General features: G+C 58.1%; 53 protein-coding genes and 1 tRNA gene (1 of these 54 cut by a window edge). 38 read left to right on the top strand and 16 right to left on the bottom strand.

The window, feature by feature from the left end; genetic code table 11:
• Positions 1-17: 17 nt before the first annotated feature.
• A protein-coding gene (locus tag ACYZT0_RS20585; protein ID WP_462042754.1) for an IS3 family transposase occupies positions 18-1,180 on the top strand; the annotation gives its coding sequence in 2 pieces (ribosomal slippage) (positions 18-273 and positions 273-1,180; 1,164 coding nt in all).
• Positions 1,181-1,652: 472 nt separating this feature from the next.
• Here the strand turns inward: ACYZT0_RS20585 and ACYZT0_RS20580 are convergent.
• On the bottom strand, positions 1,653-1,964 hold the full coding sequence (locus tag ACYZT0_RS20580; RefSeq protein WP_462042753.1) for a DUF3077 domain-containing protein: 312 nt from the start codon (positions 1,962-1,964) through the stop codon (positions 1,653-1,655).
• 312 nt (positions 1,965-2,276) lie between these two features.
• Complete coding sequence (locus ACYZT0_RS20575) at positions 2,277-3,218, bottom strand: LysR family transcriptional regulator (RefSeq protein ID WP_462046613.1); 942 nt, start codon at positions 3,216-3,218, stop codon at positions 2,277-2,279.
• 97 nt (positions 3,219-3,315) lie between these two features.
• On the opposite strand from ACYZT0_RS20575, the gene ACYZT0_RS20570 reads away from it, so the two are divergent.
• A complete protein-coding gene (locus ACYZT0_RS20570) occupies positions 3,316-4,080 on the top strand; it encodes an SDR family oxidoreductase (RefSeq protein WP_462042752.1) in 765 nt (254 codons plus the stop codon).
• A 320-nt stretch (positions 4,081-4,400) separates the two neighbouring features.
• On the opposite strand, the gene ACYZT0_RS20565 is transcribed toward ACYZT0_RS20570, so the two are convergent.
• The 3 genes from ACYZT0_RS20565 to ACYZT0_RS20555 form a co-directional block, all read right to left on the bottom strand.
• Positions 4,401-4,577 (bottom strand): hypothetical protein, encoded by a 177-nt coding sequence (locus tag ACYZT0_RS20565; RefSeq protein WP_462042751.1) that lies wholly within the window; start codon positions 4,575-4,577, stop codon positions 4,401-4,403.
• 663 nt (positions 4,578-5,240) lie between these two features.
• Positions 5,241-5,702, bottom strand: coding sequence for a hypothetical protein (locus ACYZT0_RS20560; RefSeq protein ID WP_462042750.1), 462 nt, complete (start codon positions 5,700-5,702; stop codon positions 5,241-5,243).
• A 237-nt stretch (positions 5,703-5,939) separates the two neighbouring features.
• Positions 5,940-6,368, bottom strand: coding sequence for an Rrf2 family transcriptional regulator (locus ACYZT0_RS20555; protein ID WP_462042749.1), 429 nt, complete (start codon positions 6,366-6,368; stop codon positions 5,940-5,942).
• Between the two features lie 141 nt (positions 6,369-6,509).
• On the opposite strand from ACYZT0_RS20555, the gene ACYZT0_RS20550 reads away from it, so the two are divergent.
• Complete coding sequence (locus ACYZT0_RS20550; protein WP_462042748.1) at positions 6,510-7,397, top strand: NAD(P)/FAD-dependent oxidoreductase; 888 nt, start codon at positions 6,510-6,512, stop codon at positions 7,395-7,397.
• 220 nt (positions 7,398-7,617) lie between these two features.
• On the opposite strand, the gene ACYZT0_RS20545 is transcribed toward ACYZT0_RS20550, so the two are convergent.
• From ACYZT0_RS20545 to ACYZT0_RS20535, 3 genes are all read right to left on the bottom strand, one after another.
• Positions 7,618-7,908, bottom strand: coding sequence for a hypothetical protein (locus tag ACYZT0_RS20545; RefSeq protein ID WP_462042747.1), 291 nt, complete (start codon positions 7,906-7,908; stop codon positions 7,618-7,620).
• A 297-nt stretch (positions 7,909-8,205) separates the two neighbouring features.
• Positions 8,206-8,535 carry a hypothetical protein gene (locus ACYZT0_RS20540; RefSeq protein WP_462042746.1) on the bottom strand — a complete coding sequence of 110 codons (330 nt, stop codon included), beginning with the start codon at positions 8,533-8,535 and terminating at the stop codon, positions 8,206-8,208.
• 152 nt (positions 8,536-8,687) lie between these two features.
• A tRNA-Leu gene (locus tag ACYZT0_RS20535) sits at positions 8,688-8,772 on the bottom strand.
• A 107-nt stretch (positions 8,773-8,879) separates the two neighbouring features.
• On the opposite strand from ACYZT0_RS20535, the gene queA reads away from it, so the two are divergent.
• From queA to ACYZT0_RS20505, 6 genes are all read left to right on the top strand, one after another.
• Positions 8,880-9,944 (top strand): tRNA preQ1(34) S-adenosylmethionine ribosyltransferase-isomerase QueA, encoded by a 1,065-nt coding sequence (gene queA / locus ACYZT0_RS20530; RefSeq protein WP_462042745.1) that lies wholly within the window; start codon positions 8,880-8,882, stop codon positions 9,942-9,944.
• 14 nt (positions 9,945-9,958) lie between these two features.
• Positions 9,959-11,074 (top strand): tRNA guanosine(34) transglycosylase Tgt, encoded by a 1,116-nt coding sequence (tgt, locus tag ACYZT0_RS20525; protein ID WP_170219133.1) that lies wholly within the window; start codon positions 9,959-9,961, stop codon positions 11,072-11,074.
• A gap of 43 nt (positions 11,075-11,117) precedes the next feature.
• Positions 11,118-11,456, top strand: coding sequence for a preprotein translocase subunit YajC (gene yajC / locus ACYZT0_RS20520; RefSeq protein WP_129438205.1), 339 nt, complete (start codon positions 11,118-11,120; stop codon positions 11,454-11,456).
• 63 nt (positions 11,457-11,519) lie between these two features.
• Positions 11,520-13,388, top strand: coding sequence for a protein translocase subunit SecD (gene secD / locus ACYZT0_RS20515; RefSeq protein WP_462042744.1), 1,869 nt, complete (start codon positions 11,520-11,522; stop codon positions 13,386-13,388).
• Positions 13,389-13,397: 9 nt separating this feature from the next.
• Positions 13,398-14,312 carry a protein translocase subunit SecF gene (gene secF / locus ACYZT0_RS20510; protein ID WP_462042743.1) on the top strand — a complete coding sequence of 305 codons (915 nt, stop codon included), beginning with the start codon at positions 13,398-13,400 and terminating at the stop codon, positions 14,310-14,312.
• 120 nt (positions 14,313-14,432) lie between these two features.
• Positions 14,433-14,981: a glycine zipper 2TM domain-containing protein gene (locus ACYZT0_RS20505; protein WP_462042742.1), complete on the top strand. Its 549-nt coding sequence runs from the start codon at positions 14,433-14,435 to the stop codon at positions 14,979-14,981.
• Positions 14,982-15,219: 238 nt separating this feature from the next.
• On the opposite strand, the gene ACYZT0_RS20500 is transcribed toward ACYZT0_RS20505, so the two are convergent.
• Positions 15,220-16,551 carry an IS4 family transposase gene (locus ACYZT0_RS20500; protein WP_462042741.1) on the bottom strand — a complete coding sequence of 444 codons (1,332 nt, stop codon included), beginning with the start codon at positions 16,549-16,551 and terminating at the stop codon, positions 15,220-15,222.
• Between the two features lie 117 nt (positions 16,552-16,668).
• On the bottom strand, positions 16,669-17,484 hold the full coding sequence (suhB, locus tag ACYZT0_RS20495; protein WP_008147729.1) for a type III secretion system regulator SuhB: 816 nt from the start codon (positions 17,482-17,484) through the stop codon (positions 16,669-16,671).
• A 146-nt stretch (positions 17,485-17,630) separates the two neighbouring features.
• Here suhB and trmJ point away from each other — a divergent pair, with 146 nt between their 5' ends.
• The 21 genes from trmJ (at position 17,631) to ACYZT0_RS20390 (ending at position 36,372) form a co-directional block, all read left to right on the top strand.
• A complete protein-coding gene (trmJ, locus tag ACYZT0_RS20490) occupies positions 17,631-18,401 on the top strand; it encodes a tRNA (cytosine(32)/uridine(32)-2'-O)-methyltransferase TrmJ (protein ID WP_461977264.1) in 771 nt (256 codons plus the stop codon).
• Between the two features lie 2 nt (positions 18,402-18,403).
• The gene (gene cysE, locus ACYZT0_RS20485) at positions 18,404-19,180 is read left to right on the top strand and encodes a serine O-acetyltransferase (protein WP_449644196.1); all 777 of its coding nucleotides are present in this window, start codon (positions 18,404-18,406) and stop codon (positions 19,178-19,180) included.
• A 168-nt stretch (positions 19,181-19,348) separates the two neighbouring features.
• Positions 19,349-19,840 (top strand): Fe-S cluster assembly transcriptional regulator IscR, encoded by a 492-nt coding sequence (gene iscR / locus ACYZT0_RS20480; RefSeq protein ID WP_462042740.1) that lies wholly within the window; start codon positions 19,349-19,351, stop codon positions 19,838-19,840.
• A gap of 50 nt (positions 19,841-19,890) precedes the next feature.
• A complete protein-coding gene (locus ACYZT0_RS20475) occupies positions 19,891-21,105 on the top strand; it encodes an IscS subfamily cysteine desulfurase (protein WP_282375255.1) in 1,215 nt (404 codons plus the stop codon).
• 84 nt (positions 21,106-21,189) lie between these two features.
• Complete coding sequence (iscU, locus tag ACYZT0_RS20470) at positions 21,190-21,576, top strand: Fe-S cluster assembly scaffold IscU (protein ID WP_003443374.1); 387 nt, start codon at positions 21,190-21,192, stop codon at positions 21,574-21,576.
• 34 nt (positions 21,577-21,610) lie between these two features.
• Positions 21,611-21,934 carry an iron-sulfur cluster assembly protein IscA gene (iscA, locus tag ACYZT0_RS20465; RefSeq protein ID WP_007903589.1) on the top strand — a complete coding sequence of 108 codons (324 nt, stop codon included), beginning with the start codon at positions 21,611-21,613 and terminating at the stop codon, positions 21,932-21,934.
• A gap of 8 nt (positions 21,935-21,942) precedes the next feature.
• Positions 21,943-22,464 (top strand): co-chaperone HscB, encoded by a 522-nt coding sequence (gene hscB / locus ACYZT0_RS20460; protein ID WP_462046612.1) that lies wholly within the window; start codon positions 21,943-21,945, stop codon positions 22,462-22,464.
• A 51-nt stretch (positions 22,465-22,515) separates the two neighbouring features.
• Positions 22,516-24,378, top strand: a complete 1,863-nt coding sequence (gene hscA, locus ACYZT0_RS20455) for a Fe-S protein assembly chaperone HscA (RefSeq protein ID WP_462042739.1) — start codon at positions 22,516-22,518, stop codon at positions 24,376-24,378.
• 3 nt (positions 24,379-24,381) lie between these two features.
• Positions 24,382-24,723, top strand: coding sequence for an ISC system 2Fe-2S type ferredoxin (gene fdx / locus ACYZT0_RS20450; RefSeq protein ID WP_462042738.1), 342 nt, complete (start codon positions 24,382-24,384; stop codon positions 24,721-24,723).
• A 14-nt stretch (positions 24,724-24,737) separates the two neighbouring features.
• Complete coding sequence (gene iscX / locus ACYZT0_RS20445) at positions 24,738-24,938, top strand: Fe-S cluster assembly protein IscX (RefSeq protein ID WP_282375258.1); 201 nt, start codon at positions 24,738-24,740, stop codon at positions 24,936-24,938.
• A 92-nt stretch (positions 24,939-25,030) separates the two neighbouring features.
• Complete coding sequence (gene ndk / locus ACYZT0_RS20440) at positions 25,031-25,456, top strand: nucleoside-diphosphate kinase (RefSeq protein ID WP_007916882.1); 426 nt, start codon at positions 25,031-25,033, stop codon at positions 25,454-25,456.
• Between the two features lie 28 nt (positions 25,457-25,484).
• Positions 25,485-26,633: a dual-specificity RNA methyltransferase RlmN gene (gene rlmN, locus ACYZT0_RS20435; protein ID WP_462042737.1), complete on the top strand. Its 1,149-nt coding sequence runs from the start codon at positions 25,485-25,487 to the stop codon at positions 26,631-26,633.
• A 12-nt stretch (positions 26,634-26,645) separates the two neighbouring features.
• The gene (gene pilW / locus ACYZT0_RS20430) at positions 26,646-27,404 is read left to right on the top strand and encodes a type IV pilus biogenesis/stability protein PilW (protein WP_462042736.1); all 759 of its coding nucleotides are present in this window, start codon (positions 26,646-26,648) and stop codon (positions 27,402-27,404) included.
• Positions 27,404-28,426, top strand: a complete 1,023-nt coding sequence (locus ACYZT0_RS20425; RefSeq protein ID WP_462042735.1) for a RodZ domain-containing protein — start codon at positions 27,404-27,406, stop codon at positions 28,424-28,426. The genes pilW and ACYZT0_RS20425 overlap by 1 nt, the downstream gene beginning before the upstream one ends.
• A gap of 3 nt (positions 28,427-28,429) precedes the next feature.
• Complete coding sequence (gene ispG / locus ACYZT0_RS20420; RefSeq protein WP_030129849.1) at positions 28,430-29,539, top strand: flavodoxin-dependent (E)-4-hydroxy-3-methylbut-2-enyl-diphosphate synthase; 1,110 nt, start codon at positions 28,430-28,432, stop codon at positions 29,537-29,539.
• Between the two features lie 23 nt (positions 29,540-29,562).
• Positions 29,563-30,852 carry a histidine--tRNA ligase gene (hisS, locus tag ACYZT0_RS20415; protein ID WP_462042734.1) on the top strand — a complete coding sequence of 430 codons (1,290 nt, stop codon included), beginning with the start codon at positions 29,563-29,565 and terminating at the stop codon, positions 30,850-30,852.
• Between the two features lie 40 nt (positions 30,853-30,892).
• The gene (locus ACYZT0_RS20410; RefSeq protein WP_462042733.1) at positions 30,893-31,534 is read left to right on the top strand and encodes a tetratricopeptide repeat protein; all 642 of its coding nucleotides are present in this window, start codon (positions 30,893-30,895) and stop codon (positions 31,532-31,534) included.
• Positions 31,527-32,678 carry an outer membrane protein assembly factor BamB gene (gene bamB, locus ACYZT0_RS20405; RefSeq protein WP_462042732.1) on the top strand — a complete coding sequence of 384 codons (1,152 nt, stop codon included), beginning with the start codon at positions 31,527-31,529 and terminating at the stop codon, positions 32,676-32,678. Before ACYZT0_RS20410 ends, bamB begins: the two co-directional genes overlap by 8 nt.
• Before the next feature lie 140 nt (positions 32,679-32,818).
• A complete protein-coding gene (der, locus tag ACYZT0_RS20400; RefSeq protein ID WP_462042731.1) occupies positions 32,819-34,288 on the top strand; it encodes a ribosome biogenesis GTPase Der in 1,470 nt (489 codons plus the stop codon).
• 156 nt (positions 34,289-34,444) lie between these two features.
• Positions 34,445-35,593, top strand: coding sequence for a pyridoxal phosphate-dependent aminotransferase (locus ACYZT0_RS20395; RefSeq protein WP_462042730.1), 1,149 nt, complete (start codon positions 34,445-34,447; stop codon positions 35,591-35,593).
• Positions 35,581-36,372, top strand: a complete 792-nt coding sequence (locus tag ACYZT0_RS20390) for an amidohydrolase (protein ID WP_462042729.1) — start codon at positions 35,581-35,583, stop codon at positions 36,370-36,372. Before ACYZT0_RS20395 ends, ACYZT0_RS20390 begins: the two co-directional genes overlap by 13 nt.
• 60 nt (positions 36,373-36,432) lie before the next feature.
• Here ACYZT0_RS20390 and leuA read toward each other — a convergent pair whose 3' ends face one another.
• Entirely contained in the window at positions 36,433-38,112 is a 1,680-nt protein-coding gene (gene leuA, locus ACYZT0_RS20385) for a 2-isopropylmalate synthase (RefSeq protein WP_462042728.1), read from the bottom strand.
• A gap of 397 nt (positions 38,113-38,509) precedes the next feature.
• On the opposite strand from leuA, the gene ACYZT0_RS20380 reads away from it, so the two are divergent.
• Entirely contained in the window at positions 38,510-38,866 is a 357-nt protein-coding gene (locus ACYZT0_RS20380; RefSeq protein ID WP_462042727.1) for a hypothetical protein, read from the top strand.
• 135 nt (positions 38,867-39,001) lie between these two features.
• Here ACYZT0_RS20380 and ACYZT0_RS20375 read toward each other — a convergent pair whose 3' ends face one another.
• From ACYZT0_RS20375 to ACYZT0_RS20365, 3 genes are read right to left on the bottom strand one after another with little or no spacing between them, the layout of a single operon-like run.
• A complete protein-coding gene (locus ACYZT0_RS20375; RefSeq protein ID WP_462042726.1) occupies positions 39,002-39,823 on the bottom strand; it encodes a peptidoglycan DD-metalloendopeptidase family protein in 822 nt (273 codons plus the stop codon).
• Between the two features lie 3 nt (positions 39,824-39,826).
• A complete protein-coding gene (xseA, locus tag ACYZT0_RS20370) occupies positions 39,827-41,206 on the bottom strand; it encodes an exodeoxyribonuclease VII large subunit (protein ID WP_462042725.1) in 1,380 nt (459 codons plus the stop codon).
• A 41-nt stretch (positions 41,207-41,247) separates the two neighbouring features.
• Positions 41,248-42,177, bottom strand: coding sequence for a LysR family transcriptional regulator (locus tag ACYZT0_RS20365; RefSeq protein ID WP_462042724.1), 930 nt, complete (start codon positions 42,175-42,177; stop codon positions 41,248-41,250).
• A 100-nt stretch (positions 42,178-42,277) separates the two neighbouring features.
• Between ACYZT0_RS20365 and ACYZT0_RS20360 the strand changes: the two genes are divergently transcribed.
• From ACYZT0_RS20360 to guaA, 4 genes are all read left to right on the top strand, one after another.
• Entirely contained in the window at positions 42,278-43,045 is a 768-nt protein-coding gene (locus tag ACYZT0_RS20360) for a sulfite exporter TauE/SafE family protein (RefSeq protein WP_462042723.1), read from the top strand.
• Positions 43,046-43,106: 61 nt separating this feature from the next.
• Positions 43,107-43,655 (top strand): sugar ABC transporter ATPase, encoded by a 549-nt coding sequence (locus ACYZT0_RS20355; RefSeq protein ID WP_462042722.1) that lies wholly within the window; start codon positions 43,107-43,109, stop codon positions 43,653-43,655.
• Between the two features lie 208 nt (positions 43,656-43,863).
• Positions 43,864-45,333, top strand: coding sequence for an IMP dehydrogenase (gene guaB / locus ACYZT0_RS20350; RefSeq protein WP_123368331.1), 1,470 nt, complete (start codon positions 43,864-43,866; stop codon positions 45,331-45,333).
• A gap of 99 nt (positions 45,334-45,432) precedes the next feature.
• Positions 45,433-47,010 (top strand): glutamine-hydrolyzing GMP synthase, encoded by a 1,578-nt coding sequence (gene guaA, locus ACYZT0_RS20345; protein ID WP_462042721.1) that lies wholly within the window; start codon positions 45,433-45,435, stop codon positions 47,008-47,010.
• A gap of 73 nt (positions 47,011-47,083) precedes the next feature.
• Here the strand turns inward: guaA and ACYZT0_RS20340 are convergent, their stop codons facing one another.
• Positions 47,084-51,646, bottom strand: coding sequence for a membrane-targeted effector domain-containing toxin (locus ACYZT0_RS20340; RefSeq protein ID WP_462042720.1), 4,563 nt, complete (start codon positions 51,644-51,646; stop codon positions 47,084-47,086).
• A 99-nt stretch (positions 51,647-51,745) separates the two neighbouring features.
• A complete protein-coding gene (gene treR, locus ACYZT0_RS20335) occupies positions 51,746-52,450 on the bottom strand; it encodes a trehalose operon repressor (protein ID WP_192345555.1) in 705 nt (234 codons plus the stop codon).
• Between the two features lie 236 nt (positions 52,451-52,686).
• On the opposite strand from treR, the gene treP reads away from it, so the two are divergent.
• The 3 genes from treP to ACYZT0_RS20320 all read left to right on the top strand — a co-directional run.
• Positions 52,687-54,129, top strand: coding sequence for a PTS system trehalose-specific EIIBC component (treP, locus tag ACYZT0_RS20330; protein WP_462042719.1), 1,443 nt, complete (start codon positions 52,687-52,689; stop codon positions 54,127-54,129).
• A gap of 34 nt (positions 54,130-54,163) precedes the next feature.
• A complete protein-coding gene (gene treC / locus ACYZT0_RS20325) occupies positions 54,164-55,810 on the top strand; it encodes an alpha,alpha-phosphotrehalase (protein WP_462042718.1) in 1,647 nt (548 codons plus the stop codon).
• Between the two features lie 105 nt (positions 55,811-55,915).
• Positions 55,916-56,797, top strand: the 5' portion of a protein-coding gene (locus ACYZT0_RS20320) for a carbohydrate porin (RefSeq protein WP_462042717.1). Its footprint extends 342 nt past the window's final position; the window shows 882 of its 1,224 coding nt (coding positions 1-882); the start codon lies at positions 55,916-55,918; its stop codon lies beyond the right edge, outside the window.

The raw sequence follows: 56,797 nt of genomic DNA, 5'->3' as shown, positions 1-56,797 counted from the left end.
CCAGATCGAGGTGTCAGATGACCAAACAACGCCGTTCCTTTTCTGCTGAATTCAAACGCGAGGCTGCCGACCTCGTGCTCAAGCAAAACTACAGCTACATCGAAGCCAGCCGTTCACTCGGTGTCGGCGAGTCGGCACTACGCCGCTGGGTCGACCAGGTTCAGCAGGAACACCAAGGAGTCACCCCGCAGAGCAAAGCGCTGACACCGGAACAGCAAAAAATTCAGGAGTTGGAAGCCCGAATTACCCGCCTTGAACGGGAAAAATCGATATTAAAAAAGGCTACCGCGCTCTTGATGTCGGAAGATCACGAGCGTACGCGCTGATCCATCAGCTGAGCGTCCATGAGCCGATTGATTGGCTGTGCAAAGTGTTTGAGATCAATCGATCAAGTTACTACGCCCACCGCCTCAAGCACCGAACGCCGGATGTCGAACGGCTTCGGTTGCGCAGCCGGGTGAGCGAGTTGTTTTCACAAAGTCGCAGTGCTGCCGGCAGCCGTAGCATCCTCTCGTTGATGCGTGACGATGGTGAGCAACTCGGTCGGTTCAAAGTGCGCAGCTTGATGCGTGAGCTTGACCTCGTCAGCAAACAGCCAGGTTCTCATGCTTACAAACGGGCAACGGTTGAACGGTTGGATATCCCGAATATCTTGAATCGGGAGTTCGATGTCCCGGCACCCAACCAAGTGTGGTGCGGCGACATCACCTACATTTGGGCTCAGGGGAAATGGCACTATCTGGCTGTCGTGATGGACCTTTGCGCGCGTCGGGTGGTGGGCTGGGCGCTATCGGAAAAGCCGGACGCCGAGCTGGTTATCAAGGCGCTGGATATGGCTTACGAACAACGGGGAAGGCCTCAGGGGCTGCTGTTTCACTCGGATCAAGGGTCGCAGTATGCGAGTCGTTTATTTCGCCAGCGACTGTGGCGTTATCGCATGCGTCAGAGCATGAGTCGTCGGGGGAATTGCTGGGACAACGCGCCGATGGAGCGCGTGTTCCGCAGCTTGAAAACCGAATGGATACCGACCACGGGCTACAGGACGGCTCAAGAAGCCCAACGCGATATCAGTCATTTCTTGATGCATCGGTACAACTGGATTCGGCCCCATCAATTCAACGGTGGGCTGGCGCCAGCTCGGGCCGAAGAAAAACTTAACGTCGTGTCCGGGATTAGTTGACCACTACAATCATCGTCCTTTTCCCATCCCATAATCGGCTTAAGATCCTCGACAGAAACCGGGATTTCTTTTTCATAGGACGCGAAATCCTCGCCTTCAGAAACGCCCCTAATCACATGTCTCATGGCTCTACTTTCCTTGTCGGTCTGCTAATTTGTTCCGAATTCCAGTTTCGTAGTCGAACTCTCAGCATCTGCCCTGAGCGAACCATCGAAAGCCCAAATACCCGAAACCAACCCCAAATCCCAATCAACACACAAAACCCTGTGGGAGCGGGCTTGCCCGCGAAAGCGCCAGACCAACCAACGCAAATCACCAAACCGAAACACAATCCCCTGTAGGAGCGAGCCCGCTCGCGAAAAACGCCAGGCATCCACCAACCCGCTGAATACCCGCAATCCTCACAAGCAAGCCCGCCCCTACAACTGCCATACGTAGCTTCGAACGCCAGACAGAGTCCGGTTTTACCCCGCTACCCCTCAGCCATCCCCTCCGCCCGCTTGGACGCCAACTCATTATCCCGATCCCGCGTCAGCACCTTCACCGCATCATCCACCACCGCCTTACTCATCGCCGTCAAATAATGCGCGGCCCAGGCGTGGCGGTCGGTGTCTCGGGCGTAAGCAGCATCTTCGGTAAGCTTCTTGGCGAGGAACAGAAAATCAGAAGCCATGGCTAACGCATCACCGAGGGGAACGCCGCAAGTGACATGGAACAGCGGCTTATTCGCGCAATAGATGGCAGGTGTCAGGCCGATGGTTGTGAGTTCGGGATGGTCGGTCATTTACCACCTCCGATGACGGAGAGGCGGTGGGAGAGGGTGGACAGTGGAGCGTTACGCAACTGGGAGTCGCGTAGAGGGAAAAGCCAAATTTCGTACGGATTGATGCTGCGCATTATCAGACTCCTTGATATGTGGAGCTGCCACATTCGTTTCCACACGAATGGGTGACAGCTGTGCGCAGGGTGGAAAACCGGGAATCAAGGAAACCGGCACGCCCGAAGACGTCCCACGCACAGCCGCCATAACTCACGCCGCAGGCATAAAAAAAGCGCCGGCAGACGTGATGGGGGCGCTGTAGCGCCTTACCTGGCGCTACGCCTTCGCTACGATCTCGTCCCACGCGGTAGGGCTGGGAAATAGCTCGTTCAGGAAACCCACAAACGCCTTCACATTCGGGCTGCCTCGGCGGCTCTCTGGCCACAAGGCCGTGATGGAGGAACGGTCGACTGCGAACTGTGGAAATAGCGGCTTCAGTTCTCCCCGTGCGACATAGGGCGCGGCGACATAGGTGGGTGAAATGCCAATGCCACCGCCAGCTGCAAGCACTGCGGCAACCGCATCGCTGGCGTCGATGACGATGGATGCGTCGGGCGCTATCTCCACCATTTGGTCCCCCACGTTGAAAGGCCAACGCAGCGCTTGGCCCGAGCTCTGGTAGCGAAAATTCACGCAGTCATGGTCGACCAGGTCGCTGAGTTCCAGGGGCGTGCCGCGTTTGGCTAAATAGGCTGGAGAGGCGAAAGCGCAGATTCGATGCGGCCCGAGTGTGCGGGAGATAAGCCGCGAATCGGCCAGGTTGCCCACGCGCACAGCCACATCGATGCCTTGTGCAACGATGTCCACAAACGGATCGCCCAAGCGCAGGTCGATGGCGAGCTTGGGGTAGCGCTCGCGAAACCTGGGGATCGCCGGCGCCAATATGTTCAGCCCGATAGGCGGCGGCGCGGTCACTTTCAAGGTGCCGGAGGGCTCAGCGCGCGAGGCCACTGCGGCCTGCTCGATGTCCTCTACCTCGCGCAGAATTCGTAGCGCCCGTTCGTAAAGATCCCGGCCTTCAGGTGTCAGGGTCAACGAACGGGTGGTGCGGCTGAATAAACGCAGCTCGAAATGTTGCTCCAGGCGTTGCACGCTTTTGCTGATAGCGGACGGCGACACAGATAAATCGCGGGCTGCAGCGGTGTAACTGCCTAAAGTGGCAGCGCGGGCAAAGGCAATAAGACCGGTAAGGCGGTCTAACCCTATTTGTTCCTTCATGGCATTAGTAAAGCGACTTATGGCCTGATTATCAATGTTGGCTCGAATCTTTAGTCTTTGCCCAACGACGCCATTCAGGCAGTTAAGGAGATCGACCATGAGCCATTCCACCACCCTCCAAACCGCATTTACCCAACAGCTACCCGCTCATCTGGAAGGCCGCACGGTGGTGATTTTCGGCGGCACATCCGGCATCGGTTTAGCCGCCGCGATTCAAGCCAAAGCCGCCGGGGCATCGGTGACTGTGATCGGTTCCAATGCCGAGCGCGCCGAGCAAGCGGCGACCGAACATGGGCTCACCGGCTGGCGCGCCGCTGATGTCACCAACGGCGATGCCGTCTACGCCGCCTTGGCGGACATCCCTCAAGTGGATCATCTGGCTCTACTCGCCGGCACATTTGTGGCGGGCAAGGTGCTGGACGCTGAAATCGACTACCTGCGTCGGGCGTTCGAAGAGCGTATATGGGCTTCGTTGCACGCCATCCGCGCGTTGGGAAATCGGTTGTCCAAGGACGGCTCCATCGTCTTTATCTCTGGCTGTTTGGCCGACCGGCCAAACGCCCATGGCACCGCCGTGATCGCTGCTGCATCGGCGGCAATGGAAGCGCTGGCACGTGGCCTGGCCCTGGAGCTGGCGCCCATCCGTGTGAACACCCTGTCCCCAGGCCCGATCGACACCCCTCTTTTTAGCAAAGCCCTGGGCGATGGGCGCGATGCGTACGTGAGCGCATGGGAGCAAGTGCTACCGTTGTATCGCATCGGTACCGCCGCTGAAGCAGGCGCCGCTACCGTTTTCCTGATGACCAACACCTTTATGAACGGCGCTACGCTAAACCTCGACGGCGGCGCTCGGCTGGTCTGAGTGACCTGCCTCGCACTGAGTCCATTTCAGGAACAACGCCCTGACTGCGCTGGATACGTTGCGGTTTAGGATTGCTGCCGGCCAGAAGCGGTCTGTTTTCTCCATTGCTTAAGATCAGATGCTCGCGGCTAAAGCCCTACATGGGATCGTAGTTCCTTGTGGCAGGGGCTTTAGCCGCGATATTTTTTGAGGGCTGCAGAAGGTCAGCTTTTGGCCGATTGCAGCCTGTCACGAAGGGCTGCTTCCGACCCGAAGCGGACATGTCTCCGGCAGGCCGAGCCTCACAGAGGCAACTCTCTTTTCCTGCTTAGTTGATTCTGTCAGACGGAGCCAGAGGCAAACCTCAGCAGGTTAGAGAGTAGAGAAATTGCCACGTTGATTTCATCTTGAGTGTCGCCATCCCAATCTTCGACTGATGCCAACTCTGCTTTGAGCGACTTTATTAGCTCTTGGATATCTGCAATTTCTTCATCACCGCATTGCTTTGCAACTGCCACCCATTTTGCATCTGGGATGCTTTCTTGTAGGGAGAGTCCTGCTTTTGCTTCTGCGATCAGCGCTGAGAGTTATCTCATCGTATATCTGTCCTGGAAAGTCGAAGTGTCACCTTGACCTCGGTGCGAGTGGAAGTGGAAGTGGAAGTGGTGGGTATAAGCCTTGCGTCCGCACTCATATCGTCTCGACGTTGACAGCCGCGCCGATGGAGCCTCCGGAAACAGATACGATGTAGTCGGCCGCTCTTTGGCAGAGGACTGCGCGCGATGAGCGGATTGCCAACGTAAGAGGCATGATCGAGAGCGGGTCAATGTCGAGGCGTTCTCCTGATGTGCCGCGAAGCGACAATGTCAGTTCCGTCCATTGGCGATCATCTGAGCTTGTGCAGTCACCGTCAGAGTCAACATCGCATCCTGTTCCCCATAGATGTTCAGCAATGCAATAGAAGGATGGTAATGGTCCCTTTGGAGTGATTTGAATGGAGTAGCAAGTAGACATGATTTGTTGGCTATGGCCTATCAGGAAGGGAAAGGGTATCTCGGAGCTTGAGGCGCAAGCAATCAGAGTCACTGTGACCATCAGACCGTTTACATAGAGGACATCCATTGGCGTCTGCTATTGGCCGATTGTTACCCGTTGCGAATGCCTGCAATAGGTTAGTTGAATTATCTTTTAAACGCTGTCGCATCGTTGATGGCTGCCTCATATGCATGCTTCTCAAATGAGAAGGGGCCAACTCCATCTATGATTCGAGGCTCTTCATAGCCGTTCTCGTAAGCAAAGGAATCCCACGTGAAACAGTCATCGTTTTGGCGAACATATACTGAGTAGGCGCCACACCCGATGTCGCCGCACTCAGGGCAGATGTAAAGGAGGATACGACCACTTTCTATTTCAGCGTGTTCGCGTAAAAGCAGACGAGAGTTAGATAGGCTGTTTGGCTCCTGGAAGCCCTTGACGAAACAGCCCATAAAATCTGAATGACCACCAGCTGCCATAACGAGAGCATTGAGCAACGAACGTTCGTTTATCAGAAAATCGATGGAGAATCGTTCGGCCACGGTGCAGCCATTTGAGGAGCTTCCCGGACGAAACAACTGTTGAAATGTGAGGGAGCTGGTGTCCATTCCTGCGAACCATTTTATGCACTGAATGTGCGTGGGATTACATACAACATCGAAGGGGGGGGTACAAGGCAAATTTCATCCGGTAATTGACCGCTTTTGGCCGATTGTTGCCTGTCACAAAGGGCAGCAGTCGACCCATAGCTGCCGGTGGCGACAGGCAGAGATCGGCCAAAAGCAGGCATCCGCACATGCCGTTTCGGCCAGGTGCTTCTAAACGCTGCTCTGTAGATCACGGGTTTACAGACTTTGATAGCGCCGTTCGAAATCACTGGCCAGCTGTTCAAGGGTGACGCTCCCCAAGCGATCTATAAGCAATGCCTGCGCCGCATCAAACGCTTCGGTTAGCGCAGCATTCACCGCTTGTTCGACCAGGCATTCTGGATGGTCAGTCGACAAACCGATGGCGAAAAGCGAGGACGAGCCCAAGGCCTGATGGATGTTCAACAGTGTCATCTCTGCTAGTGGTTTCGCCAGCGTCCACCCTCCACGGTGCCCCTTTTCTGAGCGCACATAACCCTCTTCCTTGAGTAGCGCCATGGTCCGCCGAACCACCACTGGGTTGGTACCGAGCATCTGCGCGATGGTATCGGACGTGGCGGGCTGTTCATGGCGAGCCATGTGGATCAGCACGTGCAGCATGCGGGACAAGCGAGTGTCATTTCTCATGAATAGCGGATTCCTGAATTACTGGCAGTGAGTATCGCTCGATACAACATAAGTTACGAGACTGTTGACACGCCGACATCATGTAACTTACGTTGTGTCTAGAGTTCTTCGAGCAGGTCGAAGAACCAGGGAGACTGATCCATGGTTTATGACGTGATCATCGTTGGCGGCAGCTATTCCGGCATTTCCGCAGGTTTGCAACTGGCACGGGCGCGCCGGAAGGTGTTGGTGATCGACGCAGGTCAACGCCGTAACCGGTTTGCTCACAGCTCACATGGATTTCTTGGGCAGGACGGTCGTAATCCCGGCACGATTGCCAGCGAGGCACGTGCTCAGTTGCAGGCATACCCCACAGTAGAGTGGCTTTCACAACCCGCCATCCAGGCAAGGTCGGACGATGGTGGATATGTGATAACAGCCGTGAACGGGGAACAATTCGCGGCGCGGCATTTGATCCTGGCCACAGGGGTGGTGGATGAGTTGCCTGAGGTTCCCGGGTTGTCAGAGCGCTGGGGTCAGCGGGTGTTTCATTGTCCGTATTGCCACGGATATGAATTGGACGGCGGACCGATTGGAGTATTGGCGGCTTCGCCAATGGCCATCCACCAAGCGCTAATGTTGCCCGACTGGGGACCCACAACCCTATTCCTCAACGAGATACTCGAACCTGATGCCGACCAGTTGGCAAAGCTGGCCAGGCGCGGGGTGGCGGTGGAGCGCGAACCTGTCCTGTCGGTTGGAGGGGAACAAGCCGATGTGACGCTCGTCAGCGGTCGTGTGATCAAACTTGCAGGGCTGTTCACTCAGCCTCGGACACGCATGGGCAGCCCACTGGCAGCGCAACTGGGGTGCGAGTTTGAAGCCGGCCCGACGGGTGAGTTCATCAAGGTCGATGCGATGCGCCAAACAAGTGTCCCCGGCGTATTTGCCTGCGGGGATGCGGCAATAGCCGCAGGTAATGTGGCAATCGCAGTGGGTGATGGCGCACGCACGGGCGGCGCGGTACACCAGTCACTGATCTTTCGCTGAATACGGGTAGTAAGCGGACTCAGCGATGATGCACCCGGCACCGTGACCGCTTTGGGTCGACTGCGCCCCGTCGCCACCGGCGGCACTCGACCCAGAGCCGTCGTTCGCTTCCACCGCAATCAAACCCAATCTGATGGTTTGCGGACGATCACATCTGCGCGAAGCAAACATACAAAGCCTGCGTCAGCGATAGTGTCGTGAGATCAATCGGAAGGGCGCGTTAATTGATCTGCACAATGACCGGACCTTCCGTTACGATCGGCGGGTCCGCGTGGATATTTGATGCATTTTTCTGAATCCACTCACGTGCGACTTTCAAGCTCGCATCGCTGCCGGCCTTGTCCGTGCAAACAGTCACCGACGTACCACCATCACCAGTATTCAGCAGTGTGTAGCTTACGAGGCCAGCCACTGTCCGCAGGGTAGCTTCGACGTCGGTTTTGCGCTCTTCCAAAAGCTCGAAAAGCTGCTTTGCTCCAGTACCCAAGTAGGTTCTTATAACCGCATACATAGTCGTCTCCTTTGGGAGCACCGTCTTGATGCCTATCCAGATCCGCTGATGGCCGCTATCACCCAGGTTTCAATTCACCCCGATTTATTAAGCTTAGCCACACGCCGGCGACAAGCGAAATGCAACGACCACCGGCCGCTCTTGGCCGGGAGCGGACTTGGCTAAATTTGGTAGATAGCAAAAAAATTGGGGGTAGGGGACGTGGAAAAGGGGATAGGTTTATCAGTGGATTAGCCGTGGCGACCAACGTCGGTCTGACTAATGGGCGTTCCCACTTTCTAGGGCGCACACCTTCCTTCATTGAATGTCTTTCAGATAATCCTTGAGCGCGATTAGCGGGCGGTCAAGCTGCTCCAGTGTCCGCGCAGAGTTGAAATCTGCCGCCAACCTGCGCAGCTCGCGCCCCAGGACGGTATCAACGCCGCCGACAGCATTCAGCGCCATACCCAGGCACTCACCCACTTTCCTCTGAATCGCCTCAACATCCCCTCTTCGCACCAACAACGCAAAAACCTCTCGCTCATAATCCCCCATCACCAAATCATCTCGCAGAATCGGACTTGAACCCTCCGTCTCATAAGCAAGCTTAAGACAGAACAGAGCAACAGTTTCCAGCAGCAGTTCCATGGGGGTGAATCCTTGAGAAGGGTCGTACCGACCGAGGATGCGAAAAATCAAAAGAAATCACCAGCAAGCCGGCTCCTACAGGTCGGCGGGGTATCAGCCACTTTATCGCAGACGAAAAAAAAGGCCTTGCTAAGCAAGACCTTTCTTAATTTTGGTGCCCCGAGGGAGACTCGAACTCCCACTTCTTGCGAAAACGGATTTTGAATCCGCCGCGTCTACCAATTCCGCCATCAGGGCTCAATGGCGGCGAAGTATAGAGATGAGATTACCGTTGGTCAATCAGGTACATGGAGAATTTTTGATTATTCCGCTAGACTTCCCGGCCCTGCTAGACGAACCCCATCATGCGCGTTGCTGACTTTACCTTCGAGCTCCCTGATTCGCTGATTGCTCGCCATCCTTTGGCTGAGCGTCGCAATAGTCGCCTGTTGACCCTGGATGGGGTTAGCGGCGCCCTGGCACACCGTCAATTCACTGATTTGCTGGAGCATTTGCGCCCGGGCGATTTGATGGTGTTCAACAATACCCGGGTGATTCCGGCGCGGCTGTTTGGCCAGAAGGCTTCCGGCGGCAAGCTGGAAATCCTGGTGGAGCGGGTGCTCGACAGCCATCGCGTGCTGGCCCATGTGCGGTCCAGCAAGTCGCCGAAGCCTGGGTCGAAGATCCTGATCGACGGCGGTGGCGAAGCCGAAATGCTGGCGCGTCATGACGCGTTGTTTGAGTTGGGGTTCGCCGAAGAGGTGTTGCCGCTGCTCGACCGCGTCGGGCACATGCCGTTGCCTCCTTATATAGACCGCCCGGATGAAGGCTCGGACCGCGAGCGTTATCAGACGGTGTACGCCGAGCGCCTTGGCGCGGTGGCGGCGCCGACGGCGGGACTGCATTTCGATCAGCCGCTGATGGAGGCGATTGCCGCCATGGGTGTCGAGACGGCGTTCGTGACGTTGCACGTCGGTGCGGGCACGTTCCAGCCGGTGCGCGTCGAGAAGATCGAAGACCACCACATGCACAGTGAGTGGCTGGAAGTCGGTCAAAACGTGGTCGATGCAGTCGAAGCCTGTCGCGCTCGCGGTGGGCGCGTGGTGGCCGTGGGGACCACCAGCGTGCGTTCCCTGGAAAGCGCCGCGCGCGATGGCGTGCTCAAACCGTTCAGTGGCGACACCGACATCTTTATCTACCCGGGCCGCCCGTTTCATGTGGTCGATGCCCTGGTCACCAACTTTCATTTGCCCGAATCCACGCTGTTGATGCTGGTTTCGGCGTTCGCCGGTTATCCCGAAGCCATGGCTGCCTATAAAGCAGCGGTGGAGCATGGTTACCGCTTTTTCAGCTACGGTGATGCGATGTTTATCACCCGTAATCCCGCGCCGACTGCCCCTAAAGAATCGGGCCCTGAGGAAACAGAATGAGTCGCCAAAGTCGTATGTCGTTTGAGTTGCTTGCTACTGACGGCAAGGCTCGTCGCGGTCGTTTGACCTTTCCACGCGGTACCGTCGAGACCCCGGCGTTCATGCCGGTGGGCACTTACGGCACCGTCAAGGGCATGCTGCCGCGGGATATCACCGCCACTGGCGCGGAAATCATTCTGGGTAACACCTTCCACTTGTGGCTGCGTCCTGGCACCGAAGTGATCAAGAAGCACGGCGACCTGCACGATTTCATGCAGTGGAAAGGCCCAATTCTGACCGACTCCGGCGGATTTCAGGTGTTCAGCCTGGGCGCGATGCGCAAGATCAAGGAAGAAGGCGTGACGTTCGCCTCTCCTGTCGACGGCGCCAAAGTGTTCATGGGGCCGGAAGAGTCGATGCAGGTCCAGCGTGATCTGGGCTCGGACATCGTGATGATCTTTGACGAATGCACGCCTTACCCGGCCGACGAAGACGTCGCGCGGATCTCCATGGAGCTGTCGCTGCGCTGGGCCAAGCGTTCGAAAGAAGCCCATGGCGACAACACGGCAGCGCTGTTCGGTATTGTTCAGGGCGGTATGCACCAGGATCTGCGCATGCGTTCCCTGGAAGGACTTGATCAAATTGGCTTCGATGGCCTGGCCATCGGCGGTCTGTCGGTGGGCGAGCCGAAACACGAGATGATCAAGGTGCTCGACTACCTGCCAGGTCAGATGCCGGCTGACAAACCTCGTTACCTTATGGGCGTTGGCAAACCGGAAGATCTGGTTGAGGGTGTGCGCCGCGGTGTGGACATGTTCGATTGCGTGATGCCAACCCGTAATGCCCGCAATGGGCATCTGTTCATTGATACAGGCGTGCTGAAGATCCGTAACGCGTTCCATCGCCATGATGATTCGCCGCTGGATCCGACCTGCGATTGCTACACCTGCCAGAACTTCTCCCGTGCTTATCTGCACCATCTGGACAAGTGCGGCGAAATGCTGGGTAGCATGTTGAATACCATCCACAATTTGCGCCATTACCAGGTGCTTATGGCTGGTTTGCGCGAGGCTATTCAACAGGGTACATTGGCCGCCTTTGTCGATGCCTTCTACGCCAAACGCGGGTTACCTGTTCCGCCTTTGGACTGAGTTTTCTGACCCCAAGATTCAACATTTGCAACTGGAGTGCTAAATGAGCTTTTTTATCTCTAATGCCATGGCTGACGCCGCTGCACCTGCTGCTGCCGGCCCAATGGGCGGTGGTTTTGAGTGGATTTTCCTGGTCGGCTTCCTGGTCATCTTCTACCTGATGATCTGGCGTCCACAGGCCAAGCGCGCCAAAGAGCAGAAGAACCTGCTGGGCAGCCTGCAGAAAGGCGACGAAGTTGTGACCACCGGTGGTATCGCCGGCAAGATCACTAAAGTGGCAGACGATTTCGTTGTTCTGGAAGTTTCCGACACCATCGAAATGAAGTTCCAGAAAGGCGCCATTGCCGCCACGCTGCCAAAAGGCACGCTGAAAGCGATCTAAGTTTCAACTTCTACTCAATCGACGGGGCGCGCAAGGCGCCCCGCGTCATAAGCGGGCGGCGTGATGCTGAACAAATACCCTCTGTGGAAATACATTCTGATCCTGGCGGTGCTAGCGGTCGGTCTGATTTATTCCGCTCCCAATCTATATCCTGATGACCCGGCCATTCAGGTCAGCGGTGCAAGCACTGCGCTGTTGGTCAATCAGGCTGATCTGGACCGTGTGAGCACTGCGCTCAAGGAGTCCGGGATCAACGTCAAGGCAGCCACGCTGTCGGCGAACGGCAAGGGCGGCCTGATCCGTCTGACCAAGGCTGAAGACCAGCTGCCTGCCAAAGACGTCGTGCGCAAGGCATTAGGTGATGACTACGTCGTTGCACTGAACCTGGCGCAAACCACCCCGCAATGGCTGCGCAGCTTTGGCGCGCACCCGATGAAGCTGGGTCTGGACTTGTCCGGTGGTGTGCACTTCCTGCTCGAAGTGGACATGGACAAAGCCCTCGACGCGCGCCTGAAAGTCTACGAAGGCGACGTCAAGAGCCTGTTGCGTAAAGAAAAACTGCGCTATCGCAGCCTGCCGCAACTCGACGGTGCCATTCAGCTGGGTTTCAGTGATGAAGCTTCCCGCGAACAGGCCCGTGCACTGATCCGCAAGAACTTCAACGATTTCGACATTGTTCCGGCCGACCTCAATGGTCAGGCGGTGCTGCGTCTGGCGATGACCCCGGCCAAGCTGGCGGAAATCCGCGAATACTCCATCAAGCAGAACTTGACCACGGTACGTAACCGCGTCAACGAGCTGGGTGTTGCCGAACCCATCGTTCAGCGTCAGGGCGCCAACCGCATCGTGGTTGAGCTGCCGGGCGTGCAGGACACTGCCGAAGCCAAGCGTATCCTCGGCAAGACGGCCAACCTTGAGTTCCGTCTGGCGGCTGAGCCTGGCGCATCGAAAGCCACTTCCGAAGCCTTCGAGTTCCGTGAAGGTAATCGTCCTCCGGCACAGATCGAGCGTGGCTTGATCATCACCGGTGACCAGGTGACTGACGCCAAGGCTGGCTTCGGCGAGCACGGTACGCCAGAAGTGAACATCCGTCTGGATGGTCACGGTGGCGAGCTGATGAGTCGTGCGACTCGCAGCAACGTCGGTCGCAGCATGGCGGTGATCTTCATCGAACAACGTCCGGTTACCACTTACGTCAAGCAAATGGTTAACGGCGTCGAGAAAGACGTGCCGGTTCAGACGTTCAAGGAAGAGAAGAAGATCATCAGCCTGGCGACCATCCAGTCGCCACTGGGTGCTCAGTTCCGTATCACTGGCCTGAACGGCCAGGGCGAGTCGTCCGAACTGGCGCTGCTGCTGCGTGCCGGTGGTCTGGCTGCACCGATGTACTTCGCTGAAGAGCGCACCATTGGCCCGAGCCTGGGTGCCGACAACATCACCAAAGGTATCGATGCATCGCTGTGGGGCATGCTGTTTGTCTCGCTGTTCATCATGGCCATCTATCGTTTCTTCGGCATCATCGCCACCGTCGCGCTGACGGTGAACATGGTGATGCTGCTGGCCTTGATGTCGCTGCTGGGTGCAACGCTGACCCTGCCGGGTATCGCCGGTATCGTGTTGACCATGGGTATGGCGGTCGACGCCAACGTTCTGATCTTCTCGCGGATTCGTGAAGAGATTGCGGCGGGCATGACCATACAACGGGCAATTAACGAAGGCTTCGGCCGGGCATTCACCGCGATTCTCGACGCCAACCTGACAACGCTGTTGGTCGGCGGGATTCTCTTTGCGATGGGCACCGGTCCAGTCAAAGGTTTCGCGGTGACTATGTCCCTCGGGATCTTTACCTCGATGTTCACGGCCATCATGGTGACCCGCGCGATGGTCAACCTGATCTTCGGCGGTCGTGACTTCAAGAAGTTGTGGATTTAAGGGGCTGCCATGTTACGTACAATCAACTTCATGGGCGTTCGCAACTTTGCGTTCGGCGTCACATTGTTCCTTACTGCGCTGGCATTGTTCAGCGTCGCCACCAAGGGCATGAACTGGGGCCTGGACTTCACCGGCGGTACGCTCATTGAGCTGACCTACGAACGTCCGGCCGATGTCACCAAGGTGCGTGAGCAGCTGGCCATTTCGGGTTATCACGAAGCGATCGTGCAGAGCTTTGGTGCGACTACCGATCTGCTGGTGCGCATGCCGGGTGAAGATCCGCAGTTGGGCCATCAAGTGGCGGAAGCGCTGCAGAAGGTCGGTGGCGACAACCCTGCCGTGGTCAAGCGCGTCGAGTTCGTTGGTCCTCAGGTGGGTGAAGAGCTGCGCGACCAGGGCGGCCTCGGCATGCTGATGGCGCTCGGCGGTATTCTGATCTACTTGGCTTTCCGCTTTCAGTGGAAGTTTGCGATCGGTGCCATTGTCTCGCTGATCCACGACGTGATCGTGACCATTGGTATCCTGTCGTTCTTCCAGATCACCTTCGACTTGACGGTGCTGGCGGCGGTACTGGCGATCATTGGTTACTCGCTCAACGACACCATTGTGGTATTCGACCGGGTTCGTGAGAACTTCCGAGTCCTGCGCAAGGCCAGCCTGATCGAGAACATCAACATTTCGACCACGCAAACCCTGCTGCGGACCATGGCGACGTCGATCTCCACCTTGCTGGCGATCGCGGCCCTGTTGTTCTTCGGTGGCGACAATCTGTTCGGATTCTCCATCGCGCTGTTCATCGGTGTTCTGGCAGGTACTTACTCGTCGATCTACATCGCCAACGTCGTGCTGATCTGGCTGAGCCTGAGCACCGAGGATCTGATACCTGCAGTGGCTACCGATAAGGAAGTCGACGAGCGCCCGTAACGGCTATCGTTTTCCAGCTGTCGGCCGAAAAGGCGCGAGTATTGAACTCGCGCCTTTTTTTATGCTCCAAGGCTGGGAGAAGCGCGGGCATGTCCCGCATATGATGGTCAGGAGGTTCATGTGAACAAGTCGTTGCTGGTTGGTGCGGTATTGGGTGCTGTCGGTGTAACTGCCGGGGGTGCTGTTGCCACCTACAAGCTGGTTAAAAGCGGCCCTGAGTATGCGCAAGTTCTAGCCGTTGAGCCGGTCAAGACACAAATCAAGACGCCACGTGAAGTGTGCAAGGACGTAGCAGTAACCCGGCAAGCGCCGGTCAAGGATCAACACCAGATCCTTGGTACGGTCGTCGGTGCGGTTGGTGGTGGTTTACTGGGTAACATGATTGGCGGCGGCAACGGCAAGAAGATTGCCACCGTTGCAGGTGCGGTCGGCGGCGGTTATGCCGGCAACAAGGTGCAGGAAGGCATGCAGAATCGTGATACCTACACCACGACTCAAACTCGCTGCAATACGGTGAATGACATCAGCGACAAAGTCGTAGGTTACGACGTTCGTTATTCGCTCGACGGCAAGGAAGGCAAGGTGCGGATGGATCGCGATCCGGGCAACCAGATTCCGGTCGACAAGGAAGGTAAATTGATCTTGTCGCAGAACGAACCGGCTCAATAAATAGCTGAGTTTCAGATTCAAGAAAAAGCACTCGATTGGAGTGCTTTTTTGTGCCCGGATTTTGTGATTTTCGCCAATCCCTTGCTCGCGTTGACGGCGTGTCAGTCGATATCAATGGTGAATGTAAGGCCGCAATCGTCGGATCGCCGCCCGGACCAAGCTCGCTCCCACAGGGGTTTTGTGTGATGTCGGGGATTTGTTTTCAGGCATAAAAAAGCACCCCGAAGGGTAATGCCAGTCAGTTAAGCTGACTGGCATTTTTCTTTCTGATCGGATACTTCGGTGATTTAAGCCGGATGGCCCGAGGATAAATACGCTCCTCTCGCCGATGCGGCAGGACATAGTGCGGGGCTGAGGCATGCAACTCAGCCAGGTACTTGGGGATGTTCCCGGAACGGTCGGCGGAGACGCTGTTGATAAACCCGAGAATCGCCCAGGTGCAGGCGGTAAAACTCATTTCGCATGGGTAAATACCTGGACAGTGACGACTCATCTCCACCATCTGATAGCGCAACAAGTTGTAGCCCAACAACACCCCCCACAGCTCCTGCTCGATCATCTCGGGCGTCTTGCTACGCAACGTATAACTGCTGTTGAGCAAGGTCTGTTTCATCTCCCGAAACCCTAATTCGACTTCCCATCGCTGGCTGTACAGGTCGACGATTTCGTCGGATGGAAAGCGCAGCGGGTCGGCCATTGAGGTCAGGATCTGACACACCTTGCCTTTGACGGTTTTGCTCAGAAGTCGCGCGGTCAGGCGCTCCGGCAGCCCCGGCCATTGCTTGCGGGCCTGCGGCGAAGTGTTTAATGAGACAACCGCATCCTGGCGCCCCAAACGCTGAAGCACTTCGTACTGCGAGCCTTTTTTCAGCGGCATCAGCCAGTGACGTTCGATCCCTGCCTGCTGCCATTGATGCAGTAAACCTAACGAATAAAAACCACGATCAAATAGCGTCAACGAGTGATCGGGCGTGGTCTCGATCAGTTGCTCCGCCAGCTTCATCTCGTTGCTGCGATAGCCGTCAAACGCACTGCCGATCAGCAAATGGCTGGTCAACTCCATCTGGCAGACCATGCGCACCTGCGGAAAACCAGTGTCGCCATGCTGGTTACTGGCGGAGTCGTAACGTGCACGGTTTTCCGGCGTATCGGGTGTTCGCCAGACGACACCGTCGACACCCAGTAAGCGCAAACCGGCCCAAGTCGGATGAGCGGCCGCCTCATGCCAACTTTTCTGAGTCAGATGGAAGACCTGTCGTACAGCCTCGCTGCCCAATCTCTGACGGGCTTGAACCACCGCGCTGGGTGCCACCAACGGGCGCTGGCCCGGCAGCATGATATTCATGCGGCTGACCACATCCCACGCCGACATGCGCCGAAAGAACGCCATGGAGATCACGCACCAAAGCATCATTTCCAACGGCAAGCGCCGCTTGCGTAAAGTCGCAACGCCTGCCTGTTCAAGTGCCTGCTCGACCAAAGAAGGATCGAGCAAGGAATTCAATCCCTCAATTGAGTTGGGGGTGGAGACGATGTTGTGGGTCAGTTCCAGTGCCCGAGCGAGACGCATAAAAAAATCCGATGCCAATACAGGCATCGGATTTTGATTTCTTGCGGCCAAAGGTCAAGCAAAAGGGCTTAACTGATCGGCATTACCCCGAAGGGTGCTTTTTTTATAGCCGGGCGCTTAGCGCTTCAGCGAGGCTGGCAGGTGCGGCTGGATGGCCGTCAGTACTGCTTTGAAGCACTTGGTGTTGCCGGCAACGACGTGGCCTTTCTCAAGGAAATCGTGACCGCCAGTGAAGTCGCTCACCAGGCCGCCTGCTTCCTGGATCAGCAGGGCGCCTGCAGCCATGTCCCACTCGGACAGGCCCGATTCCCAGAAGGCGTCGAAACGGCCGGCAGCCACGTAGGCCAGGTCCAGGCTCGCCGAGCCAGCGCGGCGGATGCCGGCAGTCTGGCCAACCAGGGCGCGGAACATGCCCAGGTAGTTGTCGAGGTTGTCCATCTGGTCATCGCGGAACGGGAAGCCGGTCCCCAGCAGGGCGCCGTCCAGGCTGGTGCGGCCGCTGACGCGCAGACGACGACCGTTCAGTTGAGCACCACGACCACGGCTGGCGGTGAATTCTTCCTGGCGAACCGGGTCCAGAACAACAGCGTGTTCCAGGCGACCGCGGTATTTGCAGGCGATGCTGACAGCGAAGTGAGGAATGCCGCGCAGGAAGTTGGTGGTGCCGTCCAGCGGATCGATGATCCACAGGTATTCTTCGCCTTCGCCGCTACCAGGGTGCATGCCGGTTTCTTCGCCGAGAATGCCGTGGGTAGGGTAGGCCTTGCGCAGCGCGTCGATGATTTTCTGTTCGGCGGCGCGATCCACCTCGGATACGTAATCCTTGGCGTCTTTTTCGTCGACCTTGATGGTATCCAGGCGCTCGATGGAGCGGAAGATCAATTCACTGGCGCTGCGGGCGGCGCGCAGCGCGATATTCAGCATGGGCTGCATGGATGTGTCACCTAAGGTTGTTAAAGAAAGCCGGGCATTCTATCAGAAAGTTTCTACAGGTGAAGGTCAGTGTTCGCTTTCATAGCTTAACGGTAGGTTGAGCTGTAAGATTCTGCTCCCCATTAACGTGTTCGAGAGCGCCTCCCTTGCTGCATAACATTCGTGTCGTCCTGGTCAATACCAGCCATCCCGGCAACATCGGCGGGGCTGCGCGTGCCATGAAGAACATGGGCCTGTCGCGGCTGGTGCTGGTTGAACCGCGGTTGTTCCCGCACCACGAGGCTGATGCTCGTGCCTCCGGCGCCGGGGACATCCTTGAAAACGCGCAAGTCGTCGCCACCTTGGAAGATGCCTTGGTCGGCTGCAATCTGGTGCTCGGCACCAGCGCTCGCGACCGGCGCATTCCCTGGCCGTTGCTCGATCCCCGCGAGTGCGGCGTGAAAGTGGTCGAGGAAGCCGGGCAGGGCGCCGAGATTGCCTTGGTGTTTGGTCGTGAAGATTCCGGCCTGACCAATGAAGAGCTGCAGCGATGTCATTATCACGTGCACATCCCGTCAGACCCTGAGTTCAGTTCGCTGAACCTTGGGGCAGCGGTGCAGGTGTTGAGCTATGAAGTGCGGATGTCCTGGCTCGCGGCCCAAGGTCAGCCGAGTAAGGTCGAGAAGGATGAAGTGGCGTCCACCAAAAGTGGTGAGCTGGCGACCATGGATGAACTGGAGCGATTCTATGAGCACTTGGAACAAACCCTGGTGGCCATCGAGTTCCTCGATCCGGAAAAACCACGGCACTTGATGGCGCGCCTGCGCCGGTTGTACGGACGTAGCTCAGTCAGCCGGGCGGAAATGAATATATTGCGTGGCATCCTCACGGAAACCCAGAAAGCGGCCCGTGGCGAGCTTCTAAAGCGGAAGGATTAAAAATGTTCGAGCGTTTGCGTGAAGATATCCAGAGTGTTTTCCATCGTGATCCGGCAGCGCGCAACGCCTTTGAAGTTTTGACGTGCTACCCGGGCATGCACGCCATCTGGATCCACCGCCTGTCGTCGGCCCTGTGGGGCATGGGCTGGAAGTGGCTGGCGCGACTGGTGTCGAACTTCGGTCGTTGGTTGACCGGGATTGAGATCCATCCGGGCGCCAAGGTCGGTCGTCGATTCTTTATCGACCATGGCATGGGCATCGTCATCGGTGAAACCGCTGAGATCGGCAATGACGTCACCCTTTATCAGGGCGTGACCCTGGGCGGCACCAGCTGGAACAAGGGCAAGCGTCATCCGACGCTTGAAGATGGCGTGGTGGTCGGGGCGGGGGCCAAGGTGCTTGGCCCGTTCACGGTCGGCGCCGGAGCCAAGGTCGGTTCCAACGCCGTGGTCACCAAAGCTGTTCCAGCCGGTGCAACGGTGGTGGGAATTCCAGGGCGAATTATCGTCAAATCCAACGATGAGCAAGATGCCAAGCGCAAGGCCATGGCCGAGAAGATCGGCTTTGATGCCTACGGTGTCGGCGAAGACATGCCTGACCCGGTGGCTCGCGCCATTGGCCAGCTGCTCGATCACCTGCAGGCAGTCGATGGTCGTCTGGAGGGCATGTGCGGTGCGTTGAAGGATCTGGGCAGCAACTATTGCGCCAAGGATCTGCCTGAGTTGCGCGAAGAAGACTTTGCCTGCGTCAAGGACAAAGACGAAAGCAAGGCCGGCTAAATCCGGGCGGGTCCTTCGCGAGCAAAGGCTGGCTGTTCCCGGCCAGCCTTTGCTATGATGCGCCCGCTCTTTTGCGGGTAATCCTGAGTAAAGTACTAGGTCTTATAGTTGACTTAAATACTCGGGAATTGCATACTCGCCCCATTCTGAACTCCGTGGTAATTGTCCATGCGACTGACTACAAAAGGCCGATACGCCGTGACTGCCATGCTTGACCTGGCGTTGCATGCGCAGCACGGGCCGGTGTCCCTGGCCGATATCTCCGAGCGCCAAGGCATCTCCCTGTCCTACCTCGAACAGCTCTTCGCCAAATTGCGCCGCAGCAATCTGGTGTCCAGTGTTCGTGGCCCAGGCGGTGGCTACCAGTTGTCCCGCGACATGCAGGGTATCCAGGTCGCCCAAGTGATCGATGCGGTGAACGAATCGGTCGATGCGACCAAATGCCAGGGCCAGGGCGATTGCCATTCCGGCGACACCTGTCTTACCCACCACTTGTGGTGCGATCTGAGCCAGCAGATTCACGAATTTCTGAGCGGTATCAGCTTGGCTGACCTTGTCACTCGCCGTGAGGTACAAGAAGTAGCCCAGCGTCAGGATCAGCGCCGTTGCAACAGCAAGACGCCGCACCTGGACAAGATTGAAGCGTCCGCCGTCGAATGACAGCCAAAGAGCTAGCGGCACGCCAGCCAGCCTGATTTAGGAGATAGTCCATGAAATTGCCGATTTACCTTGATTACTCTGCGACCACCCCAGTTGATCCACGTGTCGCGCAAAAGATGAGTGAATGCTTGCTGGTTGACGGAAACTTCGGTAACCCGGCGTCCCGTTCCCACGTATTCGGCTGGAAAGCTGAAGAATCCGTCGAAAACGCTCGTCGTCAGGTCGCTGACCTGGTCAACGCCGACCCGCGTGAGATCGTCTGGACCTCCGGTGCCACCGAATCCGACAACCTGGCAATCAAGGGTGCGGCGCATTTCTATGCCACCAAAGGCAAACACCTGATCACCACCAAGATTGAGCACAAGGCTGTCCTCGACACCATGCGCCAACTGGAGCGTGAAGGCTTCGAAGTCACCTACCTCGAGCCGCGCACTGATGGTCTGGTTACGCCGGAGATGATCGAAGCTGCCCTGCGCGACGACACCATCCTGGTCTCGGTCATGCACGTGAACAACGAAATCGGCACCATCAATGACATCGAGGCCATCGGCGAACTGACCCGCTCGAAGGGTATTCTGTTCCACGTCGACGCTGCTCAGTCCACCGGCAAGGTCGATATCGACCTGTCGAAGCTGAAAGTCGACATGATGTCGTTCTCTGCCCACAAAACCTACGGCCCTAAAGGCATCGGCGCACTGTACGTGAGCCGCAAGCCGCGTGTTCGCATCGAAGCAACCATGCACGGTGGCGGTCACGAACGTGGCATGCGCTCCGGCACCCTGGCGACCCACCAGATCGTCGGCATGGGTGAAGCTTTCCGCGTAGCCAAAGAAGACATGGCTGCCGAGAACGTGCGTATCAAAGCCTTGAGCGACCGTTTCTTCAAACAGGTCGAAGGCCTCGAAGAGCTGTACATCAACGGCAGCATGACCGCCCGCGTTCCGCACAACCTGAACCTGAGCTTCAACTACGTTGAAGGCGAGTCGCTGATCATGGCGCTCAAGGATCTGGCGGTTTCGTCAGGTTCGGCCTGCACCTCGGCATCGCTTGAGCCTTCGTATGTACTGCGTGCCCTGGGTCGCAACGACGAACTGGCCCATAGCTCGATTCGCTTCACCTTCGGCCGTTTCACCACTGAAGAAGAAATCGACTACGCCGCGCAGAAAGTCTGCGAGGCCGTTACCAAGCTGCGCACTTTGTCGCCGCTGTGGGACATGTACAAAGATGGTGTCGACATTTCGAAAATCGAGTGGGCGGCACACTGATTTCAAGTCGCCGCAAACCGGCCCTGCAGGATTTCGGATCGCAGGGCTTAAGAGCGACTCTCTGATGAGTGAGGATTAAGAATCATGGCTTACAGCGAAAAGGTCATCGACCACTACGAGAACCCGCGTAACGTCGGCAAGATGGACGCGGAAGACCCTGATGTCGGCACCGGCATGGTCGGCGCTCCAGCGTGTGGTGACGTGATGCGTCTGCAGATCAAGGTTAACGAGCAAGGCATCATCGAAGACGCCAAGTTCAAGACCTACGGTTGCGGTTCGGCTATCGCCTCCAGCTCCCTGGCGACCGAGTGGATGAAAGGCAAGACTCTGGATGAAGCAGAGACCATCAAGAACACCCAGCTGGCCGAAGAACTGGCCCTGCCGCCAGTAAAAATTCACTGCTCCGTACTTGCTGAGGACGCTATCAAAGCGGCCGTTCGCGACTACAAGCAGAAGAAAGGCTTGATTTGACTTTCAAGATTTGGCGACGAGTAAGGAGTCACCGATGGCTATCAGCATGACAGAAGCGGCTGCTCAACACGTGCGACGCTCCCTCAACGGGCGCGGCAAAGGTGAAGGGATTCGTCTGGGTGTCCGCACCACAGGCTGTTCCGGCCTTGCCTACGTGCTGGAGTTTGTCGACGAGGTAGTTGCAGAGGATCAGGTGTTCGAAAGTCACGGCGAGAAAGTGATCATCGACCCGAAAAGCCTGGCCTACCTGGACGGCACCGAACTCGATTTCGTCAAGGAAGGGTTGAACGAAGGCTTCAAGTTCAACAACCCCAACGTACGCGGTGAATGTGGCTGCGGCGAAAGCTTCAATATCTGAGGCTACTCGTGGGTACTCCTTGTCATTTCGCTTTATTTGAGCTGCAACCGAGCTTCGATCTGGATCTCGACCAGCTGGCTACGCGCTACCGTGAGTTGGCGCGCAGCGTTCATCCGGACGGCTTTGCAGACGCTTCCGAGCGAGAGCAACGGCTGGCGCTAGAGCAATCCGCGAGCCTCAACGAGGCCTACCAGACGCTCAAAAATCCTCCCAAGCGCGCGCGATATCTGCTCGCTCTGGGTGGTCACGAGCTGCCGCTTGAGGTCACGGTGCATGATCCGGAATTTCTTCTGCAGCAGATGGAGTTGCGTGAAGAACTCGAAGACCTGCAAGACAGCGCCGACATGGCGGGTATTGCCGTGTTCAAGCGCCGCCTGAAGACGGCTCAGGATGAGCTGAACCAAAGCTTCGCAGCCTGTTGGAATAATGCAGCGCAACGTGAACAGGCCGAACGCCTGATGCGGCGCATGCAGTTCCTCGACAAGCTCACCTACGAAGTGCGCCAGTTAGAAGAGCGCCTCGACGATTAACCCAGTGCCGCTCCGGTCGCACGCCTGATATACAGATAAGTCCTGATAACGATGGCCCTACTGCAGATCGCCGAACCCGGCCAAAGTCCTCAACCGCACCAGCGTCGTCTGGCTGTGGGGATCGACTTGGGCACTACCAATTCGCTGGTCGCTGCGTTGCGCAGTGGTCTTTCCGAACCTCTGGCTGACGCTGACGGACAGGTTATCCTGCCGTCTGCCGTGCGCTACCACGCCGATCGTGTCGAGGTCGGCGAGTCGGCCAAACTGGCAGCGGCCTCCGATCCTTTGAACACCGTGCTGTCGGTCAAGCGCTTGATGGGTCGTGGTCTGTCCGACGTCAAGCAATTGGGCGATCAACTGCCGTACCGCTTTGTCGGTGGCGAATCGCACATGCCGTTCATCGACACCATTCAGGGCCCGAAAAGCCCGGTCGAAGTCTCCGCTGAAATCCTCAAAGTGCTGCGTCAGCGCGCCGAGGCCACGTTGGGCGGCGAACTGGTTGGCGCGGTGATCACCGTTCCGGCCTATTTCGATGACGCTCAGCGTCAAGCCACCAAGGATGCGGCCAGGCTGGCCGGTCTGAACGTGCTGCGTTTGCTTAATGAGCCGACTGCTGCCGCTGTGGCTTACGGTCTGGACCAGCATGCCGAAGGCCTGGTTGCTATTTATGACCTGGGTGGCGGCACATTTGATATTTCGATTCTGCGCCTGACCGGCGGTGTGTTTGAAGTTTTGGCTACCGGCGGCGACAGTGCCCTGGGCGGCGATGACTTCGACCACGCAATCGCTGGCTGGATCATCGAAAGCGCCGGTTTGTCGGCTGACCTCGATCCGGGTACGCAACGCAATCTGCTGCAAACGGCCTGTGCAGCCAAAGAAGCCCTGACCAATGTCGCGGCTGTTGAAGTCGCTTATGGCGACTGGAAAGCCGAGCTGACCCGTGAGGCCTTCAATGTGCTGATCGAGCCGATGGTTGCTCGCAGCCTGAAAGCCTGCCGCCGCGCTGTGCGTGATTCCGGTATCGAGCTGGACGAAGTCCACGCGGTGGTCATGGTCGGCGGTTCGACTCGCGTGCCTCGCGTTCGAGAAGCGGTCGCAGAGGCCTTCGGTCGCGAGCCGCTGACCGAAATCGATCCGGATCAAGTGGTGGCCATTGGTGCTGCGATCCAGGCCGATACGCTGGCTGGCAACAAGCGTGACGGCAGCGAGCTGCTGTTGCTTGACGTGATTCCGTTGTCCCTGGGGTTGGAAACCATGGGTGGCCTGATGGAGAAGGTGATTCCACGCAACACCACCATCCCCGTCGCCCGCGCTCAGGACTTCACCACTTACAAAGATGGCCAGTCGGCCATGGCGATCCATGTGTTGCAGGGCGAGCGCGAGCTGATCAGCGACTGCCGCTCCCTGGCGCGCTTCGAATTGCGCGGTATTCCGGCGATGGTGGCGGGCGCGGCGAAGATTCGCGTGACCTTCCAGGTCGATGCCGACGGTCTGCTCAGTGTCTCTGCTCGCGAGCTGGGTTCGGGCGTTGAGGCCAGCATCCAGGTCAAACCGTCCTACGGCCTGACCGACGGCGAAATCGCCAAAATGCTCAAGGATTCATTCCAGCACGCCGGTGACGACAAAGTTGCCCGTGTTCTGCGTGAGCAGCAAGTCGATGCCCAGCGCCTGATCGAAGCGGTGCAAGGCGCCCTCGATGTCGACGGCGAGCGTTTGCTCGACGCCGAAGAGCGCATGGTTATCGAGTTGCAGATGCAGGAACTGACCGAACTGATGAAAGGTACTGATGGTTATGCCATCGAGCAGCAGACCAAGCGTCTGTCGCAAGTGACCGATGCCTTTGCTGCCCGCCGCCTGGACTCGACGGTGAAAGCCGCGCTGGCGGGGCGCAACCTGAATGAAATCGAGGAATAACTGATGCCGCAGATCATTTTTCTGCCTCACGCCGAGCATTGCCCGGACGGTATGGTTGTCGAGGCTGAAACCGGTAAATCCATTCTCGAAGTGGCCCATGACAACCACATCGAGATGGAAAGCGCCTGTGGCGGCGTTTGCGCCTGCACCACGTGTCACTGCATCATTCGCGAAGGCTTCAATTCGCTGGAAGAGGCGGACGAGCTGGAAGAAGACTTTCTTGATCGTGCCTGGGGTCTGGAGCCGCAATCTCGTCTAGGCTGTCAGGCGATCGTCGGGACTGAAGACCTGACCGTCGAAATTCCGAAATACTCGCTCAACCATGCAGCCGAAGCGGCGCACTGATTCAAGGAATTGAAATGAGTCTGAAATGGGTTGATGTGCTGGAAATCGCGATTCAGCTGGCCGAATCCAAGCCGGATACGGACCCGCGTTACGTGAACTTCGTCGATCTGCACAAATGGGTGCTGGCATTGCCGGAGTTCAGTGATGATCCGACCCGCGGTGGCGAGAAGGTGCTTGAAGCCATTCAGGCCGCCTGGATCGAAGAAGCAGACTGAGTCTGCGCCGTTCGCAGTTAGGCAATACCAAAGAACCCGCGTATAATTCGCGGGTTTAATTTTTCACAAATTACCGTTTCTGGAGTTACACCATGGCTGTTCAACGTACTTTCTCCATCATCAAGCCTGACGCTGTTGCAAAAAACGTTATCGGCGAGATCACCACTCGTTTTGAAAAAGCTGGCCTGCGCGTTGTAGCTTCGAAACTGAAGCAACTGTCCAAAGCTGAAGCTGAAGGCTTCTACGCTGAGCACAGCGCTCGTGGTTTCTTCGGCGACCTGGTTGCTTTCATGATCTCCGGCCCGGTTGTTGTTCAGGTTCTGGAAGGCGAAAACGCTATCGCTCTGAACCGTGAGCTGATGGGCGCTACCAACCCTAAAGAAGCTGCTGCCGGCACCATCCGCGCTGACTTCGCTGATTCCATCGATGCCAACGCTGTGCACGGTTCGGACTCCGAAGCCGCTGCTGCTCGCGAAATCTCGTACTTCTTCGCAGCTACTGAAGTAACCACTCGCTAAGCATTGGCTTAAGAGTGAAGGTGAATCCATGACTACATCGACTGTAAAAACCAACCTGCTGGGTCTGACTCAGCTGGAAATGGAAAAATTCTTCGACTCAATCGGGGAGAAGCGTTTCCGTGCCGGTCAGGTAATGAAATGGATTCACCACCTTGGCGTCGATGATTTCGACGCCATGACGAACGTCAGCAAAGCCTTGCGCGACAAGCTCAAGGCCATTGCTGAAGTCCGCGGCCCTGAAGTGGTCAGCGAGGACATTTCCACCGACGGCACCCGTAAATGGGTGGTGCGCGTGGCGTCCGGTAGCTGCGTCGAGACCGTGTACATTCCCCAGGGCAAACGCGGCACTTTGTGCGTTTCGTCCCAGGCAGGCTGTGCCCTGGATTGCAGTTTCTGCTCCACCGGCAAGCAAGGTTTCAACAGCAACCTCACCGCCGCCGAAGTCATCGGTCAGGTGTGGATTGCCAATAAATCGTTCGGCAGCATCCCGGCGACCGCCGACCGTGCCATCACCAACGTGGTGATGATGGGCATGGGTGAACCGCTGCTGAACTTCGACAACGTCGTGGCCGCCATGCATCTGATGATGGATGACCTGGGCTATGGGATCTCCAAGCGCCGTGTAACCCTGTCTACTTCGGGTGTGGTGCCGATGATCGATGAGCTGTCCAAGCACATCGACGTCTCCCTGGCGTTGTCCCTGCACGCACCGAACGACGCATTGCGTAACCAATTGGTGCCGATCAACAAGAAGTATCCGCTTAAGATGCTGCTCGAGTCGTGCCAGCGCTACATGTCGTCCCTGGGCGAGAAGCGCGTGCTGACCATCGAGTACACCTTGCTCAAGGACATCAACGACAAGGTTGAACACGCGGTCGAAATGATCGAGTTGCTCAAGAACATCCCGTGCAAGATCAACCTGATTCCGTTCAACCCGTTCCCGCATTCCGGTTATGAGCGTCCGAGCAACAACGCCATTCGCCGTTTCCAGGATCAGCTTCACCATGCCGGCTTCAATGTCACCGTACGCACCACCCGCGGTGAAGACATCGATGCCGCGTGTGGCCAATTGGTAGGGCAGGTGCAGGATCGCACCCGTCGCAGCGAACGTTATATCGCCGTGCGCGAGTTAAGCGCCGAAAACGATATCGCGCAGAACGCTGCGAACAATAATTAAGAGAGGATCTCAATGTCCCTGCGCTTCGCGCTGCTATTGCTGTTGGCCAGCCTGTGTGCTGGTTGTGTCCTGTCGGGCGATTTCAACCCGATGAAGACCAGCAAGGGCCGCGATGAAGCGCGTGCCGCCTATGTACAGCTGGGCTTGGGCTACTTGCAACAAGGCATGACCGAACGGGCGAAAGTACCGTTGAAGAAAGCGTTGGATCTGGATGACTCGGATCCAGACGCCAACGCTGCGTTGGGTCTGGTGTTTCAGGCCGAGATGGAGCCGGAGTTCGCCGACCAGCATTTTCGCAAGGCACTGTCTTCGCGTCCTACCGATGCGCGAATCCTGAACAACTACGGTAGTTTTCTTTTCGAAGAGAAACGGTACAAAGAGGCGTACGAGCGCTTTGAACAGGCTGCCGCCGATACCTTGTATCCTGAGCGTTCGCGGGTGTTCGAGAACCTCGGCATGACCGCTTCAAAGCTGGGGCAGCGTGATTTGGCCAAACAGCAGTTGGAAAAATCCCTGCGTTTGAATCGCCAACAGCCACGTGCATTGCTGGAAATGGCTGAGTTGTCCTTCGAAGACAGGCATTATGTGCCCGCGCGTGACTATTACGATCGTTTTAGCCTGCTCACGGAGCAAAATGCACGTAGTCTATTGCTCGGCGTTCGGCTGGCAAAGGTGTTTGAAGATCGCGACAAGGCCGCCAGTTTTGGCCTGCAACTAAAACGACTCTATCCCGGTACGCCGGAATATCAGCAATACCTGTCGGAGCAATGATGAAAGCGGCGCATCCCGAAGTTGTAGCAGCGAATCGCGTTAACCCCGGTGAGACCTTGCGCCAGGCCCGCGAAAGCAATGGCTGGTCGCTGGCCGAAGTGGCCCTCAAGCTCAACCTCACCGTCAATTCCCTGAGCAATCTGGAAGCCGGCGCTTTCGACAAGCTGCCTGGGCATACTTTTGCTCGCGGGTATATTCGCGCCTACGCGAAATTGCTGGGCATGGATCAGACCGCACTGGTCCAGCAATTCGACCAATCCACCGGCACTGACTCCCAGGGCAGCAATGTTCATAGCCTGGGACGTATTGAAGAGCCGGTTCGGGTTTCCCATACCATTTTGCGAATTGTCAGCCTACTGTTGCTGCTGGCTGTGATCGGCGGTGGATTTGTCTGGTGGCAGGATCAAACCTCGTTGCGCACCAAGGAAGTGACGAGCCTGAGCCCGGAGCACGTTGAAGTCGAGGGTGCTGACGGCACCACCCAGATCCATCCGCTGGACGAGCCGGAAGACCAGGCTGTCGCGGAAGGTCAAGCGGAAGGCACAACCGCTCTCGCATTGCCGCAAGCCGAAACGTCCGATGAGGCTCCGGCTGTTGCTGAAGCAGTAGTTCCGGCTGCACCGGCGACTCCCGCGCCCGCAGCACCGACGCACAACGCTGCGCCGGTTGTCGCGACGCCGGTAGCGCCTGCTCCGACTGCTCTTGTTGTATCGGCCCCGCCTGCGTCCGCTTCGGTAACGCCAACCATCCCCGCACCAGCAGCGGCTGCACCGGTTGCCGGCCAGGGGCAGGTTCAACTGCAATTCACCGCCGATTGCTGGACGCAAGTCACCGACGGCAGCGGCAAAGTGTTGTTGAGCGGTCTCAAGCGTAAAGGCGAAAACGTTTCTGTCAGCGGCAAACCACCCATTTCCGTGCGTCTGGGCTTCGCCCGTGGCGCGCAGGTCAGCTACAACGGGCAGGTGGTTGATGTTGCTCCGTTCACCAGTGGCGAGACTGCTCGCCTGAAGTTGGGTCAATAAGTCATGCACGGCGAATCTCCAATCAAACGTCGCGAATCGCGCAAGATCTGGGTCGGTAACGTGCCCGTTGGCGGCGATGCGCCTATCGCTGTGCAGAGCATGACCAACAGCGACACCAATGACGTAGCCGCCACCGTCGCCCAGATCAATCGTCTGGAAGCCGCTGGCGTCGATATCGTGCGCATTTCCGTGCCGGACATGGACGCCGCCGAAGCGTTCGGCAAGATCAAGCAACTGGTCAAGGTTCCACTGGTTGCCGACATTCACTTCGACTACAAGATCGCTCTGCGCGTAGCCGAACTGGGCGTTGACTGCCTGCGGATCAACCCGGGCAATATCGGTCGCGAAGACCGCGTGCGTGCAGTAGTCGATGCCGCCCGTGATCGCGGGATTCCGATTCGCATTGGTGTGAACGCTGGTTCGCTGGAAAAAGACCTGCAAAAGAAATACGGCGAGCCGACCCCGGCTGCGTTGGTCGAGTCTGCCTTGCGTCACGTCGAGCACCTTGAGCGCCTGAATTTTCAGGACTTCAAGGTCAGCGTCAAAGCCTCCGATGTGTTCATGGCCGTCGCCGCTTACCGTTTGCTGGCCAAGGAAATCGTCCAGCCGCTGCACCTGGGCATCACCGAAGCCGGTGGTTTGCGTTCAGGCACGGTGAAATCCGCTGTGGGCCTCGGTATGCTGCTCGCCGAAGGGATTGGCGATACTATTCGCATCTCGTTGGCGGCCGACCCGGTCGAGGAAGTGAAAGTCGGCTACGACATTCTCAAATCCCTGCACCTGCGTTCCCGTGGCATTAACTTCATCGCCTGCCCAAGCTGCTCTCGGCAGAACTTCGATGTGGTCAAAACCATGAACGAGCTGGAAGGACGCCTCGAAGACCTGCTGGTGCCGCTGGATGTCGCGGTCATCGGTTGCGTGGTCAACGGGCCAGGCGAAGCCAAGGAAGCCCATATCGGCTTGACCGGCGGCACGCCAAACCTGATTTATATCGACGGCAAGCCTGCGCAGAAACTGACGAATGACAATCTGGTGGATGAGCTTGAACGCTTGATCCGTCAGAAAGCGGCCGAAAAGGTCGAAGCCGACGCAGCTGTAATCGCTCGCGGCTGATCGAACGAATTTAAGGATTTATAGTGAGCAAGTCTCTGCAAGCCATTCGTGGCATGAACGACATCCTGCCCGAACAGACTCCCCTGTGGCGTCATTTCGAGGGCACTGTCTCGCGTTTGCTGGATAACTACGGTTACAAGCAGATCCGCATGCCGATCGTCGAGTTCACCGAGCTGTTCAAACGCTCGATCGGTGAAGTGACCGACATCGTCGAAAAAGAGATGTACACCTTCGACGACCGCAACGGCGACTCCCTGACCCTGCGCCCTGAAGGCACGGCGGCCTGCGTACGTGCGGTGCTTGAGCACGGCATCACCGGTGGTGGCCAGGTGCAGAAACTCTGGTACATCGGCCCGATGTTCCGCCACGAACGTCCGCAGAAAGGCCGTTATCGCCAGTTTCACCAGATCGGTTGCGAAGTCTTCAATCTCGACGGTCCGGACATCGATGCCGAGCTGATCGTACTGACCTGGCGCCTGTGGGGCGAGCTGGGCATCCGTGATGCGGTCAAGCTCGAACTCAATAGCCTGGGCACCGCCGAGTCCCGCGGTCGCTATCGCGAAGCGCTGGTCGAGTTCCTCTCGGCCCGCCTGGACAAGCTGGACGAAGACAGCCAGCGCCGTCTGAAGACCAACCCATTGCGGGTTCTGGATACCAAGAACGCTGACACTCAAGCCGTGCTGGTCGACGCGCCAAGAATGGCCGACTACCTCGACGAAGAGTCTCGTGTGCACTTCGAGGGCCTCAAGGCTCGCCTGGACACCGCCGGCATTCCTTACGTGATCAACCCGAAGCTGGTACGCGGGCTGGATTACTACAGCAAGACCGTCTTCGAATGGGTCACCGACCAGTTGGGCGCTCAAGGCACTGTGTGTGCCGGTGGTCGTTACGATGGTCTGGTGGAGCAGATGGGCGGCAAGCCGACCCCGGGCGTTGGTTTCGCCATGGGTATCGAGCGCCTGGTGCTGCTGCTTGAAACCCTGGAGCAGATCCCGGAAGAAATCTCCCGTCAGGTCGACGTCTATCTCTGCGCCTTCGGTGAAGCCGCCGAGTTGGCGGGTCTGGCCTTGAGTGAGCGTGTTCGTGATCAATTGCCCAACCTGCGCCTGCAAGTGAATGCCGGCGCCGGTAGCTTCAAAAGCCAGTTCAAGAAAGCCGACAAGAGCGGTGCGCTGTACGCGCTGATCCTCGGTGACGACGAAATGGCCCAGCAAGTGGTAGGTTTCAAACCCCTGCGTGGCCAGGGCGAACAACAAAGCATTGCCTGGGATGCGCTTGCTGCACACCTGGCCACCTGCGTCGTGCAGGGTTGAAGCTGTCAAACAGCCGATTTAGCGATTAAGGAGTATTGGGGTGTCGAGTACCGAAGACGAACATCTGGCGGATTTTAAGGACTGGTGGACACGCAACGGCAAGCCCCTGGTCACTGGCGGCCTGTTGGCGCTTGTCATCGTGTTCGGCTGGCAGGCCTTTCACAAGTATCAGAGCAATCAGTCGCAAGGCGCCTCGATGCTTTATCAGCAACTGCTGGAAACCACGCTGACGCCCGACGGTAAGCCTGATGCCGCCCGTGTTACGGACCTGGCCGGCAAGCTCAACAGTGAGTTCGGCGGTAGCGCTTACGCGCAATACGGCAGCCTGTTCGTGGCGAAAGTCGCGGTCGACAGCGGCAAGCTGGATGACGCGGCCAGCGAGCTGAAAGCCATCGTGGCCAAACCGGCCAACCCGGCGCTGGGCGAAATTGCTCGTCAGCGTCTGGCGCAGGTACTGGCCGCGCAGAACAAGGCCGATGAAGCCCTGAAACTGCTCGAAGGTGATGCCGATAAAGCATTCCTGGCCACTCGCGAAGAACTCAAAGGCGACCTGCTGGTGCAGTTGGGTCGTACCGATGAAGCGAACGCGGCGTATCAAAAAGCCAAGGCGGCACTGTCGGATGAAGCGGCGGTCGGCGGCCTACAAATCAAGCTGGACGACCTGGCCAAAGGGGATGCGTGACGTGATTCGTTGGAAACATGCAGCATTGCTGGCTCTGGCCATATTGGCCGCGGGTTGCAGCAGCAACAGCAAAAAAGAATTGCCACCGGCCGAGTTGACCGACTTCAAAGAAGAAGTGGTTCTGCAAAAGCAGTGGAGTCGTTCGATCGGTGACGGTCAGGGCGTAACGTACAACATGCTGGTTCCGGCGATCGATGGCGATACTATCTATGCCGCCGACGTCACCGGTGTGGTGATGGCGATGGATCGCAGCAATGGCGACGTCAAATGGAAGAAAGATCTCGAGCTGCCTGTTTCCGGCGCCGTTGGCGTGGGTTACGGTCTGCTAGTGTTCGGTACCACCAAGGGCGAAATTGTTGCCCTGGACGCCAGCAGCGGTGAAGAGAAATGGCGCGCTCGCGTGTCCAGTGAAGTCCTCGCACCGCCGGCCAACAACGGTGATGTCGTTGTAGTTCAGACTCAGGATGACCGTCTGATCGGTCTGGATGCCGCTACCGGTACCCAGCGCTGGTTGTATGACAGCACTCCAGCGGTATTGACCCTGCGCGGCACCAGTGCGCCGATCGTCACCAACCGCCTCGCGGTGGCTGGCCTGTCGACCGGTAAAGTGGTCGCTCTCGATATTTCCAACGGCGTGCCGGTATGGGAACAGCGTGTTGCGATTCCACAAGGCCGTTCGGAACTGGAGCGCGTTGTCGATATCGACGGTGGCCTGCTGCTGTCTGGCGGTACGCTGTATGTCGCCAGCTATCAGGGTCGCGTTGCGGCACTGGATCTGGAAAGCGGTCGTCAGCTCTGGCAGCGTGATGCTTCCAGCTATGCCGGTGTCGCTCAGGGTTTTGGCAGCGTTTACGTGAGCCTGTCTTCGGGCACCGTTGAAGGCGTCGACGAACGTTCCACCACAGCCTTGTGGAGCAACGATTCGCTGGCCCGTCGTCAACTGTCGGCTCCGGAAGTGTTCTCCAGCTATGTTGCAGTCGGTGATATGGAAGGTTACTTGCATCTGCTGAGCCAGGTCGACGGTCGTTTCGTCGGCCGCGAGCGCATCGACAGCGACGGCCTGCGTGCCCGTCCGCTGGTGGTGGGTGACACGATTTATCTGTATGGCAACAGCGGCAAACTGGAAGCCCTGACCATTAAGTAAAGGTTTGACTATGCTTGGGGTTAGTTCCCCAAGCGGCCCCGTTTTGCGGGGCTCGCAGCGCTTACAGGCGCTGCCCCGAGCACCAGCCGCTGCCTCGCAGCGGCTTTTGTATTTTCTGAAATAACGAAGTGGAGAGCCGCATGGTTCCCGTAATCGCCCTGGTGGGCCGACCGAACGTCGGCAAGTCCACCTTGTTCAACCGCCTGACCAGGACTCGCGACGCCATCGTCGGCGACTTGTCCGGTCTGACCCGTGATCGCCAATACGGTGAGGCCAAGTGGCAAGGGCGTTCCTACATTCTGGTCGACACCGGCGGTATCTCCGGTGACGAGCACGGTATGGACGAAAAAATGGCCGAGCAGTCGCTGCTGGCCATTGAAGAAGCGGATGTCGTTCTGTTCCTGGTAGATGCCAAGGCCGGTTTCACCGCCGCCGACCAGATGATCGCCGAGCATTTGCGCAAACGTAACAAGCGTTCTTACGTGGTTGCCAACAAGGTCGACAACATCGACCCTGAAATGGCCCGCGCCGAATTCGCCCCGTTGGGCATGGGCCACGCGATTCCGATCGCCGGTGCCCACGGTCGTGGCATCACCCAGATGCTGGAAATCGCCCTGAGCACCTTCCCGAAAGACGAAGAAGAGCCAGAAGACGGCGATGAAGAGATCGTTGCTGAAGGCGAGGAAGCCAAGCGCATTCCTGGCCCGAGCGAAAAAGACGGGATCAAGATCGCCATCATCGGCCGCCCGAACGTCGGCAAGTCGACGCTGGTCAACCGTATGCTCGGTGAAGACCGGGTAATCGTTTATGACGAGCCCGGCACCACCCGCGACAGTATCTACATCCCGTTTGAGCGTAACGACGAGAAGTACACGCTGATCGACACCGCTGGTGTGCGCAAGCGCGGCAAGATCCACGAAGAAGTTGAAAAATTCTCCGTGGTCAAAACCCTGCAAGCCATCAAAGATGCCAACGTGGTGATCTTTGTGATGGACGCCCGCGAAGGCGTGGTCGACCACGACCTCAACCTACTGGGCTTCGCCATTGAGTCGGGTCGTGCGCTGGTGATCGCGATCAACAAGTGGGACGGCATGACGCCGAGCGAGCGCGACTTCGTGAAGGTCGAGCTGCAGCGTCGACTGTTCTTCGTTGACTACGCCGACATTCACTTCATCTCGGCCCTGCACGGCACGGGCGTGGGCAACCTCTACGCCTCCGTACAGAACTCGTTCAAGTCTGCGGTCACCCGCTGGCCAACCAACCGCCTGACCACGATTCTGGAAGATGCGGTCGGTGAGCACGCGCCGCCGATGGTCAACAACCGCCGGATCAAGCTGCGTTATGCCCACTTGGGTGGCGCGAACCCGCCGATCATCGTGATTCACGGTAACCAGATCGAAAAGGTGCCGAAGTCTTACGTGCGTTATCTGGAAAACACTTACCGTCGTGTCTTGAAGCTGGTCGGTACGCCGATCCGCATCGAGTTCAAGGGCGGCGAGAACCCGTACGAAGGCAACAAGAACTCGCTCACCGACCGTCAGGTCAACAAGAAGCGTCGCATGATGTCGCACCACAAGAAAGCCGACAAGAAGCGCCGCGACAAGCGCTGATTCACGACTGCCGATTATCGTTCCCACGCTCTGCGTGGGAACGATCAAATTAAAGAGGGGCGCCAATGGGCGCCCTTTTTTTATGGGCGCCGTTTGGGCTATCCTCGGGCTCTCCCGCGCCGCCGTTAGCGCCGGGTGTAGAGCAGGAAATCACCGATGATCACCAGTAAGCTGCCGAATGTCGGCATCACTATCTTCACTCAGATGTCTCAGCTGGCGGCGCAAACCGGGGCGCTGAATCTGTCCCAGGGTTTTCCCGATTTTGATGCCCCGCAGGCTCTGTGCGATGCGGTCGGTCGGCATATCGCCAATGGCCACAACCAGTATTCGCCGATGACCGGCCTGCCGGCGTTGCGTCAGCAGATTGCGGCGAAGATCGCCCGCAGCTACGGCGTCAATGTGGATGCCGACCATGAAGTGACAGTCACCCCCGGCGCCACTCAAGCGATCTTCTGTGCGATTCAGGCCGTTATCCATAGCGGCGACGAAGTGATCGTGTTCGATCCGTGCTACGACAGCTACGAGCCGTCGGTGGAACTGGCGGGTGGTCGTTGCGTCCATGTGCAACTCGGTTTGAATGACTTTGCCATCGACTTTCAGAAGCTTGCCGAAGCGATTACGCCGCGCACCCGGATGATCGTTCTCAACTCTCCGCATAACCCAAGCGGCGCGCTGATCAGTCGTGCCGAACTGGATCAGTTGGCGGCGTTGATTCGCGATCGCGACATCTACATCGTCAGCGACGAAGTCTACGAACACCTGGTCTTCGACGGCGTGCCTCACGTCAGCGTGCTGAATCACGAAGAGCTGTATCAACGCGCCTTCGTAGTCAGTTCTTTCGGCAAGACATACCACGTCACTGGCTGGAAAACCGGCTACGTGGTCGCGCCGCCGGCGCTCACCGCCGAGCTGCGCAAGGTTCACCAATACGTCAGTTTCTGCGGCGTAACGCCGCTGCAATACGCCTTGGCCGACTACATGGCCGAGCACCCGGAACACGTCGAGGAACTGCCGGCGTTCTATCAGGCCAAGCGCGATCTGTTCTGCGATCTGCTGACGCCGTCGCGCTTCAGCTTCACCCGAGTGGCCGGTACGTATTTCCAGTTGGTCGATTACTCGCAGATCCGTCCGGGGCTCAACGATGTCGAGATGGCGTTGTGGATGACCCGCGAACATGGCGTGGCGAGCATCCCGATCTCGGTGTTCTACCAGACTCCGCCCGAAGGCCAGCGCCTGGTGCGCCTGTGCTTCGCCAAACGCGAGGAGACGCTGCGTGAAGCAGCGGCAAAACTATGCGTGATCTGAGCGCGCTACCTAATCTGAACATCGCGCTGATCCAGACCACCCTGGCCTGGCACGATCGTCAGGCCAATCTGGAGCATTTCGAGCCGTTGCTGGAACAGGCTCGCGGCGCTGACCTGATCATTCTGCCGGAGATGTTCACCACCGGTTTTTCCATGGAGTCGGAAACTCTCGCCGAGCCGGAAAATGGTCCGACCAGTAAATGGCTGCGAATTCAGGCTGCGAAACTGGATGCGGTGATCACCGGCAGCGTGATCGTCCAGGCGGCTGACGGCAGCCATCGCAATCGCCTGTTGTGGGCGCGGCCGGACGGGGAGGTCTGGCACTACGACAAGCGCCATCTGTTCCGCATGGCTGGTGAGCACAACCACTACACGCCCGGCGAGCGCCAGGTGCAGTTCGAGCTCAAGGGCTGGCGAGTGCGGCCGCTGATTTGCTACGACCTGCGCTTTCCGGTCTGGAGCCGCGATTCTCAGGACACCGACCTGTTGCTGTACACCGCCAACTGGCCGGGTGCACGGCGTCAGCACTGGAACCGTTTGCTGCCAGCGCGGGCGATCGAAAACCTCTGCTACGTGGCGGCGGTGAATCGCATTGGTACCGATGGAAAAGGCTTCGCGTATACCGGCGACAGTCAGGTGCTGGACTTTCAGGGTGAGACATTGCTCAGCGCCGGCGAAGCGGATGGGGTGTTCAAGGTCGTTCTGGATGCGGCGGAACTGGCAGCTTACCGCACGCGCTTTCCGGCGAATCTGGATGCGGATACGTTCGAGTTCACGTAACCGATCAACAAAAAGGCCCCGAGGTTCTCACCCCGGGGCCTTTTGCATTTCAGCGAAGGCTTACGCCGCTTTCGCCTCCGGCTGGCTCAGCGAGCGGTTCAGTGCGCTGAACAGGGCCTTGAAGCTGGCGGTGGTGATGTTTTCATCGATACCGACGCCGTGCACTGCACGTTCCCCGTTCACTCGCAGTTCAATGTAGGCCGCAGCCTTGGCATTGGTGCCCGAACCGATGGCGTGTTCGTTGTAGTCCATGATTTCAACCGGAATCGGCAGACCGGCCACTAGCGCTTCCAGGGCACCGTTGCCCTTGCCACGCCAGTGCAGGTTGGTTTCACCCTGACCTTTGCTGGAGACTTCCACTTCCACGGCGCTATGACCGTTTTCTTCCTGCAGGCGATGGCTGACCAGCGCGTACGGCGTGTTGGCCTGCAAGTACTCGCTGTGCAGCAACGCGTGGATCTGCTTGGCGGTCATCTCGAGGCCAAGGCGATCGGTTTCACGCTGCACCACCTGGCTGAACTCGATCTGCATGCGACGCGGCAAGCTGATGCCGTATTCCTGTTCCAGCAGGTAGGCGATACCGCCCTTGCCCGACTGGCTGTTGACGCGGATCACCGCCTCGTAGCTGCGGCCGATATCGGCCGGGTCGATCGGCAAGTACGGCACTTCCCAGAGAGCGTCCGGTTTCTGCTGGGCGAAGCCCTTGCGGATGGCGTCCTGGTGGGAGCCGGAGAACGCGGTGTGAACCAGGTCGCCGACGTACGGGTGACGTGGGTGCACCTGGATCTGGTTGCATTCTTCGACGACTTTACGCACGCCGTCGATGTCGGAGAAGTCCAGCTCAGGGTGAATGCCCTGGGTGTAGAGGTTCAGTGCCACGGTCACAAGATCGACGTTACCGGTGCGCTCGCCGTTGCCGAACAGGCAGCCTTCGACACGGTCAGCACCGGCCATCAGGCCCAGCTCGGTGGCGGCCACGCCGGTGCCACGGTCGTTGTGGGTGTGCAGGCTGATGATCACGCTGTCACGACGGTTGATGTGACGGCCGAACCATTCGATCTGGTCGGCATAGATGTTCGGGGTCGCGCATTCGACGGTGGCCGGCAGGTTGAGGATCACCTTGTGCTCAGGCGTCGGGTTCCAGACTTCGATCACCGCGTCGCAGACTTCTTTGGCGAACTCGATCTCGGTAGCGCTGAAGGTTTCTGGCGAGTATTCGAAGGTCCACTCGGTGTTTGGCTGCTGGGCGGCGTATTTGACAAACAGCTTGGCCGCGTTCACGGCGATGGCCTTGACCCCTTCCTTATCCTGGTTGAAGACAATGCGGCGGAAGGACGGGGAGGTGGCGTTGTACAGGTGAACGATGGCTTTCTTCGCCCCGCGCAGGGATTCGAAGGTGCGCTCGATCAAATCTTCACGGCCCTGGGTCAGCACCTGAATGGTGGTGTCGTCCGGGATGTGGTTGCCTTCGATCAGGGTACGCACGAAGTCGAAGTCGGTTTGCGAAGCCGCCGGGAACGACGCTTCGATCTCTTTCACGCCGACCGACACCAGGGTTTTCCAGAAACGCAGCTTCTTGACCGCGTCCATTGGCTCGATCAGCGACTGGTTACCGTCACGAAGGTCGGAGCTGCACCAGATCGGCGCGGCGGTAATGGTCTTCGACGGCCAGGTGCGGTCCGGGATGTCGATGGTCGGGAACGCGCGGTATTTCGAAGACGGGTCTTTGAGCATGCTCATCGGGAAATCCTTATTGTGTGGGCCGAAAAAAGGCGGCCTGCCGGTGGATCAAATGTTCTTGGGGAAAAGCGTAGGGCGAGGCACCGCAAATTCAACCCGGCAGTCGTGCACTGACAAGGCACAGACTGCGGTGCTGGCGAAGCTGAATGAGGGTGTGAGAGGTTTTCATGCCTTCAACCCTAACCGCGAGGGCGAAGGATGGCAAGCGGTCTCAAAAAATTGAGAGGAATCCTCTAAAAGTCGTATTTATCGAGATTTAATTGCGGTGAAGGGTGGTGATTACTTTTATGTTTGCGCGAGGTTTGAACGATGCGCAATTGAAAGTTGGCGGCTGCGGCTCGGTCAGGGCGGCTATTCTTAAAGACTCAACAGGACTACTGGCAGGCAGGAGTCGGTGATGAACGAGTCAGATTGGAAGCTTTACAGCGCGTTGCGTCCGTTGGCCCATGAGCGCATGTGTATCCGCATCATGGAGGAGGTCGAGCGTACGGTGCTGGATAAAAGTCTGGTGCCTTATGAGCGGATAGAAGCCAGCGAAGAACTGCTGAAGGCCGGGCAAAAAGAGCTGTATTGGGCGTTTGGTGTTTTCAGGTTCTCACGACATGAGGCCCGCTCTCACTTGCTAGGGCTGTGTGCCCGAGAGTTGATTACGTCTGAGGAATTGACCGGCTTCTCAGAGGACACCCAGGCCTGGATCAAACACTGTCTGGCGGACCGGGAGGTCCATGGGATCGAGGACCTTGATGCGGAATAAACGGCGCCAGTGATACCGCCTTCGCGGGCAAGCCTTGCTCCTACAGGTTTTGTGTCGTTCGCAAAATTCGTGATAGACACCAAACCTGTAGGAGCAAGGCTTGCCCGCGAAGAGGCCAGTCGCCTCACTCAAAATTCAGGGCTGAAATGCACCTATAAAGATGGCCGGATCAACCCGCGCATCATTCAGGCTGACGTTCCAGTGCATATGCGGCCCGGTTGCGCGTCCAGTGGAACCGACCTTCCCGACCACCCCACCACGGGCCAATGGCTGGCCAACCGTCACGTCGATTTTCGACAGGTGGCAGAACATGCTGATAAAGCCTTGCCCATGATCGACAAACACCGTGTTGCCGTTGAAAAAGTAGTTACCGATCAGGATCACCTTGCCGGTAGCCGGGGTCTTGATCGGCGTACCGGCCGGCACGGCGAAGTCCAGGCCGGCGTGAGGATTGCGCTCCTCACCATTAAAGAACCGGCGCACGCCGAACTTGCTCGACAGCGGGCCATTGACCGGTTTGTCCAGCAGCAGATTGCTCGGCGTTTTCGGGCTGAAACTGCGGTAAGCCTGAATCTGCTCGGCCAGTTCGCCTTCGATGCGCTTGAGATTCTCCGGGTTCGGATTGACCTGCTGCGTATTCTTCAGGGTGATGTGCTGTTCCGGGTATTTCTTGCTGCCGACCGTGAAGTTGAGATTACGACCCCCGCTACTGACCTGCTGCGTGCCCGGTTTAACCGTCAGCGGCACGCCAACAATCGCCAGCCAATTGTTCTGGTCCTTGACCACCAATACCGGTTTGCCTTGATAACTGGCTTTCGGCGCCTGCGCAGCGGCGCCCAGATCCACTACGGCCACGCCGCCCGGCACCGGTTTGTTCAGCAGACGGGTGATGTAACTGTCGGCGTGGGCGTTGAAGGTCAGGCACAGCAACAGCAACGGAGCTAAAAAACGCGGCATGGATCAATCCAGTAAAGAAAGGGTGACAGGCGTCAGGTGATTGTCTTCGACCCGAACGTGTAGCTCGCCGTTGCCGAGTTTGGCTTTCAGGCGCTGACCTGTGTGGGTTTGCTCGGCGCTGCGAATCGCGTTGCCGCGTTCATCCAACAGAATGCTGTAGCCACGAGCAAGGGTCGCAAGAGGGCTGACCACATGCAGCGTCTGCATCTGGCTTTGCAGTTGCAGACGACGGGATTTGAGCCCTTCGCGCATCGCACGGGGCAGGCGTTCGGCAAGACTGTCGAGGCGCTGACGGAGCATCGCCAGTTGCCGACCGGGATGTTGCCCGGCGAGGCGGGTTTCCAGACGGATCAAGCGTTCGCGGCGGGTATTGAGGCTGCGTTCGAACGCGCGACGCATGCGCATGTCCAGGTCATCAAGGCGTTGCGCTTGCTGGCGCAGACGTTCGCCGGGATGACGAAGGCGACGAGACATGCCTTCCAGGCGCAGTCGATCACGCATCAAACGGTCGCGGATGCGCATCACCAGCCGTCGATGCAGGCTTTCGACCCGACGGACCAGATCGCTGGAATCCGGTGCGAGCAGTTCCGCGGCAGCGGAAGGCGTCGGGGCGCGGACGTCGGCCACGAAGTCACTGATCGACACGTCGGTTTCATGGCCGACGGCGCTGACAATCGGCGTCACGCAAGCATCCACGGCGCGGGCCACGGCTTCTTCGTTGAAGCACCAGAGGTCTTCCAGCGAACCGCCACCACGGGCCAGAATCAGCGCGTCGAAACCGCGGGCGTCCGCCAGTTTCAGTGCGCGGACAATCTGCGCAGTGGCTTCGCGGCCCTGCACGGCAGTGGGGATCAGCGTCAGCTGTACCTGTGGTGCGCGACGGCGGAATACGCTGATGATGTCGCGGATCACCGCACCGGTGGGCGAGCTGATGATGCCGATGCGTTGCGGATGCGCCGGCAACGGTACTTTGCTCTCGGCACTGAACAGGCCTTCGGCGCTGAGTTTTTCCTTCAGTGCATCGAAGGCCAAACGCAGCGCACCGTCACCGGCCGGCTCCACGGTATCGAGGATCAACTGATAGTCGCCGCGGCCCTCGAACAGCGAAACCTTGCCGCGGACCTTGACCGCCAGGCCATCCTTCAACGCCTGACGAACCCGTGCCGCGTTCTGCCGGAACAGTGCGCAACGCACCTGGGCGCCGCTGTCCTTGAGGGTGAAATACACATGGCCGGACGCCGGACGGGCGAGGTTGGAGATTTCGCCTTCAACCCAGATGTTGCTGAACACGTCTTCGAGCAACACCCGCGCGCGGCCGTTGAGTTGGCTGACAGTCAGGACTTCACGGTCCAGGCCGAGTCTTGCAAAGGGATCTTTAATCATGGGGCGCAGTTTAAAGGCATTCGGCGATCAATCTCCATGAGTCAGCGCAAATCCATTGTGGGAGCAAGCTCGCCCTCACAATGATCTGTGCAGGTTTTGATGAAGTGTTGAACCAGCGCCGTCGGATTCTGCCGGCAGGCGAGGGCGACGGTACTGTGGCAATCCGGATCGGCCAAGGGCAGGAAGTGGATGTCGGGCGGCGCAATGTCCTGCATCGACTCCGGCAGCAGGGCGATGCCGAACCCGGCCTGAATCAATTGCAGTTGCGTGGTTTTGCGCGACACAACCCGCGCCGCGTTCGGGAAGAATCCCTGACGCATGCACAACTCGGCGGACAGATAACTCAACCCGCCACGCTGAGGATGAGGAATGGAGATAAACGCTTCATTCTTGAGTTGCGCCAGATCGATGCCCTGAGCTGACTTATCCACAGCCAGCCTGTGATTGGGGGGAACGGCTAGCAGCAATCGTTCGCTATACAAAGGAACAATCTGCATGCCTTCACGTTGGCGCAACACTGGCAGGCGCAACAGTCCGACATCCACCCGACTGTCGGCCAGCGCTTCAAGTTGCGCTTCTGACGACAGCTTTACGATGTCCATGGACACGCCGCGATGCTGGCTCAGATAGTCACTGATGCCTCGCAGCAGGCGGCCACTCATAGGCACGGTGCTGGAATGGCTGAGGCGCAAGGTCCCGAGTTCTCCATTGCCGACTTGGGTGGCCATCTCGCTGGCTTTGGTCAGTTCGTTCAGCAGGTTTCTGGCTCGGGGCAAGAAGGCTTCACCGGCCGCCGTCAGTCGGGGCTGGCGTGCGGTGCGTTCAAACAATGGCGTTTGCAGCCGGGTTTCCATGTCCTTTATTTGCCGGCTCAGGGCCGACTGAGCAATGAACAGTCGTTCGGCGGCGGCGCTGAAACTCCCGCAGTCGGCGATTTCCACGAAGTAACGCAATTGGCGGGTTGAAAGCACCAGACATGCCTTTTTGAGATGGGTGGATGGCTTTGAAGATATTAGTCGCAAGACTCGGCGCTGGCTAAAGTCATCTCAGGTATACAAGGAAGACGTGCAAATGAATGTGTTTGAGCTTTTGAACCAATGGCCATTCGGTGCCACGGATTGGCTGGTGATCGGATTGGGCATCGCCCTGGCCTACATCGTGTTCGGTATCGCCGGTTTCGGCACCGCTTTGGTGGCGGGGCCGATTCTGATCGTGTTCATGCCACTGTCGAAAATCGTACCGCTGTTGGTGCTGCTCGATTTCGTCGCGGCGTTCGGCAATCTGCTGCCGTCGCGGCGGGATGTGGCGAAGCCCGAGTTGCTGCGGCTGCTGCCGTGCATGGCGGTGGGCTGCACGCTGGGGGTGATCTTTCTGCTGAACCTCAAATCCGATTTATTGCTGCTGTTGATGGGCTTGTTCATCAGCCTCTATGCGGTTTACAGCCTGTGGGTCAAAACCCGGCCGACGCAATTGTCCGCCGCTTGGGCAGTGCCGATGGGCATGGTCGGCGGGATGTTCGGGGCGCTGTTTGGCAGTGGCGGCTTTTTATATGCGATCTATTTGAACAGTCGGTTACCCAAAGAGGCGGCGCGGGCGACCCAGAGTGCGCTGATCAGTTGCAGCACCGTGGTGCGCTTGAGCCTGTTTGCTGTCGCGGGTGTGTATGCCGAGCTACCCTTGTTGGTATTGGCGTTGTGTTTGTTGCCGGCCATGGCATTAGGCCTGTGGATCGGTCGGCGGTTGACCATGAGATTGTCCCGCGAGGCATTCGTGCGGCTGGTGACCTGGTTGGTGCTGGCCAGTGGGATTGCCTTGATCGGACGATATTTGAGTACTTGACCTCTGAAGCCGGGTGCTTAAGCTGCCGGGCTTCTTTAAAGCGTTCGCAGCAGGCCGCACCATGAATTCGCAAAGCATCATCGTCCCGAAAATCTCCACACTGCCGGTGCACGAACCCCGGGCCCGGGCGGTCGTGCGTTGGCTGGTGCGCAAGAACATCATTAAAGAAGAACTGACCACCTGCGGCCGCACCGGCAACCGCATGGCTCATGCCATCGGCGACGGTGCCCGCGCTGTAGTGCTGCATCCTGAAGCGCTGCCGTTCGGCGAGCCGATCAATGGCCTGGAGATCATTACCAAGCGCTGCATCTATACGCCGGCCAAGGGTTTCCTTGAAGAGGCGGGCTGCGCCGAGTGCCGCAAGGAAGTCGGCGAAGCGCTGTTCGAAAGCCTGGAAGAATGGATGCCGGGGCGTACCGATAACTTCACCTGCCCGGAATGCGGACATGAAGATGACATCAACGGCTTTCTTTTCCTGCAGGAATGCGGCTTTTCCAACCTGGGTTTTATCTTCAACAACTGGGCCGAGGCCGGATTCAAGCAGAGCTTTATCGATGAGTTTACCGATTGGCTTGATCAGCCTGTGAGCTGGGTCAAGGTCGAACTGTAGGAGCGGTTCTTGCCCGCGAAGGGATCGACTCGGTGTATCTGATGTACCGCAGCGATGCCTTCGCGGGCAAGCCTCGCTCCTACGGGATTTGTGTACCCCAAACCCCCGTCGATCACTGCATCGATAATAGACAGAGTTTTACATTGAACCCGAGGGGGTGTCTGACTATAATGGCGCGCTTCCATTTTCCCGCTCGGGAGCCCCCGCGATGCTGCGTATCAGCCAAGAAGCTCTGACATTCGACGACATTCTCCTAGTGCCTGGTTATTCCGAGGTGCTTCCTAACGAAGTCAGTCTCAAGACCCGCCTAACCCGTGGCATCGAGCTGAATATTCCTCTGGTTTCTGCCGCCATGGACACCGTTACTGAAGCCCGTCTGGCAATCGCCATGGCTCAGGAAGGTGGCATCGGCATCATCCACAAGAACATGACCATCGAGCAGCAAGCTGCCGAAGTGCGCAAGGTCAAGCGTTACGAGGCCGGCGTGGTCAAGGACCCGATCACCATCGAGGCTGACGCCACGGTTCGTGAGCTGTTCGAACTGACCCGCATGCACAATATCTCCGGCGTTCCCGTGCTGCACGATGGCGACCTGGTCGGCATCGTCACCTCCCGCGACGTACGTTTCGAAAACCGTCTGGACGCCACCGTCCGTGAAGTGATGACGCCTAAAGAGCGTCTGGTCACGGTCAAGGAAGGCGCCGACAAGAACGACGTCCGCGAGTTGTTGCACAAAAACCGCATTGAACGCGTGCTGATCGTCGACGACAAGTTTGCCCTCAAAGGCATGATGACCGTCAACGACATCGAAAAAGCCAAGGCTTACCCGCTGGCCAGCAAAGACGATCAAGGTCGTCTGCGTGTTGGCGCTGCAGTCGGTACCGGTAAAGACACCGGTGATCGCGTAGCCGCCCTGGTCAATGCCGGCGTTGACGTGGTGGTGGTCGACACCGCTCACGGTCACTCCAAAGGTGTGATCGACCGCGTTCGCTGGGTCAAGCAGAACTTCCCGGAAGTGCAGGTCATCGGCGGCAACATCGCCACCGGCGCTGCCGCCAAGGCCCTGGCCGAAGCAGGCGCCGACGCCGTCAAGGTCGGTATCGGCCCTGGCTCGATCTGCACCACCCGTATCGTTGCCGGTGTCGGTGTCCCGCAAATCAGTGCCATCGCCAACGTCGCCGCTGCCCTTGAAGGCACTGGCGTTCCGTTGATCGCCGACGGCGGCATCCGCTTTTCCGGTGACCTGTCCAAGGCCATCGTTGCCGGTGCTTCCTGCGTGATGATGGGCTCGATGTTCGCCGGTACTGAAGAAGCGCCAGGCGAGATCGAATTGTTCCAGGGTCGTTCGTACAAGGCTTACCGCGGCATGGGTTCGCTGGGCGCCATGTCTCAGGCTCAAGGCTCCTCCGACCGTTACTTCCAGGACTCCTCGGCAGGCGCCGAGAAACTGGTTCCGGAAGGTATTGAAGGGCGTGTTCCTTACAAGGGCACCCTGAGCGCCATCATCCATCAACTGATGGGCGGCCTGCGTTCCTCGATGGGTTACACCGGCAGCGCCGACATCGAAGAAATGCGCACCAAGCCAGAGTTCGTGCGGATCACCGGTGCTGGCATGGCCGAATCCCACGTTCACGACGTACAAATCACCAAAGAAGCGCCAAACTACCGCGTAGGTTGAGGCTTCAAGCAAAAAGTTAAGTAACCGGGGCTGTTTTATTCAGCCCCGAGTTGTTTCTGAATCACGACTGTTTCTGAATTACTTAGACGAGACTGAATCATGGCCCTCGACATTCACGCTCACCGCATCCTGATCCTCGACTTCGGTTCCCAGTACACCCAGCTGATTGCCCGCCGCGTGCGTGAAATCGGCGTGTACTGCGAACTGCATCCGTTCGACATGGACGACGAAGCGATTCGCGAATTCGCGCCGAAAGGGATCATCCTCGCCGGCGGCCCCGAGTCCGTGCACATTGCCGACAGCCCGCGCGCACCGCAAGCCGTGTTCGACCTGGGTGTTCCAGTCTTCGGTATCTGCTACGGCATGCAGACCATGGCTGAACAGCTGGGTGGCAAGGTTGAAGGTTCCGAGCTGCGTGAGTTCGGTTACGCCCGCGTCGACGTGGTCGGCAAGAGCCGCCTGCTCGACGGCATCGAAGACCACATCGACGCCGACGGCCTGTTCGGCCTCGACGTGTGGATGAGCCACGGTGACAAAGTCACCAAGATGCCGCAGGAATTCCACATCCTGGCCAGCACCCCGAGCTGCCCGATTGCCGGCATGTTCGACGACGCTCGCGGCTACTACGGCGTGCAGTTCCACCCGGAAGTGACTCACACCAAGCAGGGCGGTCGCATCCTGTCGCGCTTCATTCTCGACATTTGCGGCTGTGAAGCCCTGTGGACGCCTTCGAAAATCGCTGAAGACGCCATCGCCAACATTCGCGCCCAAGTCGGTACCGACAACGTATTGCTCGGCCTGTCCGGCGGCGTTGATTCGTCGGTAGTTGCCGCCCTCCTGCACAAAGCCATCGGCGACCAACTGACCTGCGTCTTCGTCGACAACGGCCTGCTGCGACTGCACGAAGGCGAGCAAGTGATGGCCATGTTCGCCGAGAACATGGGCGTCAAGGTGATCCGCGCCAATGCTGCCGACCAGTTCCTCGATAACCTGGCAGGCGAGTCGGACCCCGAGAAGAAGCGCAAGATCATCGGCCGTACGTTCATCGACGTGTTTGACGCCGAATCCTGCAAGCTGGACAACATCAAGTACCTGGCCCAAGGCACCATCTACCCGGACGTGATCGAGTCGGCTGGCGCCAAGAGCGGCAAGGCCCACGTGATCAAGTCGCACCACAACGTGGGTGGCCTGCCGGAAGAAATGAACCTCAAGCTGGTCGAGCCCCTGCGCGAGCTGTTCAAGGACGAAGTTCGTCGTTTGGGCCTGGAACTGGGTCTGCCGTACGACATGGTCTACCGTCACCCGTTCCCGGGCCCGGGCCTGGGTGTGCGGATCCTCGGTGAAGTGAAAAAGGAATACGCCGACCTGCTGCGTCGCGCCGACCACATTTTCATCGAAGAACTGCGCAAGGCCGACTGGTACCACAAAGTCAGCCAAGCCTTCGTGGTGTTCCAGCCGGTGAAATCGGTTGGCGTGGTCGGTGATGCCCGTCGTTACGCCTGGGTGGTTGCCTTGCGTGCCGTGGAAACCATCGACTTCATGACCGCGCGTTGGGCTCACCTGCCTTACGAACTGCTGGAAACCGTCAGCGGCCGCATCATCAATGAAATCGAAGGCATCTCCCGCGTCACGTACGACGTGTCGAGCAAGCCGCCAGCGACCATTGAGTGGGAGTGATCCTGCGCAGGCCGTGATGGCTTGAGCTAAAAAAACCGTGTGAATTCGATTTCATACGGTTTTTTTTTGCCGATTACAGCGGCTTCGACCAACCCGCCAGTCTCATGCCCGTAGTGTCGAGTGCCCGTAACAGTTCTTTGATGCTGCCATAGCGCTTGTCACTCACTGAAACCCACTGCGCACGTTCGATATAGAACTGGTCTGCATCAGCATTGATGCGGGTGAATACCAGTTCATTCGTGCGACTGCGGTGCACTACATAGGTCGAGAGCGGATCCCGCTTCAGGGTGTACATTCCCGCACGTGACAGCAATTGCTCGATTTCGGGCATCGTTTGTGACATCCAGGGGACTGCCACTCGCAGCCGCAAGTCGCCCTTTACCGAGGCACTTGCACTGCCCGGAGTGTTTTCGATAAGCATGCTTGCCCCCGGATCGATATCGATACCGGTTGCGCTGCCTTCAGCAACATCCTCAGTGCGCAGCCCGATGGCTTCCTCCAGTTCGCTGATACCGGCAATCCCCTTGTAGCTGTTGGAGTGGGTATTGCCCACCAGCGCCACCCACTTGTGTGCACCTCGCACCGCCTGATCGGAACGGATGATGGTTCTGGCGAAGTAGTTCATCATTTTCTGGCGCACCCCGTCGGCAATGGTCTGACCTTGCGTGTCGCGCACCACCAAGCCGTCGATCCGGTAACTCGCCATGGAGTCGAGTGCCTGAACCCGGATGCCGTACTTGCCCGCCTGTTTGACCAGTGCGAGAAACGTGTAGCGGCGAAGAGGATCGCTCATGTGGCCGATGTCGAGATTTTTCAGGTATTTCTCAAGCTCTGCGGATAACACTTGGGTTTCGGCAAAGGTATCCAGATCCGCTTGGTGAAAGTCGGTCAGCAAATGTTCCATGTAAAGCGTCTTCACCTTGTTTCGGGCCAGCAGTTCCATGTTGTTGATCAGGAATTGCTTGCTGCCGATATCGCTGTGGCTTTCGCCAATGACCAGTCCCCGCGCATGTTCCAGTGTGGCCTCGATGATTTCTTGCGCCGAGGCATCGGGGGCGAGTTTTGGAATGGGCGGTCGCGGGGGCAGTTCGGGATTGTCGTAAAACCGCACTGCATCCCGATAAAGACGTTTTCTGCTGGCTTTGAAATCCCGGAAGGGATCATTTTCCTTGAGGCTGTCGTATTCGTCTCGCAGCGCGTAGGTTTCATGTCCGTCGGCGCCCGTCTTCAGGGCCGCTCGCTGTGCCGGTGGAACCTCATAGGGCGAGGCGGGCAGACTTGCCAATGGTGGCACTGTCAGCTCAGGCGTCTTTCCGCCGCCCTTGAGGCCGCTGCGTGGCATGGTTTCCCATTCACCCTGTGCGTTCAGGCGTACGGGGATCGTTCCGGGGAACCGGTTGGGAAACTCGGGATTGATAATGACCCAGTGTCCGTCGCCCCCGATATCGCCCTCGAAGCGCACGTAGTACGCGGCGTCGTTCATCATGATGGCGGTGGATGGGTCGGAATCGAGTCGGTAGATGCCTTGGTAGTTTCCGGGCTCGCTGACGGGCGTGAGTCCTTCGAGCAGTTCGTTGGCTTGCCAGTTGTCCGGCACCGTGGGGCCTTGTGGAGTCTGCGGCAGGGTGGGGGCGAGTTCGTCAGCCAATTCAGACCAGCCCATTGGCCTCATGCCCCTGGCGATCAATCGCTGTTTGAGTGCATTGAGGTTATCCACAGTCATGGACTCGTAGGCGGGCGCCAAAGGGGTATCAAGATTGAGCCTGCCACCGGGTGTCGAGCGGATGACGCTGTCGGCCATCCGAAGATTGGCGTCACGATAAACCACCAAAACGCTGCTTCTGTAACGCTGAAAGGTAAACATCCCAGGTTCCGACAATAACGATTTCAATGCTTGCGGGGATCGGTAGACCCAAGGTGTTTGCATCTGCACGCGCCAGTCGCCTTTGATCAGCGCCTGGATGCCGTCGGGATCAGTCAGTCCTACCGCTTCTTCGACAGGAGAGTCCGGATAATCCGCATACTCCACCGCGAGTCCCGGGTCGACGCTGATGGGTTGTGCCTGACCCAGCGTCACGTCGTTGATACGAATGCTCAGCGCGTCAGTCTGTTCGCTGATCCCCCGATAGCCTCTGAATGTCGCCATGTTTTCCTGGTTGACCAAGGCTACCCATTTCGCCGGCCCCTTGAAATTTTCATTGGCGTGGATGACTTCGCTGGCGAAAAAACTACGCGCCATCTGGTCATCAGGCGGCCGGGAAAAAGGGTCTCTACCGATGTTGTAAGTCATCGACATATCGATGGCTTGGACCCGGATACGCTGGGCATTGGCGGCTTTTACCAGCGCCAGCAGATTGAATTTGCCATCGGGATCATTGCCCGCTTTGATGTCGAGTTTCTTAAGGTAATTTTCCAGCTCTTCAGACATTTCGCCGGTTCGTGCGAAGGCGTCCAGATCAAGCTGATTAAGGTTTGCCAGTAATTCCTGTAAATACAGCGTCTTCACTTCGCGTTGCGTGAGGGCGGGCATGTTTTCGATCAGGAACTGTTTGCTGCCGATACTCCCGTAGCGTTCGCCGATGATCAGCCCCGGCTTATTTGCGAATGCCGAATCAAGCAACTCGGCCGGTGTTTCGATCAACTGGGCGGCCGATACCGGCATTCGGGGAACCGGTGGATGAAGTTCGTACCAGGCCCTGGCGTCGCGAACCAGGATTGTGCGAGGTTCCCGGTGAGCCCATTCGAACTCGCGCAACGCGTCTGTTTCGCCACCGCGCAAGTCTGCCCCGCCGAGTGCCAATTCCCTCATTTCAGAGGCTTCCAGCCCGGGGACATGAACGCCGGGCAATCGCGCCCATTCCTCGACAACAGTTTCAGTTGTCGTACCACTGCTAGCAACAGGCAGTACTTCCATGCCCCCCCTCAGACCCAACCTGGGAACTATCTCCCATTTTCCTTCGCTTAAACGTACGGGAACCGACCCTGAGAAGGCATCAGGGTTGGCCGGATCGATGATTGCCCAATGACCACGCCCGTTAGAATCGTTTTCAAAGCGCACGTTATAGGCCGTGTCGTTGAGTTTGATTGCCCTTGAAGGATTGGACGCGAGCCGGTAGGTGCCTTGAAATTTACCCGATTCATGCTCCAGAGCATCTTCGCTGAGTGGCTCATCGATTACCCAAGCCTTTGGCACCTTCGCGCTTGACGGCGTAGTGCGTGGTTCCGCAATCTCGAGGTCGGTCGCCGGGCCAGTCCCCTTGGCCGGTTGCGTCGACTTGATCAGGTCCGCCATTTCCGCCGCTTCGGCAGCGTCGACCTCGGGGCCGACTTCTGCCAGCGTACCGGGGCCTTTCAGGACGAGCAGGTTGAACAGCAAATCAATGCCACTGAGCACGACGCCCAGGATGCCGGCCTTGCGCTCCTCGGCTGTTTTCCCATTGACGGCCTGATCGATGTTCAAACCCATGCTGGCAATGCTGGCGCCAACCAACGGCAATGCGACCGGCCAGCCGACGACGGCCATGGGGCCGAATACTTTCAGGCCGGCGCTGAGGTAGCCGATCCAGAGTTTTTTGCGCAGGTCACCATTGGAGGTCAACGACAGATCGGCCTCGGCGAACATTGCTTCTTTGCTCAAGTCGCGTAACCAGGTGAATGCATCACCGTGAATCACCTGGTTTTTCTGATTGATCATGCGGTGGTCGTACTTGCCCCAGGTCTGGACGAGCCGATTCATGATATCGGTGAGGTTTTCGGCGATCTTCTGCCGATCGGCCAGGGAGAAGTGGGTCATGAAAGTCTGACGTGCGCCCTCTATGTTCATCCTTTGAAACATCCAGAAGTGCATGTCTGTAATGGTTTCCAGCACCTGGAAGGCATTGGTTTCGCCGGGCAGGTAAACGATCTGTCGACCTTTGGGGGCGACGATCCGCAGAATATTGGTAGCGACGTAGCCATCGATGTCCAGGGCGCGGACGCGCAATTGCGTATCAGGGTGTTCCGATTGCAGCTGTTGCAGGCTGATCGGCCAGGTGATCGGCCCCATGACGGCATTTACCGCGAGGTTGAAATCTTCGTCGCTCAGCTGGCGTTTGTCCCGTGCCTGCACGGCGTTGATCAGGAAGTTGCATTTGGCCAATGTGCGGAAATCGCTGAATGCGCTGTCCCAGAATGCATTTAGTTGCTGGCGATAGAGCGAACTGAAATCGATGCTCCAGAAGTCTTTCAGTACCTCGTTGCCATGCAGGCGCACTTCGTTGGTTTCATCGAAAGAGCCGGCTGCCGGGCCGACGCTATAGAAGCCCCCGTACAGGTCGAGCAAGTCAGCGTTGTCCTGGTCGGTGGCGCGGAAGCGGTGGATCACCAACTGTGTCAGGGTCATTGAGGAGATCGGCGTGTCATCGACATGCTCCCAGCCGGTGAAGGCTTTCGAGCTGCTTTGGGACGCCGTGAAGCGATGGAAGTACACCCGGTCCGGATCGAGGCCGCCGATGCCGTATTTTGTCAGCAGGTCACGGGCGACTTCATGGGCCGTGTCCTGCAGGCTGGGGCACGCCTGGATCACGGTGGTGGCAATCGCCTTGAGCGCTGCCTTGTCGGCAACATTGGGCAGTGGACGGATTTGGGTCGGGTTCATGCTCTCTATCCTTGAGAAATAGGCGTCGAGGATGAGCCGTTCACTCAAGGAATGTGCACTACATAGTTATGCCCATGTGCGATTCAGTACCGTGTAGTGTCACCGCCGGGCCACGTCCGAAAAGTAGAACTTGTCCAGGGTATGCCGCGATTCGGTGTATTCAAACTGGCGGCCGTCCTGCAGGAAAGTCTGATTGCTGACCACGATCACATGGCTTTGACCGTCGAGGTCCAGGTGTTGCTGGTCGTCTTTGCTGCGGGGCACGGCTTCGATGGTGCGCTGGGCGTAGGCGATTTGCAGTTGCAGGGTCTGCTCGATGAAGGCGTAGATCGATTGTTCGGCGATGTCGCGGGACAGGCCGGGAATCACGTCGCTGACGAAATGGTTGATGTCGAGGATCACCCGCTTGCCATCGATCCGCCGCACGCGCTTGATCCGCGTGATCAGGCTGCCTTCTTCAGCCTTGATGTGTTCGAGCAGCGGGCCTTCGAGGGGGATCTGGGTGAATTCGACCACCTCGGTGCTGACGTCGTTGCCCAATCGCGGGTAAGTCTCCTGGAAGCTGACGATGCCGCCCAGCTGGAATTCGATCGGGTTGGTCGACAGCACGAAGGTGCCTTTACCGTGGACTTTCTGGGCGAAACCGCGCTCCTGAAGTTGCTCGATGGCTTTGCGCACGGTGCCGCGACTGGCTTGGTAGCTGTCCATCAATTCGGTTTCGGAGGGCAATCGTGCGCCGCGTTCCAGACGTTCGGTCGTGATGCTGGCAAGCAGATCGCTGTAGATCTGGTTGTATTTACTCATGGGATGGCTCTGTGCCGCGATGTGCTCAAGGTTTCGAACCTTAAGGGCAGGGTAGGGGTTTGTCCATGTGGCTTTGGGTTTCATCGACTTCAAAGGTAGGAAATGTCGCCGCCGGTCGGGCTCAGAATAAACAAAATCAAACTCGTCTGTACGAGTTGTTGCTTTAACTCGTACAGACGAGTACTTTTCGCTTCGGCGTGCTGCCAATAACAAAAAACTACAGCGGAAGATCAAGCATGAGCCACGACTATCCGAACATCGCCAGCGAGCTGCTGCAAAGCCTCGGGGGCAGCGACAACCTCGAACAGGCCGCGCACTGCGTCACACGGCTGCGCCTGGCCCTCAAGGACCCGAGCCTGGTCAACAGCGGCACCTTGAACCAGATCGATCTGGTCAAAGGCTCGTTCTTCACGGGCGGCCTTTTTCAGGTCGTTATCGGCCCCGGGGAAGTCGAAAAGGTCTACGCAGAACTGCGCCGTCAAACCGGTCTCGCGGCTTCAACCATCGCCGACGTTAAACAAAAAAGCGCCGACAAGATCAACGCCATGCAGCGTCTGGTGCGGGTGTTTTCCGACGTCTTCATGCCCATCCTCCCGGCGCTGATCATTGCCGGCCTGCTGATGGGCATCAACAACCTGATCGGCGCCAAAGGCATGTTCATCGAGGGCAAGACCCTGCTGGACGCCTACCCTAAGCTTGACGGGCTCTGGAGCCTGATCAACCTCATGGCCAACACCTCGTTTGTGTTCCTCCCGGCGCTGGTGGGCTGGTCGGCAGCCAAACGGTTTGGCGGCAGCGAAATTCTTGGCATCGTGCTTGGCCTGATGCTGGTGCATCCGGACCTGCTCAACGCCTGGAACTACGGCAAAGCGGTCGCCGGGCTGGACGGGCAGAGCCTGCCGTACTTCGACATCCTCGGGTTGTTCCAGATCGAGAAGGTGGGTTACCAAGGGCAGATCCTGCCGATCCTGATGGCAGCCTACGTGATGAGCGTCATCGAGAAATGGCTGCGTGCACGGGTGCCGAACGCGGTGCAATTGCTGGTGGTACCGATCACCACCATCGTCGTCACCGGCGTGTTGGCGCTGGCGGTGATTGGCCCGGTGACCCGGCATCTGGGGATTCTCATCACCGAAGGCGTGGTCATGCTGTTCGACCTGGCACCGATGGTCGGCGGTGCGTTTTTCGGTTTGCTCTACGCGCCGTTGGTGATCACCGGCATGCATCACATGTTTCTTGCGGTCGACTTGCAGCTTATCTCCACCCAGGGCGGCACCTTCATCTGGCCGATGATCGTCATGTCCAACCTCGCCCAAGGCAGCGCGGCACTGGCGGTGTTCTACATGACCCGTAATGTGCGGGATAAAAGCATGGCCTCGACCTCGGCGATTTCTGCGTACTTCGGCATCACCGAGCCGGCCATGTTCGGGGTCAACCTGCGCTACAAATTCCCGTTCTACGCGGCCCTGATCGGCTCGGCCCTGGGCTGCATCTTCCTGTCGCTGAATAAGGTCCAGGCCTCGGCAATCGGCGTCGGCGGGTTGCCCGGTTTCATCTCGATCATCCCGCAGTTCATTCCGATGTTCGTGATCGGGATGGTCATTGCCATGGTCGTGCCGTTTGTTCTGACCTGCGGGTTGAGCATGAAGATTGTTCGGCCTGGGTATCGGGTCGCCTGAGGGGCGCCACATCAATTTGTTGAAGGAGTCCGCCATGCAAGACTGGCAACGTTCGGTGATCTACCAGATCTACCCGAAGAGTTTTCACAGCCATGCCGGCAACCCCACGGGTGATTTGCTCGGTGTGGTGGCCAAGCTCGATTACCTGCATTGGTTGGGTGTCGATTGTCTATGGATCACGCCGTTCCTGCGTTCGCCCCAGCGCGACAACGGTTACGACATCAGCGATTACTACGCCATCGACCCGAGCTACGGGACCATGGCCGATTGCGAATTGCTGATCGCCGAGGCCGGCAAGCGCGGGATCAAGCTGATGCTCGATATCGTGGTCAACCACACGTCCATTGAGCACGCCTGGTTCCAGCTGGCCCGCAGCAGCCTCGACAACCCGTACCGGGATTTCTACATCTGGCGCGACCAGCCGAACAACTGGGAATCCAAGTTCGGCGGTTCGGCCTGGGAGTATGAAGCGCAGACCGGTCAGTATTACCTGCACTTGTTCGACCACACACAGGCCGACCTGAACTGGGACAACCCGAAGGTGCGCGCCGAAGTGTTCAATATGATGCGGTTCTGGCGCGACAAGGGCGTAGGCGGGTTCCGTCTGGACGTCATCAACCTGATCTCCAAACCGGCGGACTTTCCCGAGGACAACACCGACGGTCGACGTTTCTACACCGACGGCCCGAACGTCCACGAATATTTGCAGCAGATGCACCGCGAAGTCTTCGAAGGTCATGACCTGATCAACGTCGGCGAAATGTCCTCCACCAGCCTTGAACACTGCATTCGTTACTCGCGGCCGGAATCGAAAGAGCTCTCGATGACCTTCAACTTCCATCATCTAAAGGTCGATTACCCGAACCTGCAGAAGTGGATTCGTGCCGATTTCGACTTCCTTGAACTCAAGCGCATCCTTTCCGATTGGCAAACCGGCATGCAGGCCGGTGGTGGCTGGAACGCGTTGTTCTGGTGTAACCACGACCAGCCACGGGTGGTCTCGCGGTTTGGTCATGACGGCGAGCATCGGGTGGTGTCGGCGAAGATGCTCGGTACGGCGCTGCATTTTCTGCAGGGCACGCCGTTCATCTATCAGGGTGAAGAACTGGGCATGACCAATCCGGGGTTCGATCAGATTGATCAGTACCGCGATGTCGAAACCCTGAACATCTTTCGGCTCAAGCGCGAGGCCGGTGCGAGTGACGTCGATAACATGGCGGCGATCATGCAGAAGTCCCGGGACAACGGTCGCACGCCCATGCACTGGAACGCCGAGCCGAATGCCGGCTTCAGTGCGGTCGAGCCATGGATCGGGGTGCCGGCCAACGCGGCGCTGATCAACGTCGCCACCCAACTCGACGACCCGGACTCCGTATTGCATCACTACCGTCAGTTGATCGCCCTGCGTCGCACTGAGGCGCTGATGTCCGATGGTGTCTATCGGCAGTTGTTGCCGGAGCACACACAAATCTGGGCGTACGTGCGTGAGGGCAGTGGCGAACGGTTGCTGGTGCTGAACAACTTCTACGGCACGCCATGCGAATTCATGTTGCCGGATGAAGTGATCAGCGAAGCGATGGCCCAACGTCTGGTCATCAGCAATTACCCGGACTGTCCGGCGCGAAATCGGCAAGTCCTCTTACGGCCTTTTGAGTCATTCGTGCTGCATATGAGCGACTGATCGACCGCAAAAAAACACTGACTTAAAAAACACGCAGAACGCTGCGCGGGGGAGTTTTGCGCGCCGATTTTGCCGCTGCACACAATAAAAATAATGGGGTAGCTCTTGAAAACAACAATAAATCGCAGCCTTGCAGCCGCGAGTGTATGTCTGGCGTTGCCACTGACGGCACAAGCCCTGGAGTTCGAGGGGTACTTGCGTAGCGGCGTCGGCACCTCGGTCAACAGCGGTAAACAGCAGTGTTTCCAGTTGCCTGGCGCGCAGACGAAATATCGGTTGGGCAACGAATGCGAGCAATACGGGGAGCTGGAGCTGCGACAGGATCTGTACACCCTGGACGACGGTTCGGTGCTGAGCGTCGACGGCATGGTTTCGTTGTACAACCAGTACGACAAGGATCTGACCTTCAACGGAGACAACGGCTCGGTGCGCCTGCCGCAACTGTATGCGCAATGGTCGAACATGCCCGGCCTGAACGGCGGTTCGCTGTGGGCCGGCCGGCGGTACTACAAACGGAACGATATCCATATTTCCGATTTTTACTACTGGAACCAAAGCGCCACCGGTGGTGGTATCGAGGACGTGCTGATCGGCGACCTGAAATACAGCTACGCCTTCTCGCGCAAGGACAACCTGTACCAGAAGGACTACATCAACCGACACGATTTCAACGTTGCCGGCTTCAACACCAACCCCGGCGGTGCGCTGGAGTTCGGGCTGAGCTACATCGACAAACCCGATAGCCGAGAGGCTCACCGCGGTTGGGCGATCACCACCCAGCATGTGCAGAACGGCTTTCTCGGCGGCAAGAACAAACTGGCCTTCCAATACGGCGAAGGTCCCGGCACCGGATTGGGCTATACCGGTAACGTGAAGCTGGACGACAGCAACAAAAGTTACCGGGTGGTGGAGTTCTTCGACTGGCAAGTGACGCCGCGATTTGGCGGGCAAGTCGAGGCGGTTTACCAGAAAGACATTCGCCCGGAC

The sequence above is a fragment of the Pseudomonas sp. ZS1P83 genome (genome assembly GCF_054897825.1).
Note: the sequence above shows the minus strand (reverse complement) of the source record. Positions and strands in the feature narration are given on the sequence as shown.

Bases quoted from the DNA above. Each gene is read 5' to 3' on its own strand.
- ACYZT0_RS20580 (WP_462042753.1), bottom strand. From the start codon at position 1,964: ATGACCGACCATCCCGAACTCACAACCATCGGCCTGACACCTGCCATC.
- ACYZT0_RS20575 (WP_462046613.1), bottom strand. From the start codon at position 3,218: ATGAAGGAACAAATAGGGTTAGACCGCCTTACCGGTCTTATTGCCTTT.
- ACYZT0_RS20570 (WP_462042752.1), top strand. From the start codon at position 3,316: ATGAGCCATTCCACCACCCTCCAAACCGCATTTACCCAACAGCTACCC.
- ACYZT0_RS20560 (WP_462042750.1), bottom strand. From the start codon at position 5,702: ATGGACACCAGCTCCCTCACATTTCAACAGTTGTTTCGTCCGGGAAGC.
- ACYZT0_RS20555 (WP_462042749.1), bottom strand. From the start codon at position 6,368: ATGAGAAATGACACTCGCTTGTCCCGCATGCTGCACGTGCTGATCCAC.
- ACYZT0_RS20550 (WP_462042748.1), top strand. From the start codon at position 6,510: ATGGTTTATGACGTGATCATCGTTGGCGGCAGCTATTCCGGCATTTCC.
- ACYZT0_RS20545 (WP_462042747.1), bottom strand. From the start codon at position 7,908: ATGTATGCGGTTATAAGAACCTACTTGGGTACTGGAGCAAAGCAGCTT.
- ACYZT0_RS20540 (WP_462042746.1), bottom strand. From the start codon at position 8,535: ATGGAACTGCTGCTGGAAACTGTTGCTCTGTTCTGTCTTAAGCTTGCT.
- queA (WP_462042745.1), top strand. From the start codon at position 8,880: ATGCGCGTTGCTGACTTTACCTTCGAGCTCCCTGATTCGCTGATTGCT.
- tgt (WP_170219133.1), top strand. From the start codon at position 9,959: ATGTCGTTTGAGTTGCTTGCTACTGACGGCAAGGCTCGTCGCGGTCGT.
- yajC (WP_129438205.1), top strand. From the start codon at position 11,118: ATGAGCTTTTTTATCTCTAATGCCATGGCTGACGCCGCTGCACCTGCT.
- secD (WP_462042744.1), top strand. From the start codon at position 11,520: ATGCTGAACAAATACCCTCTGTGGAAATACATTCTGATCCTGGCGGTG.
- secF (WP_462042743.1), top strand. From the start codon at position 13,398: ATGTTACGTACAATCAACTTCATGGGCGTTCGCAACTTTGCGTTCGGC.
- ACYZT0_RS20500 (WP_462042741.1), bottom strand. From the start codon at position 16,551: ATGCGTCTCGCTCGGGCACTGGAACTGACCCACAACATCGTCTCCACC.
- suhB (WP_008147729.1), bottom strand. From the start codon at position 17,484: ATGCAGCCCATGCTGAATATCGCGCTGCGCGCCGCCCGCAGCGCCAGT.
- cysE (WP_449644196.1), top strand. From the start codon at position 18,404: ATGTTCGAGCGTTTGCGTGAAGATATCCAGAGTGTTTTCCATCGTGAT.
- iscR (WP_462042740.1), top strand. From the start codon at position 19,349: ATGCGACTGACTACAAAAGGCCGATACGCCGTGACTGCCATGCTTGAC.
- ACYZT0_RS20475 (WP_282375255.1), top strand. From the start codon at position 19,891: ATGAAATTGCCGATTTACCTTGATTACTCTGCGACCACCCCAGTTGAT.
- iscU (WP_003443374.1), top strand. From the start codon at position 21,190: ATGGCTTACAGCGAAAAGGTCATCGACCACTACGAGAACCCGCGTAAC.
- iscA (WP_007903589.1), top strand. From the start codon at position 21,611: ATGGCTATCAGCATGACAGAAGCGGCTGCTCAACACGTGCGACGCTCC.
- hscA (WP_462042739.1), top strand. From the start codon at position 22,516: ATGGCCCTACTGCAGATCGCCGAACCCGGCCAAAGTCCTCAACCGCAC.
- fdx (WP_462042738.1), top strand. From the start codon at position 24,382: ATGCCGCAGATCATTTTTCTGCCTCACGCCGAGCATTGCCCGGACGGT.
- iscX (WP_282375258.1), top strand. From the start codon at position 24,738: ATGAGTCTGAAATGGGTTGATGTGCTGGAAATCGCGATTCAGCTGGCC.
- ndk (WP_007916882.1), top strand. From the start codon at position 25,031: ATGGCTGTTCAACGTACTTTCTCCATCATCAAGCCTGACGCTGTTGCA.
- rlmN (WP_462042737.1), top strand. From the start codon at position 25,485: ATGACTACATCGACTGTAAAAACCAACCTGCTGGGTCTGACTCAGCTG.
- pilW (WP_462042736.1), top strand. From the start codon at position 26,646: ATGTCCCTGCGCTTCGCGCTGCTATTGCTGTTGGCCAGCCTGTGTGCT.
- ACYZT0_RS20425 (WP_462042735.1), top strand. From the start codon at position 27,404: ATGAAAGCGGCGCATCCCGAAGTTGTAGCAGCGAATCGCGTTAACCCC.
- ispG (WP_030129849.1), top strand. From the start codon at position 28,430: ATGCACGGCGAATCTCCAATCAAACGTCGCGAATCGCGCAAGATCTGG.
- bamB (WP_462042732.1), top strand. From the start codon at position 31,527: ATGCGTGACGTGATTCGTTGGAAACATGCAGCATTGCTGGCTCTGGCC.
- der (WP_462042731.1), top strand. From the start codon at position 32,819: ATGGTTCCCGTAATCGCCCTGGTGGGCCGACCGAACGTCGGCAAGTCC.
- ACYZT0_RS20395 (WP_462042730.1), top strand. From the start codon at position 34,445: ATGATCACCAGTAAGCTGCCGAATGTCGGCATCACTATCTTCACTCAG.
- ACYZT0_RS20390 (WP_462042729.1), top strand. From the start codon at position 35,581: ATGCGTGATCTGAGCGCGCTACCTAATCTGAACATCGCGCTGATCCAG.
- leuA (WP_462042728.1), bottom strand. From the start codon at position 38,112: ATGAGCATGCTCAAAGACCCGTCTTCGAAATACCGCGCGTTCCCGACC.
- ACYZT0_RS20380 (WP_462042727.1), top strand. From the start codon at position 38,510: ATGAACGAGTCAGATTGGAAGCTTTACAGCGCGTTGCGTCCGTTGGCC.
- ACYZT0_RS20375 (WP_462042726.1), bottom strand. From the start codon at position 39,823: ATGCCGCGTTTTTTAGCTCCGTTGCTGTTGCTGTGCCTGACCTTCAAC.
- xseA (WP_462042725.1), bottom strand. From the start codon at position 41,206: ATGATTAAAGATCCCTTTGCAAGACTCGGCCTGGACCGTGAAGTCCTG.
- ACYZT0_RS20360 (WP_462042723.1), top strand. From the start codon at position 42,278: ATGAATGTGTTTGAGCTTTTGAACCAATGGCCATTCGGTGCCACGGAT.
- ACYZT0_RS20355 (WP_462042722.1), top strand. From the start codon at position 43,107: ATGAATTCGCAAAGCATCATCGTCCCGAAAATCTCCACACTGCCGGTG.
- guaB (WP_123368331.1), top strand. From the start codon at position 43,864: ATGCTGCGTATCAGCCAAGAAGCTCTGACATTCGACGACATTCTCCTA.
- guaA (WP_462042721.1), top strand. From the start codon at position 45,433: ATGGCCCTCGACATTCACGCTCACCGCATCCTGATCCTCGACTTCGGT.
- ACYZT0_RS20340 (WP_462042720.1), bottom strand. From the start codon at position 51,646: ATGAACCCGACCCAAATCCGTCCACTGCCCAATGTTGCCGACAAGGCA.
- treR (WP_192345555.1), bottom strand. From the start codon at position 52,450: ATGAGTAAATACAACCAGATCTACAGCGATCTGCTTGCCAGCATCACG.
- treP (WP_462042719.1), top strand. From the start codon at position 52,687: ATGAGCCACGACTATCCGAACATCGCCAGCGAGCTGCTGCAAAGCCTC.
- treC (WP_462042718.1), top strand. From the start codon at position 54,164: ATGCAAGACTGGCAACGTTCGGTGATCTACCAGATCTACCCGAAGAGT.